56 protein-coding genes, 1 pseudogene and 1 riboswitch (1 of these 58 running past the window's edge) are annotated in these 57,671 nt (G+C 36.0%); of the genes and pseudogenes, 38 read left to right on the top strand and 19 right to left on the bottom strand.

Translation table 11 applies throughout. The features are described 5' to 3' along the window. Positions 1-425 carry the 3' end of an AAA domain-containing protein gene (locus FLS47_RS02635; RefSeq protein ID WP_223225099.1) on the top strand. It extends 1,549 nt beyond the left edge of the window, so 425 of the gene's 1,974 nt are visible here — the last part of the coding sequence; its start codon lies off the left edge, out of view; it ends in the stop codon at positions 423-425. Between the two features lie 30 nt (positions 426-455). On the opposite strand, the gene FLS47_RS02630 is transcribed toward FLS47_RS02635, so the two are convergent. From FLS47_RS02630 to FLS47_RS02620, 3 genes are all read right to left on the bottom strand, one after another. Continuing rightward, positions 456-638, bottom strand: coding sequence for a hypothetical protein (locus FLS47_RS02630; protein WP_149912844.1), 183 nt, complete (start codon positions 636-638; stop codon positions 456-458). Positions 639-814: 176 nt separating this feature from the next. Then, positions 815-1,354 carry a DUF6252 family protein gene (locus FLS47_RS02625; protein WP_149912843.1) on the bottom strand — a complete coding sequence of 180 codons (540 nt, stop codon included), beginning with the start codon at positions 1,352-1,354 and terminating at the stop codon, positions 815-817. Positions 1,355-1,534: 180 nt separating this feature from the next. After that, positions 1,535-1,822, bottom strand: coding sequence for a hypothetical protein (locus FLS47_RS02620; protein WP_149912842.1), 288 nt, complete (start codon positions 1,820-1,822; stop codon positions 1,535-1,537). 197 nt (positions 1,823-2,019) lie between these two features. On the opposite strand from FLS47_RS02620, the gene FLS47_RS02615 reads away from it, so the two are divergent. Beyond that, complete coding sequence (locus tag FLS47_RS02615; protein WP_149912841.1) at positions 2,020-2,706, top strand: phosphoribosylaminoimidazolesuccinocarboxamide synthase; 687 nt, start codon at positions 2,020-2,022, stop codon at positions 2,704-2,706. Positions 2,707-2,765: 59 nt separating this feature from the next. Here the strand turns inward: FLS47_RS02615 and FLS47_RS02610 are convergent, their stop codons facing one another. The 5 genes from FLS47_RS02610 to purL form a co-directional block, all read right to left on the bottom strand. Continuing rightward, positions 2,766-3,377: a 5'-methylthioadenosine/S-adenosylhomocysteine nucleosidase family protein gene (locus tag FLS47_RS02610; RefSeq protein ID WP_149912840.1), complete on the bottom strand. Its 612-nt coding sequence runs from the start codon at positions 3,375-3,377 to the stop codon at positions 2,766-2,768. Continuing rightward, a complete protein-coding gene (locus FLS47_RS02605; RefSeq protein ID WP_149912839.1) occupies positions 3,378-3,884 on the bottom strand; it encodes an S-ribosylhomocysteine lyase in 507 nt (168 codons plus the stop codon). A gap of 176 nt (positions 3,885-4,060) precedes the next feature. Next, positions 4,061-4,360 (bottom strand): antibiotic biosynthesis monooxygenase family protein, encoded by a 300-nt coding sequence (locus FLS47_RS02600; RefSeq protein ID WP_149912838.1) that lies wholly within the window; start codon positions 4,358-4,360, stop codon positions 4,061-4,063. Positions 4,361-4,447: 87 nt separating this feature from the next. Next, positions 4,448-4,948 (bottom strand): hypothetical protein, encoded by a 501-nt coding sequence (locus tag FLS47_RS02595; RefSeq protein ID WP_149912837.1) that lies wholly within the window; start codon positions 4,946-4,948, stop codon positions 4,448-4,450. A gap of 68 nt (positions 4,949-5,016) precedes the next feature. Continuing rightward, positions 5,017-8,709, bottom strand: a complete 3,693-nt coding sequence (gene purL / locus FLS47_RS02590) for a phosphoribosylformylglycinamidine synthase (protein WP_149912836.1) — start codon at positions 8,707-8,709, stop codon at positions 5,017-5,019. A gap of 307 nt (positions 8,710-9,016) precedes the next feature. Here purL and FLS47_RS02585 point away from each other — a divergent pair, with 307 nt between their 5' ends. Continuing rightward, complete coding sequence (locus FLS47_RS02585) at positions 9,017-10,294, top strand: Gfo/Idh/MocA family protein (protein ID WP_149912835.1); 1,278 nt, start codon at positions 9,017-9,019, stop codon at positions 10,292-10,294. A 39-nt stretch (positions 10,295-10,333) separates the two neighbouring features. Here FLS47_RS02585 and FLS47_RS02580 read toward each other — a convergent pair whose 3' ends face one another. After that, positions 10,334-11,224, bottom strand: coding sequence for a sugar phosphate isomerase/epimerase family protein (locus tag FLS47_RS02580; RefSeq protein WP_149912834.1), 891 nt, complete (start codon positions 11,222-11,224; stop codon positions 10,334-10,336). A gap of 84 nt (positions 11,225-11,308) precedes the next feature. Next, positions 11,309-11,406, top strand: a riboswitch (TPP riboswitch). Positions 11,407-11,467: 61 nt separating this feature from the next. Between FLS47_RS02580 and thiS the strand changes: the two genes are divergently transcribed. From thiS to FLS47_RS02510, 14 genes are all read left to right on the top strand, one after another. Next, on the top strand, positions 11,468-11,674 hold the full coding sequence (gene thiS, locus FLS47_RS02575; protein ID WP_149912833.1) for a sulfur carrier protein ThiS: 207 nt from the start codon (positions 11,468-11,470) through the stop codon (positions 11,672-11,674). 26 nt (positions 11,675-11,700) lie between these two features. After that, positions 11,701-13,515: a phosphomethylpyrimidine synthase ThiC gene (gene thiC / locus FLS47_RS02570; protein ID WP_188347340.1), complete on the top strand. Its 1,815-nt coding sequence runs from the start codon at positions 11,701-11,703 to the stop codon at positions 13,513-13,515. Further along, entirely contained in the window at positions 13,512-14,084 is a 573-nt protein-coding gene (locus tag FLS47_RS02565) for a thiamine phosphate synthase (protein WP_149912832.1), read from the top strand. The genes thiC and FLS47_RS02565 overlap by 4 nt, the downstream gene beginning before the upstream one ends. Then, positions 14,072-14,809, top strand: a complete 738-nt coding sequence (locus tag FLS47_RS02560) for a hydroxymethylpyrimidine/phosphomethylpyrimidine kinase (protein WP_149912831.1) — start codon at positions 14,072-14,074, stop codon at positions 14,807-14,809. Before FLS47_RS02565 ends, FLS47_RS02560 begins: the two co-directional genes overlap by 13 nt. Next, entirely contained in the window at positions 14,802-15,419 is a 618-nt protein-coding gene (gene thiE / locus FLS47_RS02555) for a thiamine phosphate synthase (RefSeq protein WP_149912830.1), read from the top strand. Before FLS47_RS02560 ends, thiE begins: the two co-directional genes overlap by 8 nt. Then, positions 15,416-16,189, top strand: a complete 774-nt coding sequence (locus FLS47_RS02550) for a thiazole synthase (RefSeq protein ID WP_149912829.1) — start codon at positions 15,416-15,418, stop codon at positions 16,187-16,189. Before thiE ends, FLS47_RS02550 begins: the two co-directional genes overlap by 4 nt. Positions 16,190-16,195: 6 nt before the next feature. Continuing rightward, positions 16,196-17,308 (top strand): 2-iminoacetate synthase ThiH, encoded by a 1,113-nt coding sequence (gene thiH, locus FLS47_RS02545; protein WP_223225098.1) that lies wholly within the window; start codon positions 16,196-16,198, stop codon positions 17,306-17,308. Then, positions 17,305-18,018, top strand: a complete 714-nt coding sequence (locus FLS47_RS02540; protein ID WP_149912828.1) for a HesA/MoeB/ThiF family protein — start codon at positions 17,305-17,307, stop codon at positions 18,016-18,018. Before thiH ends, FLS47_RS02540 begins: the two co-directional genes overlap by 4 nt. Positions 18,019-18,098: 80 nt before the next feature. After that, the gene (locus tag FLS47_RS02535) at positions 18,099-19,598 is read left to right on the top strand and encodes a sulfatase (protein WP_149912827.1); all 1,500 of its coding nucleotides are present in this window, start codon (positions 18,099-18,101) and stop codon (positions 19,596-19,598) included. A 163-nt stretch (positions 19,599-19,761) separates the two neighbouring features. After that, entirely contained in the window at positions 19,762-22,152 is a 2,391-nt protein-coding gene (pheT, locus tag FLS47_RS02530; RefSeq protein ID WP_149912826.1) for a phenylalanine--tRNA ligase subunit beta, read from the top strand. A gap of 36 nt (positions 22,153-22,188) precedes the next feature. Further along, positions 22,189-22,497 (top strand): hypothetical protein, encoded by a 309-nt coding sequence (locus FLS47_RS02525; RefSeq protein WP_149912825.1) that lies wholly within the window; start codon positions 22,189-22,191, stop codon positions 22,495-22,497. Between the two features lie 49 nt (positions 22,498-22,546). Beyond that, entirely contained in the window at positions 22,547-22,837 is a 291-nt protein-coding gene (locus FLS47_RS02520) for a cell division protein ZapA (protein WP_149912824.1), read from the top strand. 253 nt (positions 22,838-23,090) lie between these two features. Continuing rightward, complete coding sequence (rny, locus tag FLS47_RS02515; protein ID WP_149912823.1) at positions 23,091-24,650, top strand: ribonuclease Y; 1,560 nt, start codon at positions 23,091-23,093, stop codon at positions 24,648-24,650. A gap of 74 nt (positions 24,651-24,724) precedes the next feature. Beyond that, entirely contained in the window at positions 24,725-25,726 is a 1,002-nt protein-coding gene (locus FLS47_RS02510; protein WP_149912822.1) for a helix-turn-helix transcriptional regulator, read from the top strand. Here the strand turns inward: FLS47_RS02510 and FLS47_RS02505 are convergent. Further along, positions 25,675-26,148, bottom strand: coding sequence for a DinB family protein (locus tag FLS47_RS02505; protein WP_149912821.1), 474 nt, complete (start codon positions 26,146-26,148; stop codon positions 25,675-25,677). The two genes, FLS47_RS02510 and FLS47_RS02505, sit on opposite strands and share 52 nt — an antisense overlap. 143 nt (positions 26,149-26,291) lie before the next feature. On the opposite strand from FLS47_RS02505, the gene FLS47_RS02500 reads away from it, so the two are divergent. The 6 genes from FLS47_RS02500 to FLS47_RS02480 all read left to right on the top strand — a co-directional run bounded on the left by FLS47_RS02500 (position 26,292) and on the right by FLS47_RS02480 (position 32,336). Then, positions 26,292-27,371 (top strand): agmatinase family protein, encoded by a 1,080-nt coding sequence (locus FLS47_RS02500; protein WP_188347339.1) that lies wholly within the window; start codon positions 26,292-26,294, stop codon positions 27,369-27,371. A 128-nt stretch (positions 27,372-27,499) separates the two neighbouring features. Further along, positions 27,500-28,336 (top strand): hypothetical protein, encoded by an 837-nt coding sequence (locus FLS47_RS02495; protein ID WP_149912820.1) that lies wholly within the window; start codon positions 27,500-27,502, stop codon positions 28,334-28,336. A 285-nt stretch (positions 28,337-28,621) separates the two neighbouring features. Next, positions 28,622-28,783, top strand: a complete 162-nt coding sequence (locus FLS47_RS18205; protein WP_188347338.1) for a hypothetical protein — start codon at positions 28,622-28,624, stop codon at positions 28,781-28,783. Between the two features lie 380 nt (positions 28,784-29,163). Then, the gene (locus FLS47_RS02490; protein ID WP_149912819.1) at positions 29,164-29,418 is read left to right on the top strand and encodes a hypothetical protein; all 255 of its coding nucleotides are present in this window, start codon (positions 29,164-29,166) and stop codon (positions 29,416-29,418) included. Positions 29,419-29,707: 289 nt separating this feature from the next. Next, complete coding sequence (locus tag FLS47_RS02485; protein ID WP_149912818.1) at positions 29,708-29,959, top strand: hypothetical protein; 252 nt, start codon at positions 29,708-29,710, stop codon at positions 29,957-29,959. Positions 29,960-30,122: 163 nt separating this feature from the next. Beyond that, positions 30,123-32,336 (top strand): NADP-dependent isocitrate dehydrogenase, encoded by a 2,214-nt coding sequence (locus FLS47_RS02480; protein ID WP_149912817.1) that lies wholly within the window; start codon positions 30,123-30,125, stop codon positions 32,334-32,336. A 762-nt stretch (positions 32,337-33,098) separates the two neighbouring features. On the opposite strand, the pseudogene FLS47_RS02475 reads toward FLS47_RS02480, so the two are convergent. After that, positions 33,099-33,485 (bottom strand): annotated as a pseudogene (locus FLS47_RS02475) (IS1634 family transposase); the annotation flags it as partial. 706 nt (positions 33,486-34,191) lie between these two features. On the opposite strand from FLS47_RS02475, the gene FLS47_RS02470 reads away from it, so the two are divergent. Beyond that, positions 34,192-34,383, top strand: coding sequence for a cold-shock protein (locus tag FLS47_RS02470; RefSeq protein ID WP_132778589.1), 192 nt, complete (start codon positions 34,192-34,194; stop codon positions 34,381-34,383). A 147-nt stretch (positions 34,384-34,530) separates the two neighbouring features. Here FLS47_RS02470 and FLS47_RS02465 read toward each other — a convergent pair whose 3' ends face one another. Beyond that, positions 34,531-34,956, bottom strand: a complete 426-nt coding sequence (locus tag FLS47_RS02465; RefSeq protein ID WP_149912815.1) for a cold-shock protein — start codon at positions 34,954-34,956, stop codon at positions 34,531-34,533. Positions 34,957-35,118: 162 nt separating this feature from the next. Between FLS47_RS02465 and FLS47_RS02460 the strand changes: the two genes are divergently transcribed. Together FLS47_RS02460 and FLS47_RS02455 are read left to right on the top strand one after the other, a co-directional pair. Then, the gene (locus FLS47_RS02460) at positions 35,119-36,102 is read left to right on the top strand and encodes a lipoate--protein ligase (protein ID WP_149912814.1); all 984 of its coding nucleotides are present in this window, start codon (positions 35,119-35,121) and stop codon (positions 36,100-36,102) included. Positions 36,103-36,312: 210 nt separating this feature from the next. Beyond that, positions 36,313-37,053, top strand: a complete 741-nt coding sequence (locus FLS47_RS02455) for a DUF6444 domain-containing protein (RefSeq protein ID WP_188347337.1) — start codon at positions 36,313-36,315, stop codon at positions 37,051-37,053. 174 nt (positions 37,054-37,227) lie between these two features. Here FLS47_RS02455 and FLS47_RS02450 read toward each other — a convergent pair whose 3' ends face one another. Beyond that, positions 37,228-37,860: a nitroreductase family protein gene (locus tag FLS47_RS02450; RefSeq protein ID WP_149912812.1), complete on the bottom strand. Its 633-nt coding sequence runs from the start codon at positions 37,858-37,860 to the stop codon at positions 37,228-37,230. Positions 37,861-37,864: 4 nt separating this feature from the next. Next, the gene (locus FLS47_RS02445) at positions 37,865-38,464 is read right to left on the bottom strand and encodes a TetR/AcrR family transcriptional regulator (protein WP_149912811.1); all 600 of its coding nucleotides are present in this window, start codon (positions 38,462-38,464) and stop codon (positions 37,865-37,867) included. A gap of 182 nt (positions 38,465-38,646) precedes the next feature. Between FLS47_RS02445 and FLS47_RS02440 the strand changes: the two genes are divergently transcribed. Beyond that, the gene (locus tag FLS47_RS02440; protein WP_149912810.1) at positions 38,647-39,432 is read left to right on the top strand and encodes a patatin-like phospholipase family protein; all 786 of its coding nucleotides are present in this window, start codon (positions 38,647-38,649) and stop codon (positions 39,430-39,432) included. Positions 39,433-39,557: 125 nt separating this feature from the next. Here the strand turns inward: FLS47_RS02440 and hisD are convergent, their stop codons facing one another. After that, positions 39,558-40,844, bottom strand: a complete 1,287-nt coding sequence (gene hisD / locus FLS47_RS02435; protein ID WP_149912809.1) for a histidinol dehydrogenase — start codon at positions 40,842-40,844, stop codon at positions 39,558-39,560. Then, a complete protein-coding gene (gene hisG, locus FLS47_RS02430; RefSeq protein ID WP_149912808.1) occupies positions 40,844-41,695 on the bottom strand; it encodes an ATP phosphoribosyltransferase in 852 nt (283 codons plus the stop codon). The genes hisD and hisG overlap by 1 nt, the downstream gene beginning before the upstream one ends. 329 nt (positions 41,696-42,024) lie before the next feature. Between hisG and FLS47_RS02425 the strand changes: the two genes are divergently transcribed. Continuing rightward, entirely contained in the window at positions 42,025-43,611 is a 1,587-nt protein-coding gene (locus FLS47_RS02425; RefSeq protein WP_149912807.1) for a M60 family metallopeptidase, read from the top strand. 17 nt (positions 43,612-43,628) lie between these two features. Here the strand turns inward: FLS47_RS02425 and FLS47_RS02420 are convergent, their stop codons facing one another. Then, complete coding sequence (locus FLS47_RS02420) at positions 43,629-44,090, bottom strand: hypothetical protein (RefSeq protein WP_149912806.1); 462 nt, start codon at positions 44,088-44,090, stop codon at positions 43,629-43,631. Between the two features lie 99 nt (positions 44,091-44,189). Here FLS47_RS02420 and FLS47_RS02415 point away from each other — a divergent pair, with 99 nt between their 5' ends. The 6 genes from FLS47_RS02415 to FLS47_RS02390 all read left to right on the top strand — a co-directional run bounded on the left by FLS47_RS02415 (position 44,190) and on the right by FLS47_RS02390 (position 52,174). Further along, positions 44,190-45,209 carry a ligase-associated DNA damage response exonuclease gene (locus tag FLS47_RS02415; protein ID WP_149912805.1) on the top strand — a complete coding sequence of 340 codons (1,020 nt, stop codon included), beginning with the start codon at positions 44,190-44,192 and terminating at the stop codon, positions 45,207-45,209. Next, positions 45,206-46,786, top strand: coding sequence for an ATP-dependent DNA ligase (locus FLS47_RS02410; protein ID WP_149912804.1), 1,581 nt, complete (start codon positions 45,206-45,208; stop codon positions 46,784-46,786). The genes FLS47_RS02415 and FLS47_RS02410 overlap by 4 nt, the downstream gene beginning before the upstream one ends. A gap of 114 nt (positions 46,787-46,900) precedes the next feature. Then, positions 46,901-49,360, top strand: a complete 2,460-nt coding sequence (locus FLS47_RS02405; RefSeq protein ID WP_149912803.1) for a ligase-associated DNA damage response DEXH box helicase — start codon at positions 46,901-46,903, stop codon at positions 49,358-49,360. Then, entirely contained in the window at positions 49,357-50,004 is a 648-nt protein-coding gene (pdeM, locus tag FLS47_RS02400) for a ligase-associated DNA damage response endonuclease PdeM (RefSeq protein ID WP_149912802.1), read from the top strand. The genes FLS47_RS02405 and pdeM overlap by 4 nt, the downstream gene beginning before the upstream one ends. A 152-nt stretch (positions 50,005-50,156) precedes the next feature. After that, complete coding sequence (locus FLS47_RS02395; protein WP_149912801.1) at positions 50,157-51,413, top strand: putative DNA modification/repair radical SAM protein; 1,257 nt, start codon at positions 50,157-50,159, stop codon at positions 51,411-51,413. Continuing rightward, positions 51,413-52,174, top strand: coding sequence for a TIGR03915 family putative DNA repair protein (locus tag FLS47_RS02390; protein ID WP_149912800.1), 762 nt, complete (start codon positions 51,413-51,415; stop codon positions 52,172-52,174). The genes FLS47_RS02395 and FLS47_RS02390 overlap by 1 nt, the downstream gene beginning before the upstream one ends. A gap of 393 nt (positions 52,175-52,567) precedes the next feature. On the opposite strand, the gene FLS47_RS02385 is transcribed toward FLS47_RS02390, so the two are convergent. Continuing rightward, on the bottom strand, positions 52,568-53,110 hold the full coding sequence (locus FLS47_RS02385; protein ID WP_149912799.1) for a hypothetical protein: 543 nt from the start codon (positions 53,108-53,110) through the stop codon (positions 52,568-52,570). Positions 53,111-53,122: 12 nt separating this feature from the next. After that, entirely contained in the window at positions 53,123-54,718 is a 1,596-nt protein-coding gene (gene gpmI, locus FLS47_RS02380; protein WP_149912798.1) for a 2,3-bisphosphoglycerate-independent phosphoglycerate mutase, read from the bottom strand. A 147-nt stretch (positions 54,719-54,865) separates the two neighbouring features. On the opposite strand from gpmI, the gene FLS47_RS02375 reads away from it, so the two are divergent. The 4 genes from FLS47_RS02375 (at position 54,866) to FLS47_RS02360 (ending at position 57,662) form a co-directional block, all read left to right on the top strand. After that, positions 54,866-55,177 carry a DUF4783 domain-containing protein gene (locus tag FLS47_RS02375; protein ID WP_188347336.1) on the top strand — a complete coding sequence of 104 codons (312 nt, stop codon included), beginning with the start codon at positions 54,866-54,868 and terminating at the stop codon, positions 55,175-55,177. A gap of 71 nt (positions 55,178-55,248) precedes the next feature. Then, positions 55,249-56,106: a carboxylating nicotinate-nucleotide diphosphorylase gene (nadC, locus tag FLS47_RS02370; protein WP_149912796.1), complete on the top strand. Its 858-nt coding sequence runs from the start codon at positions 55,249-55,251 to the stop codon at positions 56,104-56,106. A 28-nt stretch (positions 56,107-56,134) separates the two neighbouring features. Next, complete coding sequence (gene plsY / locus FLS47_RS02365; RefSeq protein WP_149912795.1) at positions 56,135-56,782, top strand: glycerol-3-phosphate 1-O-acyltransferase PlsY; 648 nt, start codon at positions 56,135-56,137, stop codon at positions 56,780-56,782. 73 nt (positions 56,783-56,855) lie between these two features. After that, positions 56,856-57,662 carry a M48 family metallopeptidase gene (locus tag FLS47_RS02360; protein ID WP_149912794.1) on the top strand — a complete coding sequence of 269 codons (807 nt, stop codon included), beginning with the start codon at positions 56,856-56,858 and terminating at the stop codon, positions 57,660-57,662. Positions 57,663-57,671: the final 9 nt, after the last annotated feature.

Raw genomic sequence — 57,671 nt, 5'->3', positions numbered from 1 at the left:
TATTTCTTTTACGGCATTTGAAGGAATACATTGCTACACTTTCTAAAGAATACAATGCGGAAGACTTTCCTAAAATTGGCATTATAGCACCGTATCGAAAACAGTCACATATTTTGAAGGAACTAATCTATGCCGATGACTATCTTCAATCTTTTCATTCTTTTTTACAAATCCATACGATTGATAGTTTTCAAGGGCAAGAGAAGGATATTATTTACATCAGTTTAACAAGAAGCAATTCGAACCAACAAATCGGTTTCTTGTCGGATATTCGACGAATGAATGTTGCAATGACGCGAGCAAAAAAGAAACTGATTCTCATAGGAGATAGTGGTACAGTGGGGCAACATGATTTCTACAAGGGCATGCTGGATTATGTGACGTCATTGGATCAGTACCACAGCGTGTGGGAGTGGGCTGAATAACATTACGCGACAATCTTAACTATTCACTTGTTAGTCTTCATGATTATCAACCTTGTTTGGATTGGGGGGAAGAGGGCTTTTGTCGTTTTCAGGACGTTTGCTTGTATCGCTTTCTACCTTGGTGTTTTCTTCTTTATTCTTCGCAAAGTTTTCTTTCTTATAGGGATCTTTTTCTGATGAATTTTTGCTGTGCTCTGTATTATTCTTTTTCATAGTCTAATGTAATGGAATATGGAAAGAACATTTGTTTCGGAAAATAGTTTATTTCGGAATATGATTCGTGGATATTAATTACTATAAATGACTCTATTTCACTATTTTCGCCAAAATACAAATGTCTAATCCTATAGTGATTAGACATTTGTGGGAAACTTTTCAATAAATTTAGACTAAGATTTTTTCAATTTTAAATTGAATGATCCCTCAGAAATTTGTTTTATAGTATTGTCTGAATTATTTTTTGCTTTGAACTCGAATGTACCTTTTACGTGTGTATCTGTCACCTCAGCTACAGTAACTTTGCCCACTTCGTTACCTACTGTATACGGTGCTTGCCAAATTTTTACTTGCGAATTCATCGGGTTGCTTAGGTTTACAGTCGTTTCGGTATAGCTCCCAGAAACTGCGATACTGTTTGAGCCGCCAATAGGATATACCCCTTTGCCTTCAAAACCATTAATCACAAAGACAAAAGCTTTGCTGTTTGTTCCTGCGGAATTCCCTTGAAGTGTTAATGTTCCTACACGTGTTACCAAGTTAGCTGCACCAGTTATTGATTCCGTTGTAACCCAATTGCCATCTACTTTGGCTTTGACAACGCCTTCACCTGCGCTTGAATTTCCGCCTTCTGCATCATCTTTTTTACAAGCTTTAAAAGCGAAAAAAATAGCTACTAAAGCATAGGTCATAAATTGTAATGTTGTTCTCATATTTGTTAGTTTTTGATTTTTTATAAATACCTTTGGTTTAAATCAATTAATAATTGCTATACAAATTTGAGATAAGTTTCTTTATGGTTAAATACGCAGTTTGTCGTATTTTTACTAAAAAACAAAAAATCCTCCCAGACATTTAAAATAGAAGGATTAAGTTTTTGTGAATTTAAAAATCTAACTACCAGCTATTGGAGAGCCAAATATTCCTACAGCCATCTCAGCCCATATAAGTAAACCAAGAATTAGTACAATAGCCAAAAATAGTAATTTTTGCATTTTTGTTGAAGTTAATTTAAACACCAATTCTATACTTAAGCCAACTATTGCAAGGAGTATACCCGCAATTATAAAATCAGATATTGTCCAGTTTACCTCGTGCGAAAATTGCATTCCAATTAATGGCAATAATAATATAAATCCGATTACCGAAAGTATTATAGTTCTTCTTTTGTTCAAGATCATATGCATAATGTTTTGTGTTTATGTTTAAATAAAAGTACTTTGATGCACAAAGTAAGTTATAAATTATTAATTTCAAAAACTTTAGAAAATATTTAACATTTAGTGGCTTAGAGGATAGGATATACAATAGAGTAATTTATATTTGTAGTTTAGGTATTAAGAATCAAGCGTTCAATCGCTAACAAAACATTTAGATAATGCAATTAGTCTACAAAGGAAAAACTAAAGATGTGTATAGCTTGGATAATGACCAAGTGTTGTTAAAATTCAAAGATGATGTAACAGGTGAGAATGGTGTATTTGATCCAGGTGCTAATACAGTTGGATTGACCATCGAAGGTGCGGGTAAGTCTGGCTTGAAAATGACGAAATATTTCTATGAGAAACTAAATTCATTAGGAATTCCTACACATTTTGTATCTGCTGATATCGACGCCGTTGAGATGGTAGTAAAGCGTGCAAATGTATTTGGCAAGGGCTTGGAAGTTATTTGTCGCTACAAGGCTGTAGGAAGTTTCTTTAGAAGATATGGGGCTTATTGCGAATCGGGGCAACCTCTTGATCGTTTTGTAGAGGTGACAATCAAAGATGATGAAAGAGGAGATCCTACTATTTCAGCAGATGCTTTGGAAATGTTGGGAATTTTAACACAAGAAGAATATCAAACTTTAAAAGGTTTGACACAACAAATTTGTGATATTATCAAATCAGAATTAGCTGCTAAAGAATTAGAATTATACGATATCAAATTAGAATTTGGTCGTGATGCTGTAACAAATGAAATTATCTTAATTGATGAAATCTCTGGTGGCAATATGCGTGTTTACAAAAATGGTACTTACATTGAACCACTAGCTCTAGAAAAAGACTTTTTGGGAGTTTAGAAAGTTAAAATCATTAAAAACAGTAAGAGCTTCTAGATTTTAGAAGCTCTTACTGTATATTAGTTTATGTTTTCTAAATAATCTGAAACGATTTGTCCCAATTTCCTAGAAATCTTACTTAGAATATTTTCCCAATCTTTGACTGTGCCATCACAATTGTCCGATACAATCTTTATCATGTAAAGAGGCAACTGATGTTGGTAACAAAAGTCTGCCAAAGCATAGGCTTCCATATCGAAAGCTTCTGCGTTTAAATCTTTTATATCTTGGTAAAACGCTGTAGTCGTATTAATAAATCGATCGGAAGTTAATAATGCTTTGTTATAATCGAATTCTTCTAATTCTACAGATTTAATTATACCATTGCCAACTAAGAACTTCGTGTTTTCTAAGAAAAATCCTTCTGTATAAGCATCTCCCTGCGCAAAATAGGTTGGATATAATACGTGCTCAATAGGATATTTGACCGAACCCACTGTACCTACATTTATTAAAATTGGATTAATCTCCAATTCTTTCATTATTAGATACAATTTAGACAAAGAAATTACTGAATTAACTTTTCCAACACCAATTTCATAAATAGCAATCGAATCATCTATTATATCGAAATCCAGTTCGTTTTTATTAGCTACTAAAATGACAGTTTTAATATTCTTATTAAGGGTCATTTATGCTTCTTTGATATAAGGATATTCGAATTCTAACTCTCCCGCATTAATCAAGTTTAAATAGTTCTGACAAGCTTTTAACGTATTTTCGAAGTCCATAAAAGTGTAGTTTCCACAGCTAATTGGATTTTGGAAAGGAACTTCGTATCCTTCCTCCAAAATAATTCCCAAAACTTCTTTCATCAACGTTTGGATATCCTGAGGCGTTCTACTAGTACCTGTTAATACCACATAAAAGCCTGTGCAACATCCCATAGGACCTACATAAATAACTTCGTCACCTAGAATTGTACGAATTTCTGTTGCAAAACAATGCTCCAATGTATGCATTACTTCTGGAGAAAGCATTCTTTCAGGAGAATTCGGACGAATCATACGAATGTCGTATGTTGTATAAGCGTTTATAGCTGATTCATTTGTTTTGGACGCTTTGGCGTATATACCTTGTTTTAATATAGTGTGATCTACAATAAAACTATTTACTACAGCTTTTTCTTTTGTATACATCTTCTTTTGGATAATGTTATAATCAATGATTAGGTTGATTGATAACGTATTTTACATTAAAATTTACATTAAAATTTACATTGTCTTGCCTTATAGGAAGACCTCTACAAAGATAACAAATTAATTTTTTACAGAATAACGGTGATTTATCTGTGATTTATCTGTGATATTGCTGCTTAACCAAGAATATTAGCTGTATCGTAATGCTCTACAGTAGGCATTGGGTCGTAGTAATCATGCAATAATTTTGCCCACTCTTGGAACAATTCTGATTGGAAAAATGTTACAGTATGGTCTTCTAAATTTTCCCATTCCACGAATTGAATGTATTCATTACTTACTTCTAGACTTTTGTGTAGGGAATGTTTGATATAGCCTTTACTCGCAGAAATATATTGTGCAGCAATTTTATAATCACGTTCAAAGTTTTCTTGTTGTCCTTCTTTAACTGTTAGTTTTACTACTTCTAATACCATAGTTTTTATTGATTTATATGTTGAATTTTAAAGATAGTTTAAAACCAAATATAAAAAAACATAAACATAATAAGTTATCAAATTGATTTATTCGGTAATAAATGCATAGGAAGAAATAAGCACTTCTTGACCACCTATGTTTTTTATATAGACCCTTTCGGCCAATTTGTGCCAAAGCCATTTTTTACCATATTCATTATCAAATATTGGATTAGATAATTCATATTCTTCAAATTCATCAAAGGATAAAGCATTAATAGGCTCAAAAAAGCTGACAGCATAAAAATATCGCCAAAAATCAATCATAAGACTTGCAGCGTTAATATCTACTTCTAATTTAAAGAGGCTTACAGATACATCTTCCCTTATATCATGGATTTTTCTGTAGTTTTTGGCATTAAAGATTCTACTTCGCCTTTTTTCAATATCAGATAAAATCTTGTCTTCAGTTAAATTTTTTTTTCTATAAAAATTAAAATAGAGTATTGTTCCAATTGGAAACGTCTTAGTAAACCATTCTTTAAAATGAACGATTCCTTCAGGTGTATTAGAATCGACGTTTATAATTTTTAATGGTGGCTGAATCAAATATATCAAAAAAAATCCTCCTACGCTTTGCAGTGCAGGAGGATTCCAAATATTACAATTTGTCCAACTTATTTTTTATTACTCACACACCACTCTTTAGCATTTACAAATGCTTCTAACCAAGGTGTTACTTCGTCTTTACGACCTGCTGGGTAATTCGCCCAGTTCCATTGGAAGATCGAACGCTCGATATGTGGCATTGTCACCAAGTGACGCCCTGTAGCATCACACATCATCGCTGTGTTGAAGTCCGAACCGTTTGGATTGTGTGGATATTGTTCGTACGCATATTTCGCGACGATGTTATATTTCTCTTCTGCGTAAGGTAATTTGAATTTACCTTCGCCGTGTGAAATCCAAACTCCCAAAGTCGAACCAGCTAATGTTTTTAACATGATCGAATTGTTGTCTTGCACTTTCACTGATACGAAGTTAGATTCGTGTTTACCCGATGTATTGTGTGTCATTTTACCGTGAATCTCATGGTCTGGATTGATTAAATCCAATTCCATCCACAATTGACAACCGTTACAGATACCTACAGACATCGTATCAGGACGAGCGAAGAATTTTTCTAAAGCGATTTTTGCTTTCTCGTTGTATTTGAAAGCACCAGCCCAACCTTTAGCCGAACCCAATACATCCGAATTAGAGAAACCACCCACTGCACCTACGAATTGAATATCTTCCAATGTCTCACGACCTGAAATTAAATCCGTCATGTGTACATCTTTCACATCAAATCCTGCTAAGAACATCGCATTCGCCATTTCACGCTCAGAGTTCGAACCTTTCTCGCGAATGATAGCTGCTTTAGGCTTTTCGACAGGGCTCAAAGTGACATTGTCAGACTGAGCTTGTCGAAGTCTACCGTCAAATTGAGCAGGGAATGTAAACGCTAATGGTTGATTTTTATAGTTGTTGTAACGCTCCTCAGCCATACCATTCTTAGATTGTTTTTGATCCAATAAGTAGGATGTTTTGTACCAAGTGTCACGCGTTTCAGTTACGTTGAATGTGAACGTATCTGAGTTATTTTTGATTGTAACGTCAGCACCTTCAATCGCTTGACCGATTTTCACTGCTTCGATACCAGCTTTTGTTAATGTTGCTTCGAAAGCTGCATCATCTTTTGCTTGTAATACTACTGCAATGTTTTCGTTGAATAATACTTTTACCGTATCCGCTTCACCTAAACCAGATAAATCATAGTTAGCCGCCAATTTCACATCCGCAAAAGTCATTTCCAATAAAGTAGTCACTAAACCACCAGAACCAACGTCATGACCTGCTTCGATTTGACCAGCTTGAATTAAATCTTGAATTGTGTTGAATGCTGTTTTGAAGTAAGCTGAATCTTGAATCGTAGGAACTTCTTTACCAATCTTATTCAAGATTTGAGCGAATGAAGAACCTCCTAATTTGAAACAATCTTTCGATAAATTGATATAATAGATCGAACCTGCATTTTTAGATAAAACCGGCTCTATTACTTTAGTAATATCCGTACAGTTACCCGCAGCAGAGATGATCAAAGTACCTGGAGCGATTACATTTTCGCCATTCGGATACTTTTGTTTCATCGATAATGAATCTTTACCCGTTGGGATATTGATACCTAATTCTATAGCAAAATCCGAACAAGCTTTTACCGCTTTGTACAAACGCGCATCTTCACCTTCATTGTTACAAGCCCACATCCAGTTCGCTGATAAAGAAACACCAGCTAAACCATTTTTGATAGGCGCAAATACTAAGTTAGATAAAGATTCTGCAATCGCTGTACGGCTACCCGCAGCAGGATCTACGATAGCAGCTATTGGAGAATGACCTACAGTCGTAGCGATACCTTCTTTACCTTTGAAGTCTAATGCCATTACACCCACATTGTTCAATGGTAATTGCAAAGGACCAGCACATTGTTGTTTCGCTACACGACCACCTACACAACGGTCAACTTTATTTGTTAACCAATCTTTAGCTGCAACAGCTTCTAATTGTAATACGTTTTTTAAGTAAGTAGGAACATCAGCTACATTATATTCTAAATCTGCGTAATTTCTTACGACAGTGTTGTCTTTCATATACGTTTTTGGAGAAGAACCGAAGAAATCTTCTAAGGCATAATCCATTGGTTTTTCACCAGTTGTTTTCGATTGGAAAGTAAATCTATGGTCTCCTGTTACATCACCTACAGTGTACATAGGCGCACGTTCACGTTCTGCCACACGTTGTAATGTTTCGATATCTTTTTCGGCAATCACTAAGCCCATACGCTCTTGTGATTCGTTACCAATAATTTCCTTTGCAGAAAGCGTTGGATCACCCACAGGCAATTTGTCTAAATCGATTAAACCACCAGTTTCTTCAACCAATTCAGACAAACAGTTTAAGTGTCCACCTGCACCGTGGTCGTGGATTGAAACAATAGGGTTGTTATCTGATTCTACTAAACCACGAATAGCGTTTGCCGCACGTTTTTGCATTTCAGGGTTAGAACGTTGAATCGCATTTAATTCGATGCCTGATCCGAAAGCACCTGTGTCCGCAGATGATACAGCAGCACCTCCCATACCGATACGGTAATTTTCACCACCTAGGATAACGATTTTATCGCCTGTTTGAGGAGTATGTTTTTTAGCTTGGTCTAATTTACCATAACCCACACCACCAGCTTGCATGATTACTTTATCGTAGCCTAATTTGCGACCTTCTTCTTCGTGTTCGAATGTTAAAACAGAGCCTGTGATTAATGGTTGACCGAATTTGTTACCAAAATCAGAAGCACCGTTTGACGCTTTGATTAAGATATCCATTGGCGTTTGGTATAACCATTCACGCTCTTGTACAGCATCTTCCCAAGGTCTGTCTTGCAACAAACGCGAGTAAGCCGTCATATAAATCGCTGTACCAGCCAATGGCAATGCACCTTGACCACCAGCTAGGCGGTCACGAATCTCACCACCCGAACCAGTAGCAGCACCAGAGAATGGCTCTACCGTAGTAGGGAAGTTGTGTGTTTCTGCTTTTACAGAAAGAACTGAGTCAAATTCTTTCTCTTCGTAGAAATCTGGCTTGTCCGCAGATTTGGGGGCAAATTGCGTTACGCGTGGACCTTTCACGAAAGCCACGTTATCTTTATAAGCTGAAATAATCTCGTTAGGATTTGTTTCAGATGTTTTCTTAATTAATTTGAATAAAGAAGTAGGTTGTTCTTCGCCATCAATGATAAATGTACCATTGAAGATTTTGTGACGACAGTGCTCCGAGTTTGCTTGAGAGAAAGCGAATACTTCAGAATCCGTTAATTTACGACCTAATTTAATCGCTAAATTATTTAAGTATTCTACTTCTTCAGGGTTTAAAGCTAACCCTTCTGCTTTATTATAGGCGTCAATATCGTCGATTTCCAAAATAGGTTCTGGTTCGATATTGATGGTATACATTTCTTGTGTCAAGGCAGCATATTTCTGCGAGATCATTGGATCAAAATCAGAAAAATCTGCTGCTACAGGCTGAAACTCCTCAATGCGAATCAAACCTTGAATACCCATGTTTTGCGTGATTTCTACCGCATTGGTACTCCAAGGCGTAATCATCGCTGCTCTAGGACCTACATAGAAATTGTTAAGGGTTTGTTCGTCAAGTTTTTTGGCGTTGCCGAATAGCCAGTTTAGTTTTGTAATGTCTTCTTGTGATAAAGAGTTAACACTTTGAACAGCATAAACGATGTTCGATGGGTTCTCAAAGAAATGGATCATTATTGTATGTTAGTTTTGAACGTTCTTCAAATTAAAACACAAAAATACGCATTATTTTACAATGATTTGCATGAAAGTAGATTTGTTGGTAAATAGGTGTTTTTAAACATTTCAGCTATAAAGACATCTTTTTAAATATCTACTTATTGTTGTTGTATTGCTCCGCTAAAACATTTAAATTTGATAGAACGACATCTATCATTTGGGATTTAACCGATTATTCAGCAGTTAGATACACTATATTATGCTACTATCTGATTTACTTCCTACTTGAATTCATTTAAATAAATCTAACCCAATTTGAAACATGAAAAGAAAAGATTTTATTAAAAATACTGCGCTTGCATTTGCTGGAATTTCTATTGTTCCACGACATGTGTTAGGCGGCTCAAATTTTTTAGCACCTAGTGATCGCATAAACTTAGGCTATATAGGTGTAGGAAAACAGGTTGGCACTCTTCTAAATGGATTGGGACAATTACCTGAAACAATGGTATTGGCTGCTTCAGATGTAGATAGTCAGAAGTTAGCTCATTTTATTGGACAAGCGAATCGAGTAAACGCAAAAAAAAGCAATAAAGAAGTTGCTGGATATAGGGATTATAGAGAGTTGTTAGAGCGTAAAGACATTGATGCTGTGGTAGTGGCTTCGCCGGATCACTGGCATGCCTTACATGTCATCGATGCAGCTAAGCAAGGCAAAGATGTTTATTGCGAAAAGCCATTGGCGTTGACCATTGATGAGGGGCGCGCAATGTGCAATGCTGTAAATAAATACAAACGCGTACTACAAACAGGAAGTATGCAGCGTTCGCAATACAATTTTAGACAAGCAGTAGAACTAATTCGAAATGGATATATTGGCGACATACATACAATTAATGTGCATGTGGGAGAAGCTGTCAAACAATGCGATTTGCCAACGCTTCCAGTGCCTGAATATTTAGATTGGGATATGTGGGTAGGGCCGTCGCTGTTCAGAGGGTATCATCCAGATTTAGCTCCACCATTGGGATCACCTCAATGGGCTGGCTGGCGCTGGTATAGAGATTTTGGTGGAGGTTACATTTCTGATTGGGGTGCGCATATGTTCGATATTATTCAATGGGCTTTGGATATGGACGATTCAGGACCAACTGAGTTTGTGCCACCAACTTTGCCTGGTGCTTCGTCGGGCTTATATTACAAATATGCAAATGGTCCAACGGTTTATCACAAGAATTGGGGAGAAACAAATGCCATACAATTTATAGGAACAGAAGGTAAGGTGGAAGTTTCAAGATCATTTTTACGTTTCGACAATCCGAAATTAAAAGATTTGAAGTTTAAGTCAAGTGATAAGCGTGTACACTTCTCGGATGATCACTATGCGGATTGGGTGAAGTCCATTAAAAATCGTTCTTTGCCTGTGGCTTCTGTGGAAGTGGGACACCGAACGGCTTCTATTTGTAATGCAGCAAATATAGCTTATGAATTACAAAAGCCTCTTAAATGGGATCCTAAACACGAAATATTTGATAATGCCTTTGCTAATAATATGCGTATGCGTCCTTATCGAGGCAATTGGGATTATACCAATTTTTAATAAACAAAGAAGTCAGTTGCTAGCAACTGACTTCTTTGTTTATTGTAATATCTGTTTTGCAAATTCCATACAGACTTTGACTTCTTGCACGGCATCAGAGTCCGCTGGTATTTTATATTCCAATTCTATCGTCACAGGGATGTTGTATTTTTTGTTTTTCAACAATAACAATATCTTCTTTATTGGTGTGTCACCTTCGCCCCATTTCAAATTCGCTGCCCCGCTTTCTTTGTTTTTGCGATCTTTAAGATGTAGGCTTGAAATTCGTTTGTGGTTATTTTCAATAAAGGCTAATAGAGATTCTGTAGTATTATTTCCGCCAGCAGCAATATAATGGCCACAATCTAAATTTAACGAATTGAATTTATTCTGCTCGAGAGCTATATCCCACGCTAGATCATTTCCTTGCAAATGGTTATGATAACCTACATACATTTTGTACTTCGCGGCAATACGTCCCAATCGTTCAGCGTGTTCTGCATCACCTACGCGGAGTTCGGTTGTTACAGATTTCGCACCTAAAGCTTTTGCCGATCGCATTGCAAAATCTACTTCTTCATCCGTGCTATTTTTATTGAGTAGATTGGGTTTGTAAGCATATATTTTTATGCCTTCTGAATTCAATTTCTTTTTTACTTTCTTGAATTCATTCATCGAGATACTCGATCGCCATTTTTTGATGCTCTCAGGATCGCTTGGTCGACCTAAATAAATTTCTACAGGATCGCCCATTAATTCAACCGCACTAATTCCGCTATTTTTTATTTGTTGGATCAAACTCTCCAAATCTTGTGGCATAGATCGGTATGAGTAAGTAATCACGCCAATTTGTACCCCTCCGAATTTTGAATTTAGCTTTTCAGTGGTCTGTCCAAAGCTATTGGAATTAAGAATTAATACCAAAATGCTAACAATAAAGGTTTTTAACATGATATTTTATTATAGGTTTATGAATATTTTAAAAACTAAAATTAAAAATATTATTGGAAAGTAACACTTTAATACTTAAGTTCGTATCAACTTTAGGGGTGTCTACAATTTTGTAGGCTGAGATCTTACCCTCATAACCTGATCTAGATCATACTAGCGTAGGGAAAAGTGAGATGTCTTCGTGTATTTGCAATCGCAATGTCGTAGCCATTCCTAAAGTTTTATTTTAAAACAAAAACAGGAATGGAACTTACAATCAATCATCAAATTTATTTTTTCGACCAAGAACTTAGTTCTTTAGAAGAATTGGTTTTGTTCAAAACAAAAGGACAAATCAAAGGCGTCGCTGTGGCTTTAAATCAGCGTGTGATTCCCAAATCCCAATGGTCAGAAACCAAAATTCAAAACTACGACAACATTCTTCTGTTGACAGCAACGCAAGGTGGTTAAGTCATTTATATCAAATACACAAAATTATGAGACAAGATCAAATTACAACGACTCCTTTTCCGAATTCCCGAAAGGTATTTATTTCGGGCAATATCCATCCTATAAAAGTCGCTATGCGCGAAATTCAATTGAGTCCTACAAAATTAAGAAATGGTGTGATGGAGATGAATCCTCCTATAACTATTTACGATACATCGGGTCCATATACGGATATCAATGCAGAAATTGATGTGCGTAAGGGACTTCCACGCATTCGCGAACAATGGATTTTGGATAGAGGTGATGTTGAAATCTTACCAGATTTTAGTTCTGAATACGGAAAGGAACGTTTAGCAGACAAGAAACTTGATGAGTTGCGTTTTCAGCATTTGGAAAAGCCTAAAAAAGCTAAAGATGGACAAAATGTAACACAATTGTATTACGCAAAACAGGGAATCATAACTCCTGAAATGGAATATATCGCAATCCGTGAAAATCAACGTCTAGGTCAACTCGAAAGCGCTACTAAAGGAATGGCACATCAACACGCAGGAGAAAGTTTTGGTGCTAATACACCTAAAGGTAAAATTACGCCTGAATTTGTGCGTGCTGAGATAGCTGCTGGACGCGCAATTATACCCAATAATATCAATCACCCAGAGAGCGAACCGATGATAATTGGGCGTAATTTCTTGGTGAAAATCAATGCCAATATTGGAAATAGCGCGGTCACTTCAAGTATTGAAGAAGAAGTGGAAAAAGCGGTTTGGGCTTGCCGTTGGGGGGCGGATACCATAATGGATTTGTCTACTGGTAAAAATATCCACGAAACCCGAGAATGGATTATTCGTAATTCTCCTGTGCCGATTGGTACAGTGCCGATTTACCAAGCTTTAGAAAAAGTCAATGGTGTCGCCGAAGATTTGACATGGGAAATTTTTCGTGACACCTTGATCGAACAAGCGGAGCAAGGTGTTTCCTATTTTACCATACATGCAGGTGTTTTGTTACGCTATATCCATTTGACAGCAAATCGTGTAACGGGAATTGTATCACGTGGTGGTTCAATTATGGCAAAATGGTGTTTGTTTCATCATAAAGAGAATTTCCTTTACACACACTTTGAAGATATCTGCGAAATTATGAAGCAATACGATGTTGCTTTTTCATTGGGAGATGGGTTGCGCCCAGGTGCTATTGCCGATGCAAATGATGCAGCTCAGTTTGCAGAATTGGAAACGTTGGGTGAGTTGACAAAAATCGCGTGGAAGCACGATGTGCAAGTTATGATCGAAGGGCCTGGGCATGTTCCAATGCATTTGATCAAAGAGAATATGGAAAAGCAATTGCAAGAATGCGAAGAAGCTCCATTCTATACTCTAGGGCCATTGACCACGGATATTGCACCGGGGTATGATCATATCACTTCAGCAATTGGCGCGGCAATGATTGGTTGGTATGGTTGCGCGATGTTGTGTTATGTGACACCAAAAGAGCATTTGGGATTACCAAACAAGAAAGATGTCAAAGATGGCGTAATTACATACAAGTTAGCGGCGCATGCTGCGGATCTGGCTAAAGGCCATCCTGGAGCACAATATCGCGACAACGCATTGAGCAAAGCTCGTTTTGAATTTCGTTGGGAAGATCAGTTTAATTTGTCATTAGATCCAGATACAGCACGCGAATTTCATGATGAAACTTTGCCTGCTGATGCTGCTAAAGTCGCACATTTCTGTTCGATGTGTGGCCCGAAATTCTGTTCGATGAAAATCACGCAAGAGATTCGTGATTCTGTGGAAGATGGAATGTTGGAAAAATCAGAAGAGTTTATAGCAAACGGCAAGGAAATTTATTTATGATAGTTGTCATTAGTCCAGAGCATAATTTGCCAAATGAGACTCTTTGGGTCAATAGACTGTTGGAAGCGGGGTTAGAGCGTTTCCATGTTCGTAAACCTTATATGAATGATAGTTCGGTGATTGACTATTTGAAACAAATTGATAGCGCATATTATTCTAAACTTGTTTTGCACGACAGACCTCATGTAGCTACTGACTTTGGCTTGACTCATTTCCATTATAGCCAAAAGCAAAGAAATGAAGTATTCTCAAAACCTAAAGATAACTCATTCTTTTCTACATCAGTTCATGGTATACACGAGTTTAATACTTTAGGTAAATTTTGGGATTCCGCTTTTTTAAGTCCTATTTTTCCAAGTATATCAAAAGCTGGTTATGGGGTCGGGAGCTCTGTTTCAGAACAATTAAAATTTAGGACAAACTATAACACCAAACTTATTGGATTAGGGGGAATAACTCCTCAAAATATGCAAGAAGTATTAGCGAAAGGTGCTGATGGAGTAGCATTATTGGGTGTTATTTGGCAATCCCAAAATCCTTTAGAAACATTTAAGTCATGCAAAAAGTAAGACCGTATGTGCTGTGTATAGGCGGTTTTGATCCTTCCGCAGGAGCAGGTGTATTAGCCGACATCAAGACCTTAGAACAGTTAAAAGTTTTTGGTTTGGCTGTTTTGACCTGCAATACAATACAAACCGAAAATGAATTTATGGCGTTGGATTGGTTTGAAACTGAAATTATACTTGAAGCTATTCAGAGGCTCATGCAAGTTTACCCCATCGAGTATGTAAAAATTGGGGTGGTGAAAAACTCGGATATGCTTGGTCAAATAGTTGATCAATTGCTGTCTATTAATCCGCAATGTAAGATTATTTGGGATACAGTTTTAGGAAGTACTACAGGTTATAATTTGTTTGAAATGGACAATTTGGAGAAATTGAAAGCTGTATTACCTAAGTTGTGTCTTGTAACTCCAAATATATTGGAATATAACATTTTAATCTCTTTTGGTTTAATTGATTCTGTAGGTGGATTGGCTATTCTTCAAAAGGCTGGACACAGCAAAGAAAGGCTTGGTGTAGATATTTTATTTAATAAAAATCAAATCATTAAAATACAGCAAGGTCAAGAAAAATTGCCACAAAAGCATGGTTCAGGATGTGTGTTAGCTAGCGCGATAACAGGTTATATGTCTTTAGGAAATGACTTAGAATCATCGTGCAAATTGGCGAAGAGTTATATAAATAGGTTTTTAAATTCTAATCAGACATTATTAGGATACCATTATGAATAAGATAAGCAAACTACAATATATCTCTCAGGGAAACACTTGGGATGAACAAGCGAACAACATCATCACAGCATTGAATAATGGCGTGAAATGGGTTCAGCTACGCTGGAAAAATGCATCTAAAGAAGAAATTTTTGATCTAGCGCGTCTGGTAAAGGTTTGGTGCATGTCACATAAAGCTAAACTCATAATCAATGACCACGTGGATATTGCGAAATCTATCAATGCCGATGGTGTGCATCTGGGACTAGCAGATATGAAAGTAGTAGAGGCAAAGCAAATATTAGGTGAAGGAAAAATTTATGGAGGAACAGCTAATAAGCTAGAAGATATTTATTTGAGAATGGAAGAAGGTTGTGATTATGTCGGATTAGGGCCATTTAGATTTACATCAACCAAAGAAAAATTAAGTCCGATTTTAGGTTTAGCGGGATATCAACAAATTTTAGATCATCTACATAAATTGAAATCTTTTCCACCCATCATCGCTATTGGCGGTATCTCCTTAGAAGATATTGCGGCATTACAACATGTTGGCGTCTATGGTGTAGCGTTGTCGAAGTATATTACAGAAAATCCATTAGAGGTGTCCCAAATTGAAGCTTTATTATGAAAAACGAACTCAAAATAGCAAATAAAATATTTGATTCAAGGTTATTTCTCGGAACAGGAAAGTTTGGAAATTTAACAGAAATGCAACAGGCGATCGAGATTTCAGGATCTAATTTGGTTACTGTTGCATTACGAAGGGTTGATTTAAAGCAGAATAACCAAGAAAATATTATTCATTATCTCCAACAGACGAAAGTGGATTTGTTACCCAATACCTCGGGAGCAAGGACAGCTGAAGAAGCTATTATGTTGGCTGAGATGGGACGCGATGCGATGGAAACAAATTGGGTGAAACTCGAAATTCACCCTGATCCGCGTTATCTGATGCCTGACCCGATTGAAACATTACTAGCAGCAGAAAAACTAGTTAAAAGTGGATTCGTGGTGTTGCCTTACATTCATGCGGATCCAGTACTTTGCAAACGCTTGGAAGAAGTTGGTACTGCGGCGGTGATGCCTTTAGCTGCGCCCATCGGTAGTAATAAAGGATTGCGAACAATAGATTTTTTAGAAATTATTATTGAGCAAAGTCAAGTTCCTGTTGTCGTAGATGCGGGGTTAGGTGCGCCTTCAGATGCAGCTAAGGCGATGGAATTAGGTGCAGATGCCGTTCTAGTGAATACGGCAATTGCGGTAGCAAGTAATCCTGTCGAAATGGCTTTGGCTTTTAAAGAAGCAACAATTGCGGGTAGAAGAGCTTTTGAGTGCGGTGTGCCTCAAGTGTATCAGTATGCAGAAGCTTCAAGTCCGTTGGATACTTTTTTATTTTAAAAAATTATGCTGGAAACATTTTTAGCTCATTTTGCCAAGTATGATTGGGATGTTGTGAAATCCCAGATCAATCAGGTTTCTGCACAGGATGTCCAAACTGTATTGGCTAAAAGGAAAAAGACCTTACAGGATTTTATGATCTTGTTATCGCCTGTCGCAGCTCACTTTTTACCTCAAATGGCTACGCAATCTCAATTATTGACCCAACAGCGTTTTGGTAAAACTATCCAATTGTTTGCGCCATTGTACTTGAGTAATGAATGCCAAAACATTTGTACGTATTGTGGTTTTAGTTTGGATAATAAGATAAAGCGCAAAACTTTAACCAATATGGAATTGCTTTTGGAAGCTGCAGAACTTAAAACACGCGGGATCGATCATGTGTTGTTGGTAAGTGGGGAAGCAAATCATACTGTCGGTATCGAATTTTTTTTGAATGCGGTTAAATTACTTAAACCTTTATTTTCTAATATTTCGATGGAAGTACAGCCTTTGGAAGAAGATGAATATCGGCTATTGACGGACGCAGGCGTGCATTCGATATTGGTTTACCAAGAGACCTACCACCAAGAAGTATACAAAGCGTATCATCCAAAAGGAAAAAAATCGAACTTTGATTACCGAGCAGAGACGCCTGATCGATTAGGTCGAAGTGAAATGCATAAAATGGGACTTGGTGTGTTGTTGGGTTTAGAAGATTGGCGTGTAGATAGCTATTTCAATGCTTTGCATTTGGATTATTTGCAAAAGAAATATTGGAAAACTAAATATGCTGTTTCATTTCCACGATTAAGACCTGCTGAAGGGGGGATTCATCCGAATTATGAAATTTCGGATCGAGAGCTTTTCCAATTGATTTGTGCTTATAGAATTTGGAATCCTGATTTGGAATTGTCTATTTCTACTCGCGAAAGCGAAGTTTTTCGCAACAATATTATTCGATATGGCGTGACAAGCATGAGCGCCGCTTCCAAAACTAATCCTGGTGGTTATGTTGTAGATCCACAATCTTTAGAACAATTTGAAATTTCGGATGAGCGATCTGTCGCTGATGTCAAATCAGTTATTTTAGGTGCTGGTTATGAACCTTTGTTCAAAGATTGGGAAAGTGTGTTATGATAAAGTCTGATGATAATTTTAATCGTTATAGCCGACAGATTTTTATAGAAGAAGTTGGTGTTGAAGGACAACGCGCCTTATTGAATGCTAAAGTTTTGGTCATAGGTGCGGGAGGCTTGGGTAGTGTTGTGCTTCAATATTTAGCGGCTGGTGGAGTTGGAAAATTAGGAATTGTTGATTTTGATATGGTCGAATGGCATAACTTAAATCGTCAAATTATCCATAAAGAAACTAGTATTGGAAAATATAAAGTCGATAGTGCTTTTGAATTCATAAAGAATTTAAATTCTACTATTGAAGTGGAATGCTTTAATATAAAATTGACCGCGGATAACATTAAGGATATTTTGGAAGATTATGATATAGTACTTGATTGTTCGGATAATTTTTATACAAGGTACTTAATTAATGATACTTGTGTTGTTTTAGATAAAGTACTTGTTTATGGAAGTATCTTTGCTTTTGAAGGGCAGGTTGCTGTATTTAATTTTAGAGGGAGCAAGCATCTGAGAGATGTTTTTCCTGAGCCGCCCGGTCCCGAGATGGTTCCAAATTGTGATGTAAACGGTGTTTTAGGTCCTTTACCTGGTGTAATAGGAAGTATGATGGCTATGCTTTGTGTAGAAATTCTTGTGGGTATAGAGGTGCCAACGAATTCCTTGCTTGTATTTGATTTAAGAAAGTGGCTTTTTACAAAGTTAGAATTCTAATGGAGATAAAGCTTTGGCAGGATACAGCAGGATAATTAAATATAGAAAAGGCTGTAGATTTAATGATTAAATGATTAACCATGAAATCTACAGCCTTACTTAGCATCTTACTAATTTCGATTTTTCAACTCTCAAATGCTTTTGCGCAAAAGAAAAAATCAGCTAATGCTACTAAGAAGCCTATGAACGTGCTTTTTATAGCAACAGATGATATGCGTGCAGACTTGCAAGTGTATGGTCACAAATTAGCAAAGACTCCAAATTTAGATAAGTTGGCAAAAGATGGGGTCCTTTTTGAGAGGGCGTATTGCCAATATCCTCTTTGTGGACCTTCTAGGGCTTCATTACTTACTGGTCGGAAACCAACTACCTCAGGACTATATGGCAACAGAGAATGGTATGGGACTTCATTTCCCGATTGGAAAAGTATACCGATGTATTTCAAAGAACAAGGTTACGTCACCTGGCGTACGGGGAAAATATTTCACGGCGGAATTGACGATACAGACGCCTGGGTAGAAGGAGGCGAGGTAAGGGATCATAATGCGCCAGTTAATACGGACGCACCTTCAGCTGTGTCAACAACGCAGTATTATGCAAATATTTGGAGGTCAGCGCCAAAATTAACAGAGGGGGCTGACTCGTCTGTAAGATCAGATCGTTGGGGAGCTGTAGATGGCGAGGAAGCACAAAATTTGGGAGATACCAAAGTTGGAGATCGCGCTTTGGACTTTATTAGACGTAGTAAAAACCAAAAGGAACCTTTTTTTCTAGCTGTTGGATTCTCTAAACCACATACGCCATTTATAGCACCTAAAGAGTTTTTTGATTTGTATGAAAAGGAAGAGATTCAACTTCCTGTCAATTTCTCTTCTCTTCCTGTTGTTCCAATTGGTTTTCCACAAGGTGCGACACGTCTTAGGAATACAGATTTGTTTATTAATCGCACGGCCTCTGTAGATGAATCAAAAGATTTTATCAAAGCCTATTTAGCATGTATTAGTTATGTGGATTGGAATGTTGGTCGTTTATTAGATGAGTTGGAAAAGCAAGGATTAAGAGAAAATACCCTAATAGTTTTTTGGAGTGATCATGGTTATCAATTGGGTGAAAGAGGTAAATGGTCTAAAGCAGGATCGCTGTGGGAGCAAGGCACGCGCGTTCCTTTTATAATTTATGATCCAAGAGCAAAAGGAAACGGCACGTCATCTTCTCGTACTGTCGAGCTAATTGATATATACCCTACGCTGGTCGAAGCCTGTGGTCTTCCGATGCCATCTGGACTAGATGGCGTAAGCTTAAATCCATTATTGCAAAATCCAAATGCACCTTGGGAAAGACCAGCCTATACAGTTTGGAACGAGCATAGCAAAGGCATTACCGGAGTAGTTGTACGAACAGAACGTTGGCGATATGCCGAATTTTATGGTAATGGTGCAGGAGCATTTCTTACAGATGCTGTACATGATCCGCATGAACTGATTAATTTGGTTGAAAATCCGCAATATAAAGATGTTGTAGCTGAACTTTCTCATTTAGCTCGTGAGTATGTAAAAGGAAAAACCGAACCCACAAAATAATATATTGTATAAATGTAGATAAAGACAGATTCGCCCGGATTTGTCTTTTCTTATTTTATCTGATTTTGATCTAGGTTTTTCATTTTAATAAGGCATGCATAAACATATTTTGTTGTATTCTGCTATGCAAAAACCTATCTTTGTAACTCAAAAAAATTAAAAGATGAATATTTCTTACAATTGGCTTAAGAATTACTTAAATATAGATAAAACACCAGATGAGCTTTCATTGATATTGACCGATATTGGTTTAGAGGTGGAAGCAGTGGAGAAAGTAGAATCTATACCAGGCGGTCTTGAAGGTTTGGTAGTAGGGGAAGTGTTGAGCGCTGAGCAACATCCAAATGCAGATAAATTACGTATTACCAAGGTTGACGTAGGTACTGGTACACCATTGGATATTGTGTGTGGTGCGCCAAATTGCCGAGCGGGTTTGAAAGTAATTGTTGCAACTGTAGGATCTATTTGTCATCCAACATCAGGTGAGCCATTCAAAATCACGAAGTCAAAAATCCGTGGTGAAGTTTCTGAAGGCATGCTTTGCGGCGAAGATGAAATTGGCTTAGGTACATCTCATGCTGGAATCGTCGAGTTGCCTGCTGATGCGCAAATAGGAACATTAGTAAAAGATTTTTACGAAATAAAAGACGATTACCGTTTTGAAATTGGCTTGACACCAAACCGCGCAGACGCAGCTTCGCACTTAGGTGTAGCGCGTGATTTGGCTGCGTATTTCCGTAAGAATTATACGCTACCAAATGTTGAAGCTTTCACTGAGCAATCTGCTCAAGGTACAGTTTTATCAGTAGAAAGTGAAGATGCTCCAAGATATTCTGGAGTGAATATTTCTGGAGTTAAAGTCGCGGAATCACCAGATTGGTTAAAAGAAAAGTTAAGTGCTATCGGTATTCGTTCGATCAATAATATCGTTGATATCACGAATTATATTTTGCACGATTTAGGTCAACCTTTGCATGCATTTGATGCGGCTAAAATAGCTGGTAACAAAGTTGTTGTTCGTAAAGCGTCGGAAGGCGAAGCATTCAAGACTTTGGATGGTGTTGATCGCACATTGTCTTCTGAGGATTTAGTAATTGCTGACGCAGAGAAGCCTATGTGTATCGCAGGTGTTTTCGGTGGCGAATATTCAGGCGTTACCGAATCAACTACGGATATCTTTTTAGAGTCGGCATATTTTAATCCTGTATCTGTTCGTAAAACTTCAAAACGACATAATTTAAAAACGGATTCTTCATTCCGCTTCGAAAGAGGTACTGATCCAAATATTACAGTATTTGCGCTTAAGCGTGCTGCATTATTGATTCAAGAGATTGCTGGAGGTACAATATCATCTTCTGTTACTGATATTTATCCAAACCCAGTTGAACCTTTCAGATTTGAGGTTAGCTACCGCAATGTGCAGCGATTGATTGGTAAAGATATTCCTGCAGAGCAGATTAAAGAAATTATCTTGGCTTTAGGAATTGCTGTGACTGCAGAAAATGATGGTGTGCTTTCTGTTGAAGTTCCTGCATACAAGGTAGATGTAACACGTGAAGTGGACGTGATTGAGGAAGTGTTGCGTATTTATGGTTACAATAATATTGAATTGAAATCTCAGATTTTAGCTTCGCTGAATACGCAGGAGAAACCGGATAAAGAAACAGTATTAAATCAAGTAGCAGACTTATTGATAGCTAATGGTTTTAGAGAGATTTTGTCTAATTCATTAACAAAATCATCTTACGCGGATGATGAGGCTACAGCTGTTAAATTATTCAATCCATTGAGTTCAGATTTGGACACCATGCGTCAAAATATGGTTTACTCTGCCTTGACAGCAATTGAATACAACCAAAAACGAAGATTGTCGGATTTGAAAATTTTCGAATACGGAAAAACATACCACTTGAAGGAAGATGGCTATGAAGAAAAACAACATTTTGCATTAGCATTAGCAGGTAAAAAAGAAGCCGAACAATGGAATACGGTTTCTAAAAATGTTAATTTCTATAATTTGAAATCAGCTGTTGATACCATTTTAAAACGTCTTAAAGTAGAAGGTTTACAAATCGTAGAAACGACAAATGCGAATCTTGCTTACGGTTTGGATTATATGAAAGGCCAAAAAGTAATGGTTTCACTAGGCGCAGTTCATGCTGATGTACTGAAAAAAGCGGATGTAGACGGACAAGTTTATTTTGCAGATTTTGATTGGGATTTGGTGTTGAAGGCTATTCGTAAAAATTCAATCAAATTCAAAGAAGTTTCAAAATTCCCTGCTGTACGTAGAGATTTAGCTTTGTTAGTTGATGAAGCAATTAGTTTTGATAAATTGAGAGCTGTCGCTTTAAAAACTGATAAAAAGCTATTAAAGGAAGTAAACATATTTGATGTTTATAAAGGCGATAAATTGCCAGAAGGCAAAAAGTCTTATGCTCTGAGTTTTACGATTCAGGACGAAGAAAAAACGCTAAATGATAAACAAATTGATAGCATTATTCAAAAATTAATTATTAACTTTGAGAAAGAGACTAAAGCTGTAGTGCGATAGAACTCCAATCAAATAATTTTAATTGCGAAATAAAATATGGCAGTATTATCTTCACAAATGAATATTATCGTTGAGAAAACGAAAAATTTAATTCAGTTGTGTGAAGCTTTGCAAGAGGAAAATGATTTGTTAAAGTTAGAATTACAATCAGTGCAAGTCGCATTCGAGACAAGTACTGAAAAGGTAAAGCAACTTGAAGAGCAAACAAAAGCTATGGCAGTAGCTCGATCTCTAGACGAAGCGAATATAGATAAGGAAGCTATAAATGAAAAAATACTTGACACAAAGCAAAAAATTAACGATTTTGTGCGAGAAATAGACAGATGTATAAACTTATTGAAGTAGATAAGTAGAGTTAGGAAATAAGTTTATTACGTTATTAAGCTCGATAACCATGGGAGAAATTTCCATAAAAATAAATATCGCAGATCGTGTGTACCCATTACGTGTTACCACGGAAGAGGAGGAAGTAATTCGTCACGCTGCGAAATTGATAAATGAAAAAATTAAGGAATTGCAAGAAAATTATGCAGTTCGTGATAAACAAGATTTGTTGTCTATGTGTGTATTACAGTATGCTACAGGGATGATAAAAGCGGAGAAGCAAGCACAGCACCAAGATGTAGGTCTGGAGCAGTCCATTCACGAATTAGATAATTTACTAACTGATTTCTTTAATAAATAATATCGTTCTTATAAGAGCTATATAACTAAGAATTTGCCGCAATTAAATTCGGGTTGTCACTATTTTAAACTTAACGCTTCAATATCACGAGCAATATCAAGATATAGGCCATTTTGCTTTACGCCATCTAGGTCATAATCATACGCTCAAATCATGTGTAATCGAAGTTTAATAATACTTGGGACCTGTTAATTTAATTGCGGTTTTTTTTTGCTAGAAAAACATTAAATACTAATATATATAAATTAATAATATGGAGTTAATAACCACAATTTCAATTATCATATCTCTTGTAATTGGTATTGTTATTGGACGATATTTACTACAAATGTTGTTCAAAAAGCAAGAGCAGGAGGCCAAAGAAAAAGCGGAGAATATCATAAAAGAAGCCGAAAAACAGGCGGAACACACTAAAAAACAGCGTCAATTAGAGGCGAAAGAAAAATTTCTTCAATTAAAGTCTGAGCACGAAAAGGAAGTAAATCAACGTAATAACACGATTAGCCAAAAAGAAAATACGATTAAACAAAAAGAGCAATCTATTAATCAAAAACTTGAAAATCTTAATCGCGAAAAACAAGAGTTAGATAAAAAGAATTTGAAACTTGATCAATTGATTGAGTTAAATGAGAAAAAAAGCGAAGAAGTTGAGCAATTAAAGAATCAACACATTAGCCAGTTAGAAACTATTGCCGGATTAACTGCTGAGGAAGCAAAAGAGCAATTAGTTACATCATTACGTGAAGAAGCTCGTTCTCAAGCGATGATTCAAATCAAAGATATCGTTGATGAAGCGAAATTAACAGCATCTAAAGAGGCTAAAAAAGTTGTTATCCAAACTATTCAACGTACCGCTACTGAATCCGCTATCGAGAATACAGTTTCTATTTTCAATATTGAGAATGATGAAATAAAAGGACGTATTATTGGCCGTGAAGGTCGTAATATTCGTGCTTTGGAAGCTGCAACAGGAATTGAGATTATCGTAGACGATACACCAGAAGCAATTATTTTATCAGGATTCGATCCGGTACGTCGCGAGATTGCACGTTTGTCTTTACATAGATTAGTTACGGATGGTCGTATTCACCCAGCGCGTATCGAGGAGGTCGTTGCGAAAACACGTACACAAATCGAGGACGAGATTGTAGAAATTGGTGAGCGTACGGCTATAGATTTAGGTATTCACGGTTTACACCCTGAATTGATTCGTATGGTGGGACGTATGCGTTACCGTTCTTCTTATGGTCAAAATTTGTTACAACACTCTCGTGAGGTAGCTAATTTTGCAGCTACCATGGCAGCAGAACTAGGTCTTAATGTAAAACATGCTAAGCGCGCAGGTCTATTACACGATATTGGTAAAGTGCCTGATGACAACCCAGAATTGCCACACGCTATCTTGGGTATGCAATTAGCGGAGAAATATAAAGAGCATCCTGATGTATGTAACGCTATTGGTGCGCACCACGACGAAATCGAGATGACTTCAATGATTTCACCAGTAGTACAAGCGTGCGATGCGATCTCAGGAGCACGCCCAGGAGCACGTCGCGAGGTGGTAGAAAGCTATATCAAACGGTTGAAAGAATTAGAAGAATTAGCGCTTTCTTACCCTGGTGTAGATAAAACTTTTGCCATTCAAGCTGGACGTGAGTTACGTGTAGTCGTAGAAAGTGAAAAAGTAACGGATGCACAAGCTGAGATTTTGGCAGCTGATATTTCTAACCGTATACAGACGGAAATGACGTATCCAGGTCAAATCAAAGTTACTGTGATTCGCGAGACACGTTCGGTGTCTTATGCAAAATAGACTTTTATTAAAATAAATAGTAGCAAAGCCCTAACTTTATAGTTGGGGCTTTTGCTTTCTTAGAATTTTACCACATGGACATTACCAAAAGATTTGATCGACTTCTTAGTATTTACTTTTATCTGCAATCCAAACCCTTGGTGAAAGCTCAAGAATTAGCAGATAAGTATGAGGTGAGTTTGCGTACGATTTATCGCGATATAAAATCTTTAGAACAAGCTGGTGTGCCCATTATGGGAGAGGCTGGATATGGTTATTCGCTCATGCATACCTATAAAATTCAACCCGTCAATTTCACAGAACAAGAAGCACTTAGTTTTGGCGTAGCCGAGAAATTAATGCAGCATTATTTGGACAAGGAAATGGGGGAGCATTTTAGTAATGCACTGCTAAAAATGAAAGGTGTTTTGCGATTTGCTGATAAGGAAAATGTAGCTGATTTGGATTCAAAAGTTCTGATAAATAAGCAAAAACATTTTCTGAATGAAAACGTGCCTACAGCATTAGCTACGCTTTTTGAAAGTATGGTCAAAAAAAAGCAAATTCATCTCCACTATAAATCCGTCGAAAGTAATAGCCAAGAACGTAATATTGAAGTTATTGGTGTATTTCAGGAAGGACAGTTTTGGTATTTCATGGCGTATTGTCATTTACGCGAGGAGATCCGTCAATTTAGATTGGATAGGATTGAGCGTATACGCTTAACTGATGAACGTTACACACAACAATTTATGCCATTAAACGTATATCTAGAAGCGAATAAGAAAGAAGAAGTCTTGCACACTATACGCATTTGGGTAAGTAAGAATATGTCCAGATATCTTCATTGGGAGCGGCAGTATTATGGATTTATTCAGGAGGAAGAAAAAAATAATGGTGTAGAAATGCTATTCCACACCAGTCAAATCGAACATTTTGCAAGATGGTTTATGATGTTTGCTGACGAAGCTGTAATTTATGAACCTGAAATTTTAAAAGATCAAGTACAAATTATTTTGCAAAATGCGATAAATTCCCTTGACGATTATTCTCTATCCCAAAAGAATGGAGGTTCAATACCTAAGGCTCTCAAGTAAACAAATCCTTGTGCACGATGATGAACTTCATTGTCTATGAAATAAATAATATTGTGTACAATTGGAAAATTGTATTCACCAAATAAATTGAAATCATCATTAAATCTTTCTTCGGGAATTTGGTTGTATAAATCAATCAGCACAGGCGTGTCCTTATCCCATTGTGCTAACAAATCGGATTTTGTGTGTAATGGTAAATCATGATTATAGGTTTCTATCTTATCGAATACAATACCCGATAAACCTGGTACAGCTAAGGATAGCATTTCTTTTGCCAAATCGGCAAACGTTCGCATTCCACCTATTGAGAACTTAAATAATTCTTCTTCTGGGAATTTTTCAATGGTTCTTCTTGTTAAATTACGGTGACCCAACCAATGTTGTAATAAGTCTGCTTTCGAAATAATTACTGTCTTTTCCATTTTTATTTGAGGTTTTAATGTTTGTTCAAAGGTAGGAGTGGTTTGTGACAACAGTTTGTCAGTAGTTTTTTGCGGTTTTCACTAATTTTATAAAAGTGTTTTCTTTGCAATAATCTTATCTTTGTACCGGAAATATGAACAACATGATTACTAAAGAAGAAAAAATAAAAAACTTTGATCCTTCACAACCTGGACTGGCAGATGCAAGTATTTATGGTTTGCCATTTACGGCAGAAGAATCTGAAATTATAGTGATTCCAGTGCCTTGGGAAGTGACTGTTAGTTATGGTGCAGGTGCGTCAGAAGGCCCAGATGCTATTCTAGATGCGTCATTCCAAGTTGATTTGTTGCATCAAGATTTTCCTGAGTTGTGGAAATTGGGTATTTATATGGACGAAGCTCCTGCGCAGTGGGCAGAGAACTCGGTAAAATATAAAGCATTAGCGCAACCTATTATTGAAGCATTAGAAAGTGGAGAAGATATCAATGAAAATCCTACTTTAAAAGCGAATTTGGACTCCATTAATGCTGCATCAACACAACTCAATGCCGAATTAAAAGAGCGTGTGTTGGAATGGACTGCTAAGGGTAAGAAAGTAATTCTATTGGGTGGTGATCACTCAACTCCTCTGGGTTATTACCAAGCATTAGCAACTTCATACGATAATTTTGGAATCTTGCATTTTGATGCACACATGGATTTGCGTATTGCTTACGAAGGTTTTACGTATTCGCATGCATCTATTATGTACAATGCGATTCAGTTGCCACAAATTAGTAAGTTGGTACAAGTAGGTATTCGTGATTTCTGTGAGCAAGAAGTTCAAGTTGTACAATCTTCGGATAAAGTGAAAGTATATACGGATGCTGATCTTAAAAAAGCACAGTTTGAAGGTAAAACTTGGCAACAACAAGTGGATGAAATTATTGCGCATTTGCCTGAAAATGTAGCAGTAAGTTTTGACATCGACGCGCTTTATCAATGGTACTGTCCAAACACAGGTACACCAGTTCCGGGAGGGCTTTCCTACGAACAAGCTGTTTACGCTTTATCTCGTTTAGCGGAATCCGGCAAAAAAATAATCGGAATGGATTTAGTCGAAGTTGCCCCTGGTGAATCTGACGAATGGGATGGAAATGTAGGTGCACGCTTATTATTCCATATGTGTGGTGTTTTTGCCAAAAATAATGGTTTGAATGTTGGTCATAAGATTCAGTTCTAACAATATATAAGATATTTATGCAAGCAGGTTTTATACTATAAAACCTGCTTTTATTTTTTTTATTGTAGCACAATATGTTTTAATTTCGTTCTATAGACACACTATCCTAATAATACATTCTATAATTGATGAAAAACATAACTATCAAAATCTTTGCTACAGTTTTATTAAGCAGTAGTTTTTATTATTCCGAAGCACAAACTTTACGTGGTATTGGTAAACGATTAGGACAAAAAGCAGAACAGTTTATCGATAAAAAAGTAGATGATATAAGCAATGCTACAGCATCGCAGAGTCAACCAACTGTTACCAACAGTGCCTCTCAAAATGGTCCTTTCGAAAACTTACAAGGGTTAAAATACGATTATGTACGCGGAACAGAAGTCGTTTTTGAAGATAACTTTCGTGCAGATGAGTTAGGTACTATGGCGCAACGCTGGACAAGTAATGGGAGAGGCGCTGTGAGTGAAGTGAGTATAGCAGAGGGTAAATGGTTGGAATTATTTGATGGTAATACGTATAAGATTAAAGATTTAGTTCGTATTCCAGAGAATTTTACGATTGAGTTTGATGTGTTGGCATTATCAGATGATAAACATCAATTTCGCTTAGATTTTGGTTTTGATTATCAAAAAGGTGTGGGTAATCATTACTATCTAGCAAAACATAATCCATTGAATATAAATGCATCCTATTGGTTCAATCGATTTGAATTCCATAGTAAAGAGGTGACGCCGAACAAAAATAGTGAGGTAAAAGCTAATATGTCCTATTTCGTAAATGATGTGATGAAAGTAAAAATACGTGTAGAAGGTAATCGTATCCATATATATATCAACGAATACAAAATTTTAGATACCGAAATGGTTGATCCAATAACCAAGAAGTATTTTTATTTGGCTTTTAATTGTGATGATAAAACTGGTAAAATCTATATTTCAAACTTCAGAATTGATAAGATTTAGTAATTACTGAATACATTCTATTAAGCCCTCATAATGTTCTACTAATTATGAGGGCGTTATTTTGTTGATATATTAATTTTTATTGTAGCGAAATAAACTTTACTTTCGTTTTACTTAAAAAATTAACCAAGTATAACATGAAATTAAAACTGCTTACTCTGTCTATCTGCATATCATTTCTTAACATAATGTGTTGTGGGAGAGGTAATCAATCCTATAATTATAAATATACTCCAGTTGGAAAAGTCTTGATTTTTTAATACAGATTCTCGTTATTAAAACGTTATGGATACTGTAAAAGGGTCTTTTAAGGTAAGAATAGAATTTGAAATGGAACAGGTTTTTACGAATAATTTTTCTATTGTACCAACAGCAATGGCCTGTGATGTCAATGAGCCATATCCATTAAATTACTCTAATATCGAAAAACTCTCTCTCTATCTATAAATAAAGCTTTTGTATATAAAAACAATAACATAGAAGAGGGGGTAAATATTATTGATGTCGATGATAAACAATACATTTATATTGAAAATCGTTACAATCCAAACTATGTTGTGTTTGATGAAAAATTTCTTTACTACGCAAAATTCCAAAAAGGCTCAACCTTATTTACTATAGAATTCAATAGAATTGTAAATAATCTGAGTTATTACCAGTCAATTAGTCCCAAAACTCAAGTTGCATTTCGTTTCGGTCAAGCTCATCTTACGCAAACTTGAGATGTAAGTAGAAATGAACTGGAAAAATTTTTCTTTCGCAGCGAAGTTCAAACTTTAATAGGCGGTTCATTTCGTTATTATATTATAAATAATAGATTTTCTCCTATGGTTGAGGGAAGAGCAGGTGTCAGTATCGGAAATAAGACGAACAAAGTCAATCCTTCAATAGGTTTGCTTGCGGGATATACCTTTCGAATAAACAACTTAAAATCTATCAGTTTAGGCTATCATATAGAAAACACAAATTACTTTGCGAGTACTTATCATACAGATGGTACAGGAGAATCGCTTTATCGAGTTGATAATTTTCATCCCATTCGCAAAATAGCACATAATGTATTTGTCAACTTTATATTTTAAAATTTTAGATATGATGAAAAGAATACTAATAGTCATTTTATGCTTAATGCTGCTTAGCTGTGAGGAACAATAATATGACATCACAGAAGTTGGAGATTTTAGAGTACAATCAGGAATCTCCTATGATAATAAGATTATTGGTCCTTTTAGTTTAGAAGTTCGTTTCAAAACAATGCTATTAGCTAATAACTGGAATATTATTCCGACAGCTAATTCTTTCAGTAAAGCTCCAATTTACTATGTGAATGCTATTAATTTGAATTCTATTAAAGTTTAGATAAATAAAGATGTGAAAACTGTAGATGATAAAGTTATTAAAGCAGGTGAAAACTTACCAGGGTATAGAATCTCTGGTTTTAATAATTACTTTAATGAACTATCGGATAGTTTGCTACGCTCGGATGTCTTGAATATATATTATGATTATAAGGAATTTCAAAAATTTAAATTTGAAAATGGACAAACTAAAATTACTCAAACAGGGAGAAACACGGATGACATCAATTTCAAGTTTGAAAAGGAAGTATATTTAGACTTATAATCCAACCTTGCGAACCTTTTTCTCAATTCCGTCATAATTAACCCTTTTATGAAGATTTAAAATTGATTTTGTTATCTTTAGGCGAATTTTGATAGGGGGAGAATCTCATTATTAAAATTCTATTTTTAAAGTAGAAACATTATTATATTTTCAATAGAAAACTATGTCATCTAAAATCATTTACACTAAAACAGATGAAGCGCCATTATTGGCTACTTACTCTTTTTTACCTATTGTACAAGCGTTCGCAAAGACAGCGGATATCGATGTAGAATTAAGAGACATTTCATTAGCAGGACGTATTCTAGCTAATTTCAACGAATATTTATCTCCAGAGCAACAAACTGCCGATGCACTAGCAGAGTTAGGTCAATTGGCTACTACTCCAGATGCAAACATCATCAAGTTGCCAAATATTTCAGCTTCTATTCCTCAATTAAAAGGTGCTATCGCTGAATTGCAAAAAGCAGGTTACGCAGTGCCTAATTATCCAGATGCTGCTACTACACCAGAAGAAGAAAAAATCAAAGCTACATACGCTAAAATCCTAGGTTCGGCTGTGAATCCAGTATTACGTGAAGGTAACTCGGATCGTCGTGCGCCTAAAGCGGTTAAGAACTATGCTAAAGCTAATCCACACCGTATGGGTGCTTGGGCAGCAGATAGCAAAACTAAAGTAGCGTCAATGACTGATGGTGATTTCTATGCAACAGAGCAATCTGTAACAGTAGAAGAAGCAGGTCAATTCAAAATTGAATTTGTAGCTGCTGATGGTTCTGTAAAAGAATTGAAAGGCATAGCTCCATTAAAAGCTGGTGAAGTAATCGATTCGTCCGTATTGAATGTAGCTAAATTAAAAGATTTCGTTGCTGCTACTATCGCTGAGGCTAAAGCTGAAGGTGTATTGTTGTCAGCACACTTGAAAGCGACAATGATGAAGGTTTCTGACCCTATTATTTTTGGTGCGATCGTAGAAGTTTATTTCAAAGATGTATTTGCACAGTACGGTGAGTTATTCGCTTCTTTAGGCATCAACAAAAACAATGGTTTAGGTGAAGTATTTGCTAAAATTGCTGGTAACGATAAAGAAACTGAAGTAAAAGCTGCTATCGAAGCTGCTATTGCAAATGGTCCTGATTTAGCAATGGTTAACTCAGATAAGGGTATTACAAACTTACACGTTCCTTCGGACGTAATCGTAGATGCTTCTATGCCTGCAATGATTCGTATTGGTGGTAAAATGTGGGACAAAGCAGGAGCGGAGCGTGATACTATCGCTATCATCCCTGACCGTTCTTATGCTGGTGTTTATGAAGCTGTAATCGAAGATTGTAAAGAAAATGGTGCTTTAGATCCTCAAACTATGGGCTCTGTTCCTAACGTAGGTTTGATGGCTCAAAAAGCTGAAGAATACGGTTCTCACGACAAAACTTTTCAAGCTGCTGCAAACGGTACTATCCGTGTCGTAGATGCACATGGTAATGTATTGATGGCACAAGCTGTTGAAGCTGGTGATATCTTCCGTATGTGTCAAACGAAAGATGCTCCTATCCAAGACTGGGTTAAATTAGCTGTAAACCGTGCTCGTTTGTCTGCTACACCTGCTGTATTCTGGTTGGATGAAGCGCGTGCGCACGATAGAGAAATCATCAAAAAAGTAGAAAAATACTTGGGAGATTACGATACTAATGGATTAGATATTTTCGTAATGTCTCCAATCGAAGCGACTAAATTCTCTTTAGATCGTATTCGTGAAGGTTTAGATACAATTTCGGTAACGGGTAACGTATTACGTGACTATTTGACTGACTTATTCCCAATCTTAGAGGTTGGTACTTCAGCAAAAATGTTATCTATCGTTCCATTGATGAATGGTGGTGGTCTTTTCGAAACAGGAGCTGGTGGTTCTGCGCCTAAACACGTAGAGCAGTTCTTAGAAGAAGGTTATTTACGTTGGGATTCATTAGGTGAGTTCTTAGCTCTACAAGCTTCTTTTGAGCACTTAGCACAAACGCAAAACAATCCTAAAGCACAAGTTTTGGCAGATGCGTTAGACGAAGCAAACGCTTTATTCTTAGCAAATGACAAATCTCCAGCACGTAAAGTAGGTCAAATTGATAACCGTGGTTCTCACTTCTACTTAACTTTATATTGGGCTCAAGAATTAGCTAAACAAACGAAAGATGCTGAATTGGCAGCTCAGTTTGCTACTTTGGCTGAGACTTTATCAGCTAACGAAGCTAAAATAAACGAAGAGTTAATTGCTGCTCAAGGTACAGCTCAAAATATCGGTGGTTACTACTTCCCGAATGATGAGTTAGCTAGTCAAGCTTTACGTCCTTCAGCAACATTGAATAATGCAATTACTGCGTTATAATCGATTCATTTTTAGAAATATTCAAAGCCTTCTTCGATTTCGAAGAAGGCTTTTTTGGTGTGCCCGGCATGGGCGATAACTCTAGGGTGTAAGTCCCGAACACGCCATTACAGTTGGAAGTGTTAGCCGAAGGCAAGGGTGTCCATCGTGAGGTGGAATCTGAAGGAAGCATTAGGCAAACTCTCGGTCTGACGGACAGAAACTACATATAAGGCCTAAGCTGCTGGATGAGGTTGCCAAACAAACTAAAGTCCTATACTGTACAGAAGCATCAAGGTAAATGTAGCAGACACATGAGATGAAAGTTATCGTTCTTACCCGGGGAGATCTCACAGACTTGTGGAAGTTTTTTTTTTTCAGAAGCAAGGAGTAAAGCTAGCTGTGAGAAGTCAGCCGATTTCGTAGTACTTGCTTACGGCAAAGCAAGGAAGGAATGAACCTTAAGTTAGTGATCAATAGATGAGAATTACCTAATGAAGGACAGAATGCAGAAAATTGATAACGTTTATCAACCTGATCACAAAAGAATAGGGCGGAACCCGAATGCTATGTGGGAGGGCAGACTTTTATTAGGATGATTGAAAAGAACCTCACAGACACAAACACACGAGTAGATGAACTGTTAGAACAACTTCTTGACCGTCAGAACCTAAATGCTGCCTATGTACAAGTTGTCGGTAATGGTGGTGCTGGAGGTATCGATAAGATAGGCGTCGAATCCCTTGTGGATTATCTTAGAGAGCATAAGGAGAAACTTTTAACAGCTACTGTGCCTGATTTGCTTAAGGGCTGGCTTAATCGAGCTGTAACTAGATGCTTTAAAATGTCGTCGCCTAAATCATTAAAACCGATTGAATTATACACTTTTTCCAAGAGAAGTTGAGTGCCATTGATAAGTACACTTTCGATGTTTGATAACAAATCGTTGGCTGCATTCTCTTCTAATTCATCAATATTGGATTGGTCAAATAAATCAATTTCTCCTTTATAGTGTTTAATCAATTGTTTCCCTTTTTGAAATAGTAATTCAACTTGATTAGGATCGCTACTACTACCAATAGTTTTTACTAAATGGGATTTTCCATTACGTTTTTCTAAAATTTGAACGCTGATTACACCACTTACATTATTTTTTTTACGAACAAACACTATACAATATATAATATTTGCACCTGGGTCACACAAAAATCAATAATAAATATTATAAAACACTTTTTTTCAAGGTATTAAGAAAACAAATGAATAAATGTGTCAAAGTCAGGAGGTCGGAACGGGAATTAATCCCGTTCCTCTTATCCGATTATATTAGTAGTATGTTTCATACTTTCGTCAAACAAATAGCATTATTAGTAGGACATACATTATTAAGTTTTTTTCTATATATGGTTTTTTGTAAGTTTTTCAGATTTCCTGGAGGACAGTATGGAATGTCTCTACTTTTGCTTTTAATTTATTTCATTAGTTCTGCTAGGATTATATTTACTATGGACAATTTGCTATTTCTTTGCTAAACGAAAAATTCTAAATACAAGTCAAGTCATTATCTATTTTACAGTTGCATTTCTAGCCCTAACAATTTTTGCAGCAATCGGAAATTTTTTTGACATTGTTAATCTAATATTTGTGCTGTCGGTAATTATTTCATCAGTTACAATTTATTTTTTAAATAAGATTAACTTCAATAAACTAATTTCTTAATTCGATTGTGTTGTAAATAACTTTTTAACTAGTTATAGATATGCAAATAAAAACTAGCCATACTCCAGTTGTATACAGTATTTAATAGTATAGTGAAATAAATAGTTGATTATCCATTTATTATACTTACCTTGTAGCAATTAATAATAATAACAATATGAATAACGGAACTGTAAAGTTTTTTAATGAAACTAAAGGATTTGGTTTTATTACCCCTGATGGCGGTGGCGATGATATCTTTGTACACGTATCAGGTTTAGTTGACCAAGTTCAACAAGGTGACCAAGTAACTTACGATGTTGAGAACGGTCGTAAAGGCATCAATGCCACTAATGTAAGAGTAAACTAATTTTTATTATACTTATCTTGCAAAAGGCGAATCTATCCGATTCGCCTTTATTTTTTTTATTAGAATATTGTTTTCTAATTAAATTTTAATAAAAATCCCTTAACATTTTACATGCTAAGGGATTTTTAAATTTAGAAAACTATAATTTTATAAAACAATAACTTCTGTTACCTGAAGTCCTTGTTTGCTTGATTGCGATTTGAATTTTACTTTTTGATCTTGCTGTAAAACAAAACCTAAGATTTTGAAGTTGAAATAAACATTTTCTCTCGTTTCGTTGTCACGGATAAAACCATATTGACCAGCTTCATTGTAGAATGATACTTTACCGAATGAATACACATCTTCCACTTCTGGACGGATTAAGTCTTCTTCTTTGAATTCGTATTTCTTTAAAGGGGGTTTGTCGGAGATATTACCGTTCTCATCTACGTAGGCGAACATTTCTTCTAATGCTTTTCCTTTGTCATTAGAATCTTCACGCTGCGCTTTTTTTTCTTCTTTTTCTTTACGTTTTTGTAATTTTTTTTTGGCGATTTCTTTTTTTCTAAATGTTTGTTGGCTTTGACCCATGTATTGCTATTTAATGATTATTATATTGAGAAAAGTCTAACGTATCGACAAGAAATTCTGAGTGGAGAATGTAGGCGAGTTGTGCGGCTTTTTACAAAGATACAAAATTTTAATGATGGAAAGAAGATAAATCTTATTGTAACTTTGTATAAATATATTCTCATGATAATAATTGAATCACCCTCGAATGATGCATACTTCAATATCGCATCCGAGGAATATTTGTTAAAACGATTTCCGAGCAAAGAGATTTTATTGCTATATATAAATGCGCCTTCCATCATCATAGGGAAATTTCAGAATACATTGGCTGAAATCAATTTGGATTACGTAAATAAGAATCACATAAAAGTTGTGCGTCGACTTTCTGGTGGCGGGGCGGTATATCATGATTTAGGAAATTTGAATTTTTCTTTTCACACAATAGCGAGTGAAACAGATTTTAGTGATTTTGAAACATTTACTAAGCCTGTTATTCAGCTATTAAATAAATTAAATGTTCCGGCAAAATTAGAAGGGCGAAATGATCTATTAGTCGAGGGAAAGAAATTTAGTGGTAATGCCAAAACCATTAAATCTAAAAAAATGATACAACACGGGACTATATTAATTAATTCGGAGATGTCTGTATTGGCAGATGCATTGAAAGTGAATCCATTAAAATTTATTGATAAGGCTGTAAAATCTAATCGTGCCCGTGTGACCAATTTGATTGATTATCTTCCAGAGGAAACTACTACCGAATCATTCAAACAACTTTTCATTGATGAAATCATACAAACAAATGAAGAGTTTGAAGTTTATAAATACGACCAAGATGATCTTAGAGCAATTAATCAACTTGTAACTGACAAATATCAAACATGGGATTGGAATTTTGGATTTTCACCAGACTACAATTTCAAAAAGGCGAATAAAGTTTCAGCAGGATTTATTGAAGTCCATTTGGATGTACATAAAGGTCATATTACTGCTGCCAAAATATTTGGTGACTTCTTTGCTTCTAAATCCATAGAAGAATTAGAAAATAAATTGATAGGCATAAGACATGATCAAAGTTCTCTTTCTGAATTATTTCAATCCATTCATCTAAAATCCTACTTTGGTAATGTATCTGATAAAGAGATTTTAGAATTACTTAAGTAGTTGTAAATAGTAAACTGCTGTATATAGTTCTTTTGTAACTACTCAGGTTCTTTTTTTTCTTTCTTGACTTGATCTCAAGGTGTATTTTTTTCAATTTTCATTTTTAGGAATTTAAGTCATTTTATCCACATTTCACTGTATAACTTTTACTCTTATTTTTAGGTTTTTGGGCTTTAAATGCGGTTTTTTGTAATTATCAGAACGGCCATAATGGATAACAAGAACTTTACGAAATTAGTTGAATTGCTCGAACAGGAATCAGCAGCCCGTATCGCATCTGAAACATCCAGATTAGCCGAAAATGCAGCTTCTGAGCAAATCATTTCAGATCTGAGTGCTACTATTAAACAACTTAATGAAACCATAGGTGGGCTTCTGGAAGAAATACGTTTGCTAAAGGGGCCTAAAAAAAATAGTAGAAACAGCTCTCTTCCTCCTTCAAAAGATGAAAACAGCCCTCCTCGAACCACTAGTTTACGAAAATCCAGCGGAAAGTCTTCCGGAGGTCAAAAGGGGCATGAAGGCAGTACTTTAAAGATGAGCGCTTGCCCTGAGGACATCGTAGAACACAGTCCGGGATTTTGTAACTGTTGTGGATTGGATCTGCAAGACTTTCAGGCAGAATTGACCAGTTGCCAGCAAATGGTTGATATTCCTCTCACCAAGCCTTTGTACACCGAACATCGCATCTTCAGCAAAACCTGTTTATGCGGACACCAGACTATAGCAAGTTTTCCTTCCGGGGGCAATGCTCCTATTAGTTATGGTCCAAAAACCACTGCTCTGATCGCTTATTTGCATACCCGGCAATATGTTCCTTTAGCAAGGATCAGCGAGTTCTTTAATTCGGTATATAGCATGCCTATCAGTGAGGGGACTGTTAGTGGTATTCTGGATCGCTTTGCCAAAAAATCACTACCCGCATTAGAGCTAATTAAGCAGACCATTTAGGAGATACTAAAAATGCGATACTCTGGCAAGAAAAAGCGGTTTCAATAACTTCTGAAGATAGAAGAGAAGAGCTTCAAATTAATTTGGACAAAATGAAAAAAGCATTTCCAACTTGGTAATGAAACAAAAAAGCTCCAGTGTATTTCACTGGAGCTATAAATAGAAAATATAAGATTAATTCAAATTAATCAAAAAGTCTTCTTTGCTAAAACGTACTTTTTTCATGTTTAAGTTCCAGTCATTTTCTGTGTCACGGTAGCCTAAAGCTAAGATAGTAACGGATTTCAAACCTAATTTTTCTAAGCCTAACAATTCGTCCAAGTCGGCATTAATAAAGCCTTCCATTGGTGTTGCATCTACACGTTGTTCCGCTGCAGCAGCAATGGCAAGACCAAAACCAATGTAAGCTTGGCGTGCAGTATGGTTGAAATGTTGTTCTGGTGTTTGTTTTGAAAAACTTGCCCATAACATATTTTTATAATCATTTGAATATCCTTCTGGAAGATTTCTTTCACGTTCGCTGAATGAGAAAACTTCGTTTAAATACTCTTCTGTATAACTTTCATGCGCAGCGAATACCAATAAATGCGAAGCATCTACGATTTGTGTTTGTCCAAAAGCAATAGGCTGAATTTTAGCTTTCAACTCAGGATCTGTTATTTGAATAACTTTGAAAGGTTGTAAACCTGATGAAGTAGGAGCAAGACGAGTTGCTTCGATGATATAATCTACTTTTTCTTGTGCAACTTGCTCACCGTTCATTTTCTTAGTTGCGTATCTCCATTGTAAGTCTTGTAATAAGCTCATATTATTAATTTTGTTTTTGTAATGTATAAATAAATCCTTCGACAGCATCTAAAACTGTTGGAGGTGGTAATTCTGCTATTTTTTGATTCGACAATAAATCTATTGCGATAAAACCATGCAACATAGACCAGAATGTTTTCAGTTTTAGGTGTCTATCTGCTTGACTATTATTGCTCGCTGTTAACACGTTGTCAATTGCATCCAACATAATTTTAGAGCTCGCTTTCATCTCTTCCGAACTGTTTATCGTTTCACACGCTGGAATACCTAAACCAAACATAATACGATAGTATTGTGTGTTTTCTGAGGCAAACTTCCAATACGCTAATGCAATCTGTTTCAAATGATCAATTTGATCCTTTGCAATTTCCTTGGACCCATCTAAATTAGTAGCTAATTTGGAAAATCCCTCTTTAGAGAAATATTCAACTATAGCCTCTTTATTCTCAAAGTGCTTATAGATTACAGGAACACTGTAATTAATAGCATCTGCTATCTTACGAATTGATAGTGATTGCCAACCTTCTTCTTGAATAATCTTCCAAGATTGGTCTATTATACCTTGCCTTAGTTCTTGAATTTCTTTCTCTCTTCTCGATAACATTTTATTATTGTTGAATATGCAACTTGTTAACAGTGTTAACAAAAGTAACACTGTTATTTTATTCTCCAAAATATTTTAAAAAATCAGACTTTTCGTTGACAAAACCATTTTAATATTCGATATTATCGCAGAATACGAGAAATAAAATTTATTTTAGGTCTTAATCTTTATAGTAAAATTATATGCAAAAAAAAGTTTCTCTGGTATTAGGTAGTGGTGGTGCACGTGGAGTTACGCAATTGGGTGTTATTAAATGGCTTATCGAAAATGGATTTGAAATAAATGAAGTCGTAGGTTGTTCAATCGGTGCATTGGTAGGTGCTGCATTTGCTGAAGGCAAAAATGTAGAGCTGGGTAATTGGATGTCTAAACTTACAAAGAGAGAGGTTTTTCTTTTGATGGATTTTTCGGATCCACGCTATGGGTTTTTGAAAGGACAGCGGGTATTGGCTACCATGCATGATGTGTTTGAAGATTTGCCAATTGAAAGTATGAAAATTAGGTATACTGCTGTTGCTACAGATTTGACAAATGAAGAAGATGTGGTTTTTCGAACTGGAAGTGTCTACAATGCAATTCGTGCATCAATCTCAATTCCGGGAGTTTTTAAATCCGTCGTTACTACAGATGGACGATTTTTAGTAGATGGTGGTGTTCTCAATCCTTTGCCAATTAATTATGTTCAATACAGAGAGAATCTAATTATTGCAGTTAATTTGGATGGAAACAGAGAACTTTTGTCGTCAATAGCCTATGATAAATTAAATGCTATTAGCGTGCTACAAGAGTCTTATTTAGCTATGCGAAGAAAATTAACACAGCTGAGTATTGAGCTTTATAAACCTAATTACGTGATAAACGTGCCACATAATATTGCAGGTATTTGGGATTTCGATCGTTCGAAATTTTTGATTGATAAAGGGTACGAATTGGCTCAAACCAACTTGGGGCATTTAGTAAAAAAGTAAGGGATTAAAACATAGTTTTAATCCCTTTATAATTCTGTGAAATCCGCTAACTTTTAGCAAATTTTCATTTTGTGTTTCTAATATAATAACGCAGGTGCATTCCCGATATTGTGTAAAATAGAAAATTATTTTTTTCTAATCGATACTGCGTTTTTGTGTGCGTGGAGACCTTCAAGCTCCGCTAAAATTTCAACAGTAGAACCAATGTGTTGCAATCCTTCTTCGTTAATCGATTGGAAAGTGATTTTTTTCACAAACGAATCTACCGATACGCCAGAATACGAACGCGCGTAGCCTGAAGTTGGTAAAGTGTGGTTTGTTCCTGACGCATAATCACCTGCACTTTCTGGAGTCAGATGTCCTAGGAATACGGATCCTGCGTTCAATATCAATGAAGTTATTGTCTGCCAGTGATCAGACTCAATGATTAAATGTTCTGGAGCGTAAATATTCGAAAACAGCATAGCTTCTTTCAAATCCTGAGTAACTACAGCATATGAATTGTCTATTGCTTTACGTGCAATTTCTTGACGAGGCAAAACAGTTAATTGCGTTTCTAGTTCAGCATTAACTTGGTTCACAAAATCAGCTTCTGTTGTGACCAATACTGCTTGACTATCTTCACCGTGTTCCGCTTGTGCCAACAAATCGGCAGCTACGTATGCAGGATTGGCTGTTTTATCAGCAATCACCAATACTTCCGAAGGACCAGCAGGCATATCGATACTCACATTGGTCAGGCTTTGAATAGTGCTCTTTGCTTTGGTAACAAATTGATTTCCTGGTCCAAATATTTTATCAACTTTAGGAATACTTGAAGTTCCAAAAGCCATCGCTGCTACAGCTTGCGCACCACCAACCAAATAGATTCGTTCAATCTTCAACAACAACAAACAGTAGGCAACGAAACCATTGATCTTACCGTTTTTTTGTGGAGGTGAACAAACCACGATTTCTTTGCAACCAGCGATACGAGCTGGAACACCCAACATCAAAAGGGTAGAAGGTAATACTGCTGAGCCGCCAGGAATGTACAATCCTACTTTCTCAATAGGACGTACTTCACGCCAACATTTTACACCAGGCATTGTTTCGACAACACGCTCACGCTTCAGTTGCGTGCTGTGAAATTTGTGTATATTTTGAAAAGCAATTTCTAAAGCACGTTGTTGATCACGGCTTATGGTTGAAGCTAGTTCTTCAATTTCTGTTTTATCCAAATACAATTTATCCAGTTGCACTTGGTCAAATTTAGCCGCATAATTTACCAAAGCCGAATCGCCGTGTTGACGTACTTCTTCAATAATATCATTTACAGTAGATTGAAAAGATTGATTGGGGTCCGAATTACGTAATACCAATTTGTCTATTTCTGCTGTAGAAAGATCTGCGTATGTATAAGTTTTTAACATTATAAAATAATCTTTTCGATAGGCATTACGACAATACCTTGTGCGCCAGCTGATTTTAAAACATTGATTTTACCCCAAAAATCATCTTCAGAGATTACAGTGTGAACTGCCACCCAACCCTCTTCTGCTAGAGGCATTACGGTAGGACTTTTTACACCGTGCAGTAATTCTGTGATCTTCGGTAAATTTGCCTTTTCTACATTCAACACGACATATTTCGTTTCTTTAGCACGTAATACGGATTGAATACGCTGTAGAAGTTCGGCTAAAATTTCATTATCTTCTAAACCTTTGCGACCAATAAGGATGGCTTCTGATTTACGTACATCAGCAAAAGGTTTTAAACCGTTGCTTTTCAAAGTACCACCAGTAGATACGATATCGCAAATCGCATCACTCAATCCTAATCCTGGCGCAATTTCCACTGACCCCGAAATTGTTTGAATATCAGCCTCAATTTTGTATTCATCCAAGAAAGACTTCAAAATCACAGGATATGAAGTCGCGATAGATTTACCATTTAAGTCACTTAGCTCTTTAATCGTAGAATCTTTGGCAATGGCTAATTTCAATGTACATTTACCAAAACCCAAACGTTGCAAATATTCGACATCCGCTTGCGTCTCGTCTATAACATTCTCTCCAACAATACCCAAATCTGCAATTCCTTGATCAACGTATCCTGGAATATCGTCATCTCTTAAAAATAAAATTTCAAGGTTGAAGTTCGAAGCGGTTGTTATAAGGGAGCTTTTGTAATTTTCGAAGTCTAGACCACAGTTTTTTAATAACTGTACTGATTTTTCATTTAATCTACCCGATTTCTGGATAGCTATTTTTAGATTTTTCAAAACTGATTGCTTTTGGTGCTTAAATATTATTAATAATACTGACTATTGGGAAAAAGATGCTTCACGTAGAAACATATAACATTACATATCGCCACAATGGCGATGATGTGTAAGCATATAGTATGTGAAGAATTTTGTCATTTATCAAATAATACTGCGGCAAATTTAACCGAATATTATAGTTTTTGCAAACCTTTTTCATTTTTATTGAAAATTAATCAAACGGTTGAGTAATTGATTAAAATGGGATTTTGAATTTGTGCCAATTTCGTTACTTAAAACTTAATTTTTGGAACAGTATTTTAGATTCAAATTATATAATTATAAACATGAAAAAATATTTGATTCTATCTTTTGTAATTGCTTTTTTGGGGAATGTTTGCGCACAAACTAAATCTGATATTACAAAAGTTAATGCGGATTTAGCGGTATTTGAAGATGGGTTAGGTCTTAAGCTAAAGAAAAATGCAAACAAGAAGGCTATCGAAAGTATTTCAAATCCTGGAATAAAGGAAGTAGCAACAGCAATCTTGTCTAAAAAATATAAACCTACGTATAAGTATGCTACTTATCCAGCTATTTTAAACCCCAGAACATTAGGTCGTGATTTGAGTATTGGTGATGGATATAGTAAATACGAAAATGTAACAGGAGTTTATCTAGAAAAGGGTGAGCATGTTGTTTTAGTCGATGGTATTGCAGAGGGTAAAGAGGTGAAATTGTTTATTCCAAATTGGTTGCGTAAAGCACCTAACCCCGAAAAGCCTACTGAAGATCCGAATGGTTGGGGACTGCACAAGCAAGAGTTTATATTAAAAAACGGCGTAAATATCATCAATTTGGATAAATACGGTAGCTTAGCTTATATAGTTTATTTTTCAGAAACACCTGAAAAGGAAAATCCTATCTCCGTTCACTTTATTACAGGAAAAGAAAATGGCTATTTCGATATCGAAAAACATAAAGATGCGGATTGGAATGCTTTCATCGATAATGCAGTTTATCCTATTTTGGATGCAAAAGGAAAACACATTCAAACGGCATATCCTGTGGAATCATTAAAAAAATATGCGTATGGAAGAGGTGTAGAATTGATTTCTAATTACGATTCATTGGTATACAGACAACATCGTTTGATGGGCTTGATTAAATACAATAAAGTTCCTAAGAATAGAATTTTGTCTCGCGTAAACTATAATTATTACATGTTTAGAGACGGTGATGGTGTAGCGTATATGGGGGATAAGGTTGGTTATGCGATGCGCATGGTTGTGAATCCAGATGTGGTTATCAAGGGCGATCCATGTTGGGGTTTCAGTCACGAAGTAGGGCATGTTCATCAGACACGTCCAATGTTCAATTGGGGAGGATTAGGTGAAGTGAGTAACAATTTATTCTCTCTGTATGTTACACGTTCTTTTGGAAATAAAACACGTATTTCAGAACAAAATAATTACGATAAAGCACGTAAGGACATCATTGAAAAAGGAATTTCTTACCTCGCAGATGAGGATGTATTTAATCGCTTGGTGATTTTTTGGCAATTACAATTATACTTTGAAGGCGTAGGACAAAATGCTGATTTTTACCCGGACTTATTTGAAGCTTTCAGAAAACAAGAAGCGGATAGAGGCACGTCAAGAACTGGAGATTGGGCTTCAGATAGACGCAGAGGCGAAAGAAACCCAGCTGTTCATCAGTTGAATTTTGTCAAAACAGCTTGCGAAGTTGCGAAAGTAGATTTAACAGACTTCTTTTCAAAATACGGGTTTTTCTATGTAGGTACATTGGAGTATGATGACTATGGGAAATACACGTACAAAATGACACAAGAAATGGTCGATAAATGTCTTGCTGATATTAAGGCATTAAATCTTATAAAACCAAAAATAGATATTACTACCTTGAGAGACTAAAACAGAAACCCCAGTTCTTAAATGACTGGGGTTTCTGTATTATTGTTTTCGATATAATTCGGATTTTTTATTATTCCAAATAGCTGATAAGGTATCAAAAAAAGAAAAGGTACTAGCGATCCAACTATCCCATAATAGGCATCAATTATATCCATAGTATTGATGAATGGTAAAAATAATTCATAAACAAGATTTGCTATTATAAGAAGACCTGCTACAATGTAAGCACCTTTGATAGATTTATTTTGTATTCCGCCAATGAAACCAGCCAACAGTACAAGAATAAGTGATATTGAAAAATTAGATATGTGACTTGTATAATTAGGGAATACATTTTGCAAAAAGTCAAAACGCAAAGATTCTTCTTTTTTGTATAAGAAAATAAGCATTGCAAAGAGCAAAAAAGCAAAATAGATAAGTGTGCTCCATATTTTGGGTACATATTTCAAATTGGCTAGTGGATTCGATGCAACTTTCATAATTTATATTAATTATAATTTTATTTTAAATTAATACTTTTGTTTGATATGTTGTCAGCGATCCTAAAACTTTTGAAAGATTTTTAGGTTTAGTACAGTATGCGCTTGATTCAATTTCGTCCTGAGGGAATATACTGTGTGCCTGGTAAATTTTATATTGACCCCTGGCGACCTGTAGATTTAGCTTTAATTACGCATGGTCATGCCGATCATGCGCGATGGGGAATGAAAAAGTATTTGTGTCATCATTTTACAGTTCCTATTCTCCAAAGTCGGATTAGTCCAGACATCCAAGTTCAGGGCATAGGTTATAATGAATCCATTATGATAAATGATGTAAAAGTTTCTTTTCATCCCGCGGGACATATTATTGGTTCTGCACAAATTCGTATGGAGTACAAAGGTAAAATCGCTGTGATTTCGGGTGATTACAAATTGCAAGATGATGGTCTTTCGACCCCTTTTGAGCCTGTCAAATGCCACGAATATGTGAGTGAAAGTACATTCGGATTGCCAATTTATCAGTGGAAATCTGTAGAGAAGCAAAATACTGAAATGGCAGATTGGGTTGTTCAAAACCAATCTTATCAAAAAACCTCAGTATTTGTTGGGTATTCTTTAGGGAAAGCACAGCGCATTATGAAAGCTGTGGAAGGTGCGGCTCCAATATATGTACATTACTCTATTCATAAACTCAACGAAGCATACAAAAGTGTCGGAATTCAATTGCCAGAATATGAGGTTTTAGATTTCAGAGAAGACGTAAAACACGTTAATCGAGGTGTTGTAATTGTGCCTCCATCATTAGTTGATTCGAATGTAATTCGCAAAATTCCGAATATGGCTTACGCGATTTGTTCAGGTTGGATGACTGTGCGCGGCGCACGAAGGTGGCGAAGTGCTGACGCTGGTTTTGCTATTAGTGATCATGCCGATTGGAATGATTTATTGACAGCAATGAAAATGACGGAAGCGGAAAAAGTTTATGTCACGCACGGGCAAACTGCAGTGTTTTCAAAATATTTAAATGAAATCGGAATTGAGTCGGAAGAAGTGAAAACAGAATTTGGCGAAGAGGAAGATGAGGCCGTTTCTAATAAAGAGGGAGGGGAAGTATGAGAGCTTTCGCCACACTAGTTCATGCTTTGGATAGTACAAACAAGACTACCCAAAAGATGGAAGCGGTTCATCATTTTTTCAAAGAGGCGGATGATAAAGATAAATTGTGGTTTTTGGCTTTATTTAGTGGACGGCGACCAAATCGAGGAGTTTCAACTACTTTATTGCGGGAATGGGCAAAGGAAATTACGCAAATACCTGAATGGCTTTTTTTAGAGTCGTATTCTTCTGTAGGTGATTTGGGTGAAACGATTTCACTATTATTACCCGAACCGCAAGGTTATTTGGATTTTTCATTAGCGGAATGGATGGATAAAATAAATTTATTATCCTCTTATTCCGAAAAAGAAAAAAAGGAGTTTATCATACATGTATGGAATAATTTGCCGCATCAGGAACGTTTTATTTTCAATAAACTTCTGGGTGGAAGTTTTCGGTTGGGTATTTCGACCAAAGGCCTGATTAATGCCATTTCATCGTATTACAACTTAGAAGCTAGTGCGGTATCGCACAGTATTATGGGCGATTGGACCGTTGAAAATTCTAATTTTGAGCAACTCATTCATGGGGAATACATTGACAGTAATTTATCTAAACCTTATCCATTTTGTTTGGCGTATCCGATTGAAGATGTGGAATTGACGTTAGAAAATTTGGCAGATTGGCAAATTGAATACAAATGGGACGGAATTAGAGGACAAGTTATCAAGCGTAACGATGAAATTTTCATTTGGTCCCGTGGGGAGGAGTTGGTTACGGGACAATTTCCAGAAATAGTTGAGGAGATTAAAACTTGGGAGGGTGATTTTGTAGTGGATGGGGAAATTTTAGCTATCGCTAATGGCGATATACTAAATTTCACAGCTTTACAAAAAAGATTGAATCGCAAAGTGCTTTCAAAAAAGATTTTAGAGGAAGTGCCAATCGGCATGTTTTTGTACGATATTTTGGAATTTAACCATCAGGATTTACGAAACGAGCCTATGCAGGAGCGTAGAAAAATTTTGGAACAGTTAGTTAATAAAAATACACTGCAACATATTAAAATATCAACCTTAATTACTGCGAACGATTTAGAGAAATTGCGGGAAATACGTGAACAAGCGCGTGATATAAACAGCGAAGGGTTGATGCTAAAGCATAAGAATTCGATGTATCATGTGGGGCGCAAGAAAGGAGACTGGTGGAAATGGAAAATTGATCCTTTGACGATTGATGTGGTATTGATTTATGCGCAAAAGGGAAGTGGACGAAGAAGTAGCCAATATACAGATTATACTTTTGCAGTACGTAATGGTGAAAATTTAGTCACTATTGCTAAGGCATATTCAGGACTAACAGATAAAGAAATACAGGAAGTGAGTCGTTTTGTTAACAAAAATGCTGTAGAAAAATTTGGTCCTGTACGGACGGTAAAACCAGAATTAGTTTTTGAAATTGCATTTGAAGGAATCGGTTGGAGTTCAAGACATAAAGCTGGTGTTGCATTACGTTTTCCTCGTATTTTACGATGGCGTAAGGATAAAACCGTAGCAGAAATCGATGATTTAGAGAATGTTAAAAAATTAATAAATTAAATTTTCATTTGGATTAAATATACAAGTCATGTTGAATATTGTAGAGCTGACTTTTCTTCTAAGGTTGAAACACATATCTTAAGTTCAGTATGACTGTTAAATTCATAAAATAGGGTGAGTAAATTCGAACAAACATCAGGTTACGAAATTGTGACATCATGGTTGCAAGATCATGGTCGAACCCCATTTACTTTTCAGAGTCAAACCTGGGAAAAGATATACAATGGATATAGCGGGATGGTCGTGGCTCCAACGGGTTTTGGTAAGACGTATTCCGTATTTCTTGGTATTTTAATCGATTACATGAATCGACCTGAAACGTTTAAGAAAGGTCTTAAAGCTATTTGGATTACTCCACTTCGGTCTTTGGCAAAGGATTTGGCGCGGGCTATGCAAGAAGCGATTGACCAAATCGGTTTGGATTGGGTTGTTGAGGTTCGAAATGGCGATACCGATGTCAAGATAAAACAACGGCAGAGTAAACAAATGCCTGATGTGTTATTGTTAACACCCGAAAGTTGGCATTTGCTCTTAGCGCAGAAAGGCAGGGATAAATTCTTTGCTAACCTCAAAGCTGTTGTTATTGATGAGTGGCACGAGTTATTGAGTAGCAAACGTGGAGTAATGGTCGAATTGGCTATTGCTTACTTAAAACAGTACAAACCGAATTTATTGGTTTGGGGTATTACCGCTACTATTGGAAATTTGGATGAAGCAATGGAAGTGTTGATTCCTTATTCAGTAAAGAAAATTAAGATTGTCGCCAAAGAGAAAAAGCTAATCGATATAGTTTCGGTTTTTCCACCAGAAGTAGAAATTTTACCATGGGCTGGACATTTGGGTGGTAAGCTTGTGGATGAGGTAGTTCCGATTATTTTAAATAGCAAGTCCACTATTGTTTTTACCAATACGCGAAGTCAAAGTGAATATTGGTATCAAATTTTACTAGATGCATACCCTGATTTTGCAGGTCAATTGGCGCTGCATCACGGTTCTATCGACATTCATATACGTACGTGGATAGAAGAAGCCTTGAGTGAGGGAAAGTTAAAGGCTGTCGTTTCAACGTCATCGTTGGATTTGGGTGTGGATTTTAAGCCTGTAGATACAGTTATACAAGTGGGTTCAAGTAAAGGTGTTGCGCGATTTATGCAGCGTGCGGGTAGAAGCGGTCACTCGCCATTTGAGGTTTCCAAAATATATTTTGTGCCAACACATTCCCTAGAACTGATTGAAGTCGCAGCACTCAAAGAAGCGGTGAAAATGAATTTGATTGAGGATCGCGAACCACTGGTTTTATGTTATGATGTATTGGTGCAATTTCTAGTAACCATAGCTTTGGGTGGTGGATTTCGCAAAGAAGAATTATTTGATGTAATTAAATCTGCGTATTCTTTTCAATGGATTACAGAAGAAGAATGGGATTGGTGCATTTCTTTTATCACCGTAGGTGGAAAGATTGGTAAGAATTACGAAGAATTTCACAAAGTGGTAAAAAATGAAGAAGGTGTTTATGTTGTAGAGAAGAGGAGAATTGCCATGTTGCATCGTATGAATCTAGGTGTGATTGTCTCTGACGCGATGGTAAAGGTTAAATTTTTAGGTGGCGGTTATATCGGGATGGTGGAAGAATATTTTATTACTAAGCTCAAGCAGGGTGATAAGTTTATTCTGGCAGGTCGAGTATTAGAGCTAATTCGTATCAAAGAAATGACGGCTTATGTGCGTGCTTCACAGGGAAAGGCTATAACACCAAGTTGGTTAGGTGGACGATTGCCTTTGAGTTCAAATCTAGGAGGATTGCTTCGGAAAAAGTTAGCAGACTCCAAAAATCCTACATCGCGCGAAAAGGAATTGAAATTTCTTCATCCGCTCGTCGCTAATCAAGTCGACAAATCGCATATTCCTTCGGAAAATGAATTTTTGGTAGAGAAGATAAAGACACGTGATGGATATCATCTGTTTATGTACCCTTTTGAAGGGCGATTGGTGCATGAGGTAATGTCCAGTTTGATGGCGTATCGCATCAGTGAATTGTATCCGATAAGTTTTTCGATGGCCATGAATGATTATGGTTTTGAGCTGTTTTCAGATACGGATATTGAGTTGAGTGAAGAACAGTTGAGGCATATTTTGCGCAAAGAAGACTTGATGAAGGATGTGACGGCTAGTATTAATGCGGCAGAAATGGCTAAACGGAAGTTTCGAGATATTGCTGTAATTGCAGGCTATGTGATTCAAAATCGCTATGGAAAACAACAAAATAATAAATCTCTACAAGCTTCTTCAGGAATTATTTTTCAAGTATTGGAAGAACATGAACCTAACAATTTGTTGCTTAGACAGGCTTATACGGAGGTTTTTAATCAGCAATTGGAGGAACCTCGTCTTATCCAAGCCTTTGAGCGTATTAATTCTTCAAAAATCATTTATAAATTTGCAGAAAGTTTCACGCCACTTAGTTTTCCTATCAAGGTTGACAGTTTGCGTCAATCGTTATCAAGTGAAGATCTTGGCGCACGGATTCAACGTATGCAGGAGCAGAGCAATAGATTAAATAGAAAGAGAAGATGATCATACATGAACAGGAAATCACCTGGGCAACACATAAATTAATACTTACTAACAAAAAAGCAATATACTGGCAAGCACAGAGAACGTTAATATTATCTGATTTGCATTTGGGTAAAGCAGCGCATTTCCGTCGCAATGGCATTCCCATTCCCGCGCAAATACACCAAAAAGATTTAGACCTTTTGGAAATTTTATTGCATTATTACGATGTTCAAAAAGTAATAGTTGTAGGAGATTTAATTCATGCCAATGCCAATGGAGAGGTTCTAGATTTTAAAAATTTTTTACAAAAATTTCAGGCTATTGAATTCATTCTTATCAAAGGAAATCATGACCGAATTGCGGATCGCAAAATATTAGATTTGGGTTTTAAATCGGTTTGCAATACCTTAAATGTAGAAGGCATTACGTTTGTGCATGAGCCCGAGAATTGTGCTGAATTTCAGATTTCAGGACATAATCATCCTGGAGTAACAGTGAAACTTCCTACAAACAAACACTTACGATTGCCTTCATTTGTTGTTTCCGAACAAATGATTATTTTACCAGCTTTCAGTCAATTTACAGGTTTAGATACCAAGCAAGTGCTGGACAAAGCGGTTAACTATGCGGTTTTGGATACTGGAATAATGGTAGTGAAATAAATTTCACACTAACTTTCTTTTTATATCTTTTTTCTTAATATTAAGCTGTAATTTCTTCCATCACAGTAGCGTTAATTTCTTAGTTTTAATAATTCTATTATTTTCAGAATGCTAAATATATTAGTATTTTTGTGTTTCAATCACACTAAGAAATGGATCGTTTAGAAGAAAAACTTAAAATTTTAGCTGATGCCGCGAAATACGATGTGAGTTGTAGTTCAAGTGGTAGTAAGCGAAAAAATATAGGTGGAATAGGGGATGCTTCACCTTCGGGGATTTGTCATTCGTATACGGAAGATGGTCGCTGTGTTTCATTATTGAAAATTCTTTTGACTAATCATTGCATTTACGATTGTGCATTTTGTGTGAGCCGCAAAAGTAACGATGTACAACGCGCTGCGTTCACGGTGGAAGAAGTCGTAAAATTGACAATGAATTTTTACCGAAGAAATTACATCGAAGGACTTTTTTTGAGTTCTGGTATTTTTAAGGACGCTGATTACACCATGGAGCGATTGTTGAAAATTGTCAAAAAACTTCGACTTGAAGAAAGGTATAACGGTTATATTCATTTGAAAACAATTCCAGGTGCGAGTGACGAAATGATTCGTGAGGCAGGTATGTATGTGGATCGTATGAGCATCAATCTCGAGATGCCGACTGAATTGGGACTGAAGTTAATGGCACCTGAAAAAGATCACCAATCGGTGAAGAAACCATTGAATTTTATTAATCAAGAAATTCAATCTTATAAACAAGAATCTAAGCTAATAAAACATAAACCTACTTTTGTTCCTGCGGGTCAAAGCACTCAAATGGTAATTGGAGCTACTCCAGAAAATGATTTTGAAATCATGTCCGTAGCGGATAAATTCTATAAAGACTACAATTTGAAGCGGGTATATTACAGCGGCTATATCCCTATTCAAAATGATAATTCATTATTACCACAAATAGGAACTAAACCTCCATTGATACGAGAGAATAGGTTGTATCAGACTGATTGGTTGTTACGATTTTATGGGTTTGAACTGAATGAAATATTAAATCCTTCATTTCAAGAATTGGATTTGGAAATTGATCCAAAATTGAGTTGGGCATTGCGCAATCCGCATCTTTTTCCTGTTGATATCAATACTGCTGATTACAATATGATTATTCGTATTCCAGGTATTGGACGACAGTCGGCACTGAAAATAATTAAAGCTAGAAAATTTGGAAGGCTACATGAATATCAAATAAAAAAAATGGGCATAGCTTTCAATAGAGCTCGACATTTTATGGTTTGTGCGGATTCACCGTTTCAATTAGGATTTGCTTCTATGGATCAAGTTCGTGCGCAAATAGTGAATAAAAGTGCATCTAAAACAAAACAATTGGTAAGCCCTCAACTGAATCTTTTTGCTTAATGTATTATATTTTCGATGGTACATACTATGGTTGGGTATGTTGTATTTTCGAAGCTTTCGAACGCAAGGATTTTTCGGTGAAGCCAATTACGAAAGAGTTGTATCTTCCTGATATTTTTGCGGAAGATATTTACATTCATACTGATTCAGAAAAAGCCAGTCGCGTTTTGAAAGGATTACAAGATCGTGTAGGTAAGAATATTGCGCTCGATTTTTTTCGTTCATTCCTTTTCGAAAGTCCAGAAGTTTGGCAAGCTGCATTTTATTTGTGTGTGCAAATTTTTAAAGGGAATAAAGACATTCTCTCCAATTTTGGTAATGATGCGGTCATGAAGTTTTCTGATGCGCTTAGAAAGATTAGTCGTGAACGTCATCGCATGAAAGCTTTTGTTCGTTTTCAGCAATCTTCAGATGGATTGTATTTCGCAGTTTTTGAACCAGATTTTAATGTGTTGCCTTTGATAATTTCGTTTTTTAAAAATAGATATACTGACCAGCCCTGGATTATTTATGATTTGAAAAGAAATTATGGCATCTATTGGGATAAAATTAATATAACTGAGGTTGAATTAAACGCTGCGGAAGTTAAAGATATGGTACATACTTCGACTGTAGTCTCCCTGGATGAGCAGGAGGAATACTACAAAAATTTATGGCAACAATATTTTAAAAGTACAAATATAGTCGCTAGAAAAAACATGAAATTACATCTTAGACATGTTCCAAGAAGATATTGGAAATATCTTCCCGAGAAAAATTAACCTAAATTAGCAATAGAACTTTTCATTTCGCTAATTTAGGTTAAATATGCGTTTAGTTTGAATTGATTGCATTCTTCAAATCGAATAAGGGTTCAGAGCTAGCGCATAATAACGATAAAAATTCGTTGCTGTCTTCACATTTTGTTGGTTTCTTGTTGAAAAGAAATGGTTCGATAGCCTCTATTGAAGGAGTATCTTTATGACATGAAAACTGAAAAAACTTCCCTTCATCGTTATTTTGAGAATATTCCCGATTATCGTATCTCTCGCAATAAAAAACACAGTTTGAGTGACGTGATTATCCTTTCCATCCTTAGAGCTTGTTTTTTATTTTTAAAGAAAAATGTTGAGATGGCGGGTCATGTTACTTTTAGGTATAAATTTTATTTGTTTTTACAAATTATTTTGAATTACGCCTTTAATGTAATAGCGATTGTGTCCAATGCCCTTTACCTGCTGAGTTTTATCTATAGAATATTCTTTGCCTACTGTATAGACAAATGTCTCTTTATTTTCGAAAAGTAAATTCTTAGTTTCTTTATTTATACTTATTTGTTTAGGAATATTATTATCGAAAATAATTCGTATACTCACCCTATTTTTGGAGTTATTAGGTGTTTCGAATGTTAATGTGTCACCGTTTCTTTTTTTAACGAATTCATCATTACCAGTTTTGTTTACGTCTATGTTTGCAAAGTTTGCAAGTTCCTTTTTCCAATTCGTAATTTTTAACTGTTTGCTTTCAGAAGATTTTTCGTTTGAAACCGTTTTTGTGACTAAAGGGTCTAAAGTTTGAAGTCTTTCAGTTTCTTGTTGGATGAAATTTGGAATATCGAAATAAGTTGAGTTTTCCTTTTGGATAATAGAGTTATTGCAGCTATTTAATGTAAAAACAACTGCAATAACACTTCGATATATAAATTTTAATCTGTGCAATACGCTATATTATTAACTAACCAAAACGTCACCAGACATTTCAATTGGAATATCCAAATTCAGTAATCTAAGTACTGTTGGAGCTATATCTCCCAGTTTACCATCTGAAATATTAGAATAATCTTTGTCGATCAGAATACAAGGAACAAGATTGGTCGTATGTGCAGTATTTGGTGAGCCATCTTCATTCAACATGAATTCAGAATTACCATGATCAGCCAAAATGATGAAAGAATATCCAAATTCTAAACCTGTCTCAACAACTTTTTTCAAACAGATATCCACTGTCTCCACAGCTTTCACTACGGCTTCGAATACTCCTGTATGTCCTACCATATCTGGATTTGCAAAGTTCAAGCAAATAAAATCTGGTTGGTTACTAATAATATCGTGACAAATAGAGTCCGCGATACCAAATGCACTCATCTCCGGCTGCAAATCATAAGTTGCAACTTTTGGTGATGGAACCAATAATCTTCTTTCACCTTGAAACTCTTGTTCACGGCCACCTGAAAAGAAAAATGTTACGTGCGGGTATTTTTCCGTTTCTGCAATACGAACCTGCGTCTTTCCTTGCGCTTCTAATGCTTCTCCCAAAGTATTTGTTAGATTGTCCTTCTGGAACACAACTTTGACACCTTTGAAGGTATCATCATAAGAAGTCATTGTAACATAATATAAATCCAAAGGCTTCATATTATATTCAGGAAATCCTTGTTGTGTTAATGCAATAGTAATTTCTCGACCACGGTCAGTTCTGAAGTTGTAGCAGAATACAACGTCGCCTTCTTGAATCGTCGCCTTAGGTGAGCCATCATGATTAGCTATAACAATGGGTTTTATGAATTCATCCGTTATACCATTTTTATAGGATTCTTTAATCGATTCTTGCAAATTTGATGAAGGTTGACCTACGCCTTTTGTTAGTAAATCATAAGTTTCTTTTACACGTTCCCAACGATTATCTCTATCCATCGCATAATAACGGCCAATAGCAGAAGCAATCGTTCCAGTAGACACGGTCAAATGATTTTCTAAATCTTTAACATAATCTAGACCACCATTTGGATCTGTATCACGACCATCTAAAAAAGCGTGAATAAAAACTTGTTCATTTGTTAAACCAGCTAATTTTGCAGCATCACACAATGCTTTGAGATGGGTAATATGTGCATGTACACCGCCATCAGACAATAATCCGATGAAATGTACTTTTTTGTTATTAAGCTTTGCATAGTCAAAGGCATCCTGTATAACTTGGTGGCTTTCGAAAATACCATCTTTTGCCGCTTTATTAATACGTCCTAATTCTTGATATACAACTCTACCTGCCCCTAGATTCATGTGACCTACTTCTGAATTACCCATTTGTCCTTCTGGGAGTCCGACAGCCTCTCCAGACGCTTCAAGTTTAGAATTTGGATATTTTTGTAATAAAGAATTTAAATAAGGAATCTTTGCAGATAAAACAGCATTTGAATTATCATTTTTGCCATAACCTAATCCATCCAGGATGATTAAGGCTACTTTCTTTTGATTTAAGTTGTCCACAGACAAATATAAAAAAACTACTCTTAAGTTATTAAATTCTGAAATTAAATTATTCATTTTTGAAAATATGCTATTTTCTCGCATTATTATTGGATGCAATCTATCGTAATTGATATATTCGCACATATTTTCTATTAAATGAACATAATTGTTGTTACAATAATTTCAATATTTTCTCTATTTAATCTGTCAGACAACAATGATATGGATAAAGTTGTTCTTGACGCATTAATGAATTCTGATGCAAAGAGACTGAGCAATCTTTTCACTTCATCGATAAAAATATCAATTCTTAAAGACGAACAAATAGCAAATAAATATCAAGCTGAGTTGATTGTCTCAGATTTTTTTAAAAACAATAAGCTTATTGAGATTAAAAGATTACCTCAACCGAAAAACATTTCTATTAACTGCTTGGTATATGAAGTTAGAACTGTGAAAGGACGACAGCGTATATTTATGAAAATTGTTAATTTGAAGAATAAAGATCACATATCTGAATTCAGAGTGGAATAGATTATATTTTTATCAAACATATATTTTACTCATCTTCGTTTTAGATTAGTTGTTGATAATAAATAAATAGAATGGATATAGCATATAAAAATCTCTTGAAAAAGTTTGTGGATCAGGCTGTTTTAGAAGATGTACAGGATGGTGATCATACCTCACTCGCTTCATTACCGGAGGATAAGATGGGCGAAGCAAAACTACTAGTGAAAGATGATGGTATCATTGCTGGGGTAGAGGTTGGGGTTGAGATTTTTAGTCATATTGACGAAAACCTTCAAGTTGAGATTCTTGTTAATGATGGAAGCATTGTTAAAAATGGAGATATTGTACTTTACGTAAAGGGAAGAATTCATTCTATACTTAAAGCGGAAAGGTTAGTTTTGAATGTAATGCAGCGTATGTCTGGTATTGCTTCGCGTACAGCTGAATATGTAAAACAGCTAGAAGGCACTAACACGAAAGTTCTTGATACTCGTAAGACTACACCGTTGTTGCGTTTTTTAGAGAAGCGCGCTGTAGTATTAGGTGGGGGAGTTAACCATCGATTTGGACTATATGATATGATTCTTATCAAAGACAATCATGTTGACTATGCAGGATCCATTACTAATGCTGTAAAAAATGCAGTAAAATATAAAAATGAAAAAAAATTAAACATTCCTATTGAAGTAGAGGTTCGTAACTTTGAAGAATTAGAAGAACTGTTGCATTGTACTGGTGTGGATCGCGTTATGTTTGATAATTTTACACCAGAAGATGTGAGAAAAGCAGTAAGCGTAGTTGCGGGTAAATTGATTACAGAGGCCTCTGGAGGAATTGACCTCAGTACAATTAGATCATACGCACTCTCAGGAGTGAATTATATATCTGTAGGGGCATTGACACACTCAGTGAAAAGTTTGGATTTGAGTTTAAAAGCTAAGCTTATTTAGTATTTTTGTTTAGGATTTAAATATTTTAATGATTTCATTATATTTATTTGGTATTGTAATACTCGCCTATTTGTTTGGTTCCATACCGACAGCAGTTTGGTTTGGACAAGCATTTTATGGTGTTGATGTGCGGGAGTATGGTAGTGGAAATGCCGGAGCAACGAATACATTTCGGGTTTTAGGAAAAAAGGCTGGAATTATTGTGATGTTAGTCGATATTTTCAAGGGTTGGACAGCTACTAATTTACCTTATTTATTAGATTCGGAAATCGTCGGTACGCATGATTCCGCGCACTTCGTAAACTTTCAACTCGCATTAGGTGTTATTGCTGTTCTAGGACATTTATTTCCCGTTTTTGCAGGCTTTAGAGGTGGAAAAGGAGTAGCCACACTCTTTGGGATGGTGATTGCGATACAGCCATTGGCAGCTTTGTGCTGTGTTACTGTATTTTTGGTGTGTTTGATTATTAGTCATTATGTATCATTGAGCTCTATACTTTCTGGCTTTACATTTCCCGTTAGTTTAGCACTTGTCATTAAGACAACTGTTCCCTCGGTAATGTTATATGCTATAGCAATATGCGTTTTGATTTTGATAACCCATCAGAAAAACATTGAGCGGCTTCTTAAAGGAAAAGAATCAAAAATATACTTGTTTAAAAAATCTTCAAAATAATTCTTCTTTCTTAAACTTTTAGGAATCATTATTGTATAATGTATTTAGAAGTTATTATAAATTTAAAAATATTATGAAAAAGATATTTACATATGCATCATTTGTGTTGTTGGGAGCAACATTAGTAGCATGCGCGACATCCGCAGTGACTGGAAGAAAATACTTAAAGTTAGTAGATAGCGAAACTATTAATCAGCAAGCTACATTGGCTTATAAAGAGTTTTTAAATGATAAAAATACGAAAGTAGTAACTGGTACTGCACAAGCTACTGCTGTCAAACGCGTTGGTAATAATATTGCGGCAGCAACGCAGCGCTATTTGCAACAAAAAGGAATCGCCGATAATTTCAATTTTAATTGGGAATTTAATCTTATACAAAATAGCGATGTTAATGCGTGGTGTATGCCAGGTGGCAAAGTTGCTGTATTCACAGGAATTCTTCCTATCTCAGGCACAGAGGGTGGGTTGGCGACTATAATGGGACATGAGATCGCGCACGCTTTAGAGGAGCATTCTGTAGCGCAGGTATCTAATCAAATGGCATTGCAATTAGGTGCACAAGTAATAGGTGCTGCTTCGCAAATGTCAAATAATAAAGGTGTCGCTGTTCTAAATCAAGTTTACGGTATTGGTGCACCATTGGGTATGTTGAAATTTTCTAGAAATGATGAGTTAGCAGCTGATAAAGCCGGATTGATTATTATGGCGATGGCGGGATATAATCCAAATGAAGCAGTGAAATTTTGGGAAAGAATGGCTTCAGCAAAATCAGGTGCGAATACGCCACCAGAATGGTTGAGCACACACCCTAGTGATGCTAGACGTATTTCTCAAATACAAGCATTAGTGCCTGAGGCAATGAAATATTATAAAAAGTAAGCAAATATA

The organism is Sphingobacterium cavernae (genome assembly GCF_008520265.1).
GTDB lineage: Bacteria > Bacteroidota > Bacteroidia > Sphingobacteriales > Sphingobacteriaceae > Sphingobacterium > Sphingobacterium cavernae.
Note: the sequence above shows the minus strand (reverse complement) of the source record. Positions and strands in the feature narration are given on the sequence as shown.

Bases quoted from the DNA above. Each gene is read 5' to 3' on its own strand.
- FLS47_RS02560 (WP_149912831.1), top strand. From the start codon at position 14,072: ATGCAAAAAGTAAGACCGTATGTGCTGTGTATAGGCGGTTTTGATCCT.
- FLS47_RS02490 (WP_149912819.1), top strand. From the start codon at position 29,164: ATGGTTGAGGGAAGAGCAGGTGTCAGTATCGGAAATAAGACGAACAAA.
- FLS47_RS02500 (WP_188347339.1), top strand. From the start codon at position 26,292: ATGATTACTAAAGAAGAAAAAATAAAAAACTTTGATCCTTCACAACCT.
- FLS47_RS02440 (WP_149912810.1), top strand. From the start codon at position 38,647: ATGCAAAAAAAAGTTTCTCTGGTATTAGGTAGTGGTGGTGCACGTGGA.
- FLS47_RS02505 (WP_149912821.1), bottom strand. From the start codon at position 26,148: ATGGAAAAGACAGTAATTATTTCGAAAGCAGACTTATTACAACATTGG.
- FLS47_RS02610 (WP_149912840.1), bottom strand. From the start codon at position 3,377: ATGACCCTTAATAAGAATATTAAAACTGTCATTTTAGTAGCTAATAAA.
- FLS47_RS02395 (WP_149912801.1), top strand. From the start codon at position 50,157: ATGGATCGTTTAGAAGAAAAACTTAAAATTTTAGCTGATGCCGCGAAA.
- FLS47_RS02360 (WP_149912794.1), top strand. From the start codon at position 56,856: ATGAAAAAGATATTTACATATGCATCATTTGTGTTGTTGGGAGCAACA.
- thiE (WP_149912830.1), top strand. From the start codon at position 14,802: ATGAATAAGATAAGCAAACTACAATATATCTCTCAGGGAAACACTTGG.
- FLS47_RS02565 (WP_149912832.1), top strand. From the start codon at position 13,512: ATGATAGTTGTCATTAGTCCAGAGCATAATTTGCCAAATGAGACTCTT.
- FLS47_RS02625 (WP_149912843.1), bottom strand. From the start codon at position 1,354: ATGAGAACAACATTACAATTTATGACCTATGCTTTAGTAGCTATTTTT.
- thiC (WP_188347340.1), top strand. From the start codon at position 11,701: ATGAGACAAGATCAAATTACAACGACTCCTTTTCCGAATTCCCGAAAG.
- FLS47_RS02495 (WP_149912820.1), top strand. From the start codon at position 27,500: ATGAAAAACATAACTATCAAAATCTTTGCTACAGTTTTATTAAGCAGT.
- rny (WP_149912823.1), top strand. From the start codon at position 23,091: ATGGAGTTAATAACCACAATTTCAATTATCATATCTCTTGTAATTGGT.
- FLS47_RS02550 (WP_149912829.1), top strand. From the start codon at position 15,416: ATGAAAAACGAACTCAAAATAGCAAATAAAATATTTGATTCAAGGTTA.
- FLS47_RS02480 (WP_149912817.1), top strand. From the start codon at position 30,123: ATGTCATCTAAAATCATTTACACTAAAACAGATGAAGCGCCATTATTG.
- FLS47_RS02415 (WP_149912805.1), top strand. From the start codon at position 44,190: ATGCGCTTGATTCAATTTCGTCCTGAGGGAATATACTGTGTGCCTGGT.
- FLS47_RS02540 (WP_149912828.1), top strand. From the start codon at position 17,305: ATGATAAAGTCTGATGATAATTTTAATCGTTATAGCCGACAGATTTTT.
- FLS47_RS02410 (WP_149912804.1), top strand. From the start codon at position 45,206: ATGAGAGCTTTCGCCACACTAGTTCATGCTTTGGATAGTACAAACAAG.
- FLS47_RS02470 (WP_132778589.1), top strand. From the start codon at position 34,192: ATGAATAACGGAACTGTAAAGTTTTTTAATGAAACTAAAGGATTTGGT.
- plsY (WP_149912795.1), top strand. From the start codon at position 56,135: ATGATTTCATTATATTTATTTGGTATTGTAATACTCGCCTATTTGTTT.
- FLS47_RS02445 (WP_149912811.1), bottom strand. From the start codon at position 38,464: ATGTTATCGAGAAGAGAGAAAGAAATTCAAGAACTAAGGCAAGGTATA.
- FLS47_RS02585 (WP_149912835.1), top strand. From the start codon at position 9,017: ATGAAAAGAAAAGATTTTATTAAAAATACTGCGCTTGCATTTGCTGGA.
- FLS47_RS02420 (WP_149912806.1), bottom strand. From the start codon at position 44,090: ATGAAAGTTGCATCGAATCCACTAGCCAATTTGAAATATGTACCCAAA.
- pdeM (WP_149912802.1), top strand. From the start codon at position 49,357: ATGATCATACATGAACAGGAAATCACCTGGGCAACACATAAATTAATA.
- FLS47_RS02620 (WP_149912842.1), bottom strand. From the start codon at position 1,822: ATGATCTTGAACAAAAGAAGAACTATAATACTTTCGGTAATCGGATTT.
- FLS47_RS02520 (WP_149912824.1), top strand. From the start codon at position 22,547: ATGGGAGAAATTTCCATAAAAATAAATATCGCAGATCGTGTGTACCCA.
- nadC (WP_149912796.1), top strand. From the start codon at position 55,249: ATGGATATAGCATATAAAAATCTCTTGAAAAAGTTTGTGGATCAGGCT.
- FLS47_RS02600 (WP_149912838.1), bottom strand. From the start codon at position 4,360: ATGGTATTAGAAGTAGTAAAACTAACAGTTAAAGAAGGACAACAAGAA.
- pheT (WP_149912826.1), top strand. From the start codon at position 19,762: ATGAATATTTCTTACAATTGGCTTAAGAATTACTTAAATATAGATAAA.
- FLS47_RS02580 (WP_149912834.1), bottom strand. From the start codon at position 11,224: ATGTTAAAAACCTTTATTGTTAGCATTTTGGTATTAATTCTTAATTCC.
- hisD (WP_149912809.1), bottom strand. From the start codon at position 40,844: ATGTTAAAAACTTATACATACGCAGATCTTTCTACAGCAGAAATAGAC.
- FLS47_RS02465 (WP_149912815.1), bottom strand. From the start codon at position 34,956: ATGGGTCAAAGCCAACAAACATTTAGAAAAAAAGAAATCGCCAAAAAA.
- FLS47_RS02605 (WP_149912839.1), bottom strand. From the start codon at position 3,884: ATGTATACAAAAGAAAAAGCTGTAGTAAATAGTTTTATTGTAGATCAC.
- FLS47_RS18205 (WP_188347338.1), top strand. From the start codon at position 28,622: ATGGATACTGTAAAAGGGTCTTTTAAGGTAAGAATAGAATTTGAAATG.
- FLS47_RS02390 (WP_149912800.1), top strand. From the start codon at position 51,413: ATGTATTATATTTTCGATGGTACATACTATGGTTGGGTATGTTGTATT.
- purL (WP_149912836.1), bottom strand. From the start codon at position 8,709: ATGATCCATTTCTTTGAGAACCCATCGAACATCGTTTATGCTGTTCAA.
- thiS (WP_149912833.1), top strand. From the start codon at position 11,468: ATGGAACTTACAATCAATCATCAAATTTATTTTTTCGACCAAGAACTT.
- FLS47_RS02525 (WP_149912825.1), top strand. From the start codon at position 22,189: ATGGCAGTATTATCTTCACAAATGAATATTATCGTTGAGAAAACGAAA.
- FLS47_RS02630 (WP_149912844.1), bottom strand. From the start codon at position 638: ATGAAAAAGAATAATACAGAGCACAGCAAAAATTCATCAGAAAAAGAT.
- gpmI (WP_149912798.1), bottom strand. From the start codon at position 54,718: ATGAATAATTTAATTTCAGAATTTAATAACTTAAGAGTAGTTTTTTTA.
- FLS47_RS02425 (WP_149912807.1), top strand. From the start codon at position 42,025: ATGAAAAAATATTTGATTCTATCTTTTGTAATTGCTTTTTTGGGGAAT.
- FLS47_RS02455 (WP_188347337.1), top strand. From the start codon at position 36,313: ATGGATAACAAGAACTTTACGAAATTAGTTGAATTGCTCGAACAGGAA.
- FLS47_RS02460 (WP_149912814.1), top strand. From the start codon at position 35,119: ATGATAATAATTGAATCACCCTCGAATGATGCATACTTCAATATCGCA.
- FLS47_RS02535 (WP_149912827.1), top strand. From the start codon at position 18,099: ATGAAATCTACAGCCTTACTTAGCATCTTACTAATTTCGATTTTTCAA.
- FLS47_RS02450 (WP_149912812.1), bottom strand. From the start codon at position 37,860: ATGAGCTTATTACAAGACTTACAATGGAGATACGCAACTAAGAAAATG.
- thiH (WP_223225098.1), top strand. From the start codon at position 16,196: ATGCTGGAAACATTTTTAGCTCATTTTGCCAAGTATGATTGGGATGTT.
- FLS47_RS02615 (WP_149912841.1), top strand. From the start codon at position 2,020: ATGCAATTAGTCTACAAAGGAAAAACTAAAGATGTGTATAGCTTGGAT.
- FLS47_RS02375 (WP_188347336.1), top strand. From the start codon at position 54,866: ATGGATAAAGTTGTTCTTGACGCATTAATGAATTCTGATGCAAAGAGA.
- FLS47_RS02510 (WP_149912822.1), top strand. From the start codon at position 24,725: ATGGACATTACCAAAAGATTTGATCGACTTCTTAGTATTTACTTTTAT.